This window comes from Geodermatophilus sp. SYSU D00663, from assembly GCF_054050655.1.
The window spans coordinates 1-57,671 of the sequence record NZ_JBJGZT010000026.1 but is presented as its reverse complement, the minus strand read 5'-3'; the positions used below and the strand labels follow the sequence as shown (position 1 = coordinate 57,671).

Here is a 57,671-nt window from a genome sequence, read left to right as displayed (position 1 = left end):
GTCACACCGTGACGTGTGGTCCTGGGCGCGGAGACCTCCCGCCCGGGACCAGGGATCGGCTCAACGGCGGTCGGGGACGGCCCCTGGCCGCGGTGTCGGCCGGTGGGCCGACGGTGTCGTCGCCCTGACGGGCAGGAGCGCGACGACGGCGAGCGTCGTCAGCAGGTAGAGGTCCTCGACCACGAGCCCCGGGACGCCGAGGTCGTGGTGGTGGCCGGGGTCGGCCTCGGCGAACCAGATCGACGACGACGCCAGCACCAGCCCGGTGACGACGGCGAGCGCCGCGGCGGCCCGGCGCCCGGACAGCCGCCCCGGCGCCGCCGGGCTGCCGGCGGCGACGTCCACGAGGACGACCAGCGCGGGCACCAGCCAGACGAAGTGGTGCGACCAGGCGATCGGGCTGACCAGGCAGGCGGCCAGGCCGGTGAGCGCCACGCCGGCCAGGTCGTCACCGGCCCGGGCGGCCCGCACCGCGCGGGTGAGCACCAGCGCGAGGACGGCGACCGCGAGGACCAGCCACAGCAGCCGCGGCGGCTGCGCGGGGTCGGTGAGCCGCGCCAGCCCGCCGAGCAGCGACTGGTTGGAGGTCTTGTCCAGCCGGCCCACCCGCTCGGTCTGCCACAGCGTCCCGGTGAAGAACCGCCACGACGTCGCCGGCGCGACGGCGAACGCCAGCCCGGTCGCGAGCGCCGCGGTGCCGGCGGCGACCGCCGCCGCCCGCCGGCGCCGCGTCAGCAGCAGGTAGACGACGAACAGCCCGGGCGTGACCTTGAACGCGGCGGCCAGGCCGATGCCGGCGCCGGCCCACCGCCACCCGCGACGCAGCGCGGCGACGTCGGCCAGCACCAGCGCGAGCAGCAGCAGGTTGACCTGGCCGAAGCCGATCGTCTCCCGCACCGGCTCGAGCACGAACACCACCGGCAGCGCGGCCGCGACGGCGAACGCCGGCGGCCACCCGTGCCGGCGGGCCGGCGGGACGACCAGCCACGCGGTGACCCCGGCCAGCACCAGCAGGTTGAGCCCGGCGTGCACGGCCGCGACGGCCTCGATCGGCAGCAGCGTCATCGGCAGCACCGCCAGCGCCGCGAACGGCGGGTAGGTGAAGCCGTAGTCGGTGCGGCCGAAGGTGTAGTCGTAGAGCGGCCGGCCCGAGCGCCACCACTCGACGGCGCCGTCGTACACCCGCAGGTCGAACCAGTTGTGCCAGGGGTCGTTGGGCCCCAGCGCCGAGACCAGCCCGGCGAGCACCGCCAGCCCGAGGACGACGGCGACCTGCGCGGCGACCCGCCACCCGGCCCCCGGACGGCCGACGGGTGCCACTCCGCTCAGCGCCGGAGCAGCAGCTCGGCGATCTGGACGGTGTTCAGGGCCGCGCCCTTGCGCAGGTTGTCGTTGCTCACGAACAGCACCAGTCCGCGGTCGTCGTCGACGCCCTGGTCCTGCCGGACGCGCCCGACGTAGCTGGGGTCCTGGCCGGCGGCCTGCAGCGGCGTCGGGACGTCGGTGAGCTGCACGCCCGGCGCCCCGGTGAGCAGCTCGGTGGCGCGGGCGACCGGCAGCGGCCGGGCGAACTCGACGTTCAGCGACAGCGAGTGGCCGGTGAAGACCGGCACCCGCACGCAGGTGCCCGAGACGCGCAGGTCGGGGATGCCGAGGATCTTGCGGCTCTCGTTGCGGAGCTTCTGCTCCTCGTCGGTCTCCAGCGAGCCGTCGTCGACGACGCTGCCGGCCAGCGGCAGCACGTTGAACGCGATCGGGCGCACGTACTTCTGCGGCTCGGGGAAGGCCACCGCCGCGCCGTCGTGGGTGAGCTCGGCGGCCTTGTCGACGACCGCCTTCACCTGCCCGTCGAGCTCCTCGACGCCGGCCAGGCCGCTGCCGGAGACCGCCTGGTAGGTGCTGGCGACCAGCCGGACCAGCTGCGCCTCGTCGTGCAGCGGCTTGAGCACCGGCATCGCGGCCATCGTGGTGCAGTTCGGGTTGGCGACGATCCCCTTGGGGATCTCGGCCAGCGCGTGCGGGTTGACCTCGGCGACGACGAGCGGGACGTCGGGGTCGCGGCGCCAGGCGGAGCTGTTGTCGACGACGGTCACGCCCGCCTCGGCGAACCGCGGCGCCTGCGCCCGCGAGGTGCTCGCGCCCGCGGAGAACAGCGCGACGTCGAGCCCGGACGGGTCGGCGGTGGCGGCGTCCTCGACGGTGATCTCGCCGTCGCCCCAGGGCAGGGTGCTGCCGGCGCTGCGGGCGCTGGCGAAGAACCGCAGCTCGGCGAGCGGGAACTGCCGCTCGGCGAGGATCCGGCGCATGACGGCGCCGACCTGGCCGGTGGCGCCGACGATCCCGACCCGCAGGCCGTCGTCGGAGAAGGTGGTCCCCTGCTGTGTCATCGTCCGGTCCCTCCGTAGACCACGGCCTCCTCCTCGTCGGTGCCGAGGTCGAAGGCGTCGTGCACCGCGCGGACGGCGAGGTCGACGTCGGTGTCGCGGCAGACCACGGAGATGCGGATCTCCGAGGTGCTGATGAGCTCTAGGTTGACGCCGGCGTCGGCCAGGGCGCCGAAGAAGCGGGCCGAGACGCCGGGGTGGCTGCGCATGCCGGCGCCGACCAGGCTCACCTTGCCGATGTGCTGGTCGAAGCGGACGTCGCTGTAGCCGACGGTGTGCTTGACCTTCTCGAGCGCGGCGATCGCGGCCGGGCCGTCGCTCTTGGGCAGCGTGAAGGAGATGTCGGCGAGCTTGCTGGCCTCGGCCGACACGTTCTGCACGATCATGTCGATGTTGATCTCGGCGTCGGCCAGCACGCGGAAGATCTGCGCGGCCTCGCCCGGCCGGTCCGGGACGCCGTAGACGGTGATCTTGCCCTCGCTGCGGTCGTGCGCGACGCCGGTGATAATCGCCTGTTCCACGCTGAGGTCCTCCATCGAGCCGGTCACCACGGTGCCGGGGAGCTGTGAGTAGGAGCTGCGGACGTGCACCGGGATGCCGTAGCGGCGGGCGTACTCGACGCAGCGGAGCATCAGCACCTTCGCGCCGGAGGCCGCGAGCTCGAGCATCTCCTCGTAGGTGACCGTCTCCAGCCGCCGGGCGTTGGGGACGATCCGCGGGTCGGCGGTGAAGACGCCGTCGACGTCGGTGTAGATCTCGCAGACGTCGGCCCGCAGCGCCGCGGCGACGGCGACCGCGGTGGTGTCCGACCCGCCGCGGCCGAGCGTGGTGACGTCCTTGGTGTCCTGGCTGACGCCCTGGAACCCGGCGACGATGACGACCGAGCCCTCGTCCAGCGCCGAGCGCAGCCGGCCGGGCGTGACGTCGATGATCCGCGCCTTGCCGTGGCTGGAGGTCGTGATCACCCCGGCCTGCGAGCCGGTGAACGACCGGGCCTCGTAGCCGTGCGTGCTGATCGCGATGGCCAGCAGCGCCATGGAGATGCGCTCGCCCGCGGTGAGCAGCATGTCCAGCTCGCGGCCGGGCGGGTCGTCGGTGATCTGCGCGGCCTGGTCGAGCAGCTCGTCGGTGGTGTCGCCCATCGCCGAGACCACGACGACGACGTCGTTCCCGGCCTTCTTCTCCGCGACGATGCGCTCCGCGACGCGCTTGATGTGGGCGGCGGAGGCCACGGAGGAGCCACCGTACTTCTGCACGACGAGGGCCACGGGTCCACAGGCTACCGATGCCGGCCTCCTCCCCCGTGAATCAGCCCGGCGCGGTCCCGTTGCGTCCGGCCGCCGCGGGCGATGTGATCACCGGGTGACCGCTCCCGAGGACTGGCTGCTCAGTGCCGAGGAGCGGGGCAACGCGGCCACGGCGCTGCCGGCCTGGACCGAGGGCAACCTCGCCGTGCCGCTGGTGCACGGCGCCACCTACTTCGACCGGCTGGTCGAGTGCGTCGAGGAGCTCGACGAGGGCGACCACCTCTTCTTCACCGACTGGCGCGGCGACCCCGACGAGGAGCTGCGCCCCGGCGGGCCGACCGTCGCCCAGCTGTTCACCGAGGCGGTGCGCCGCGGGGTGACCGTGCGCGGCCTGGTCTGGCGCTCGCACGTGGACTGGCTGTCGTTCAGCGCCCGTGAGAACCGGGCCCTGGACCGGGAGGTCGAGGACGGCGGCGGTCTGGTGGTGCTCGACCAGCGGGTGCGCCGGATGGGCAGCCACCACCAGAAGCTGGTCGTCTGCCGGCACGACCAGGACCCGACCAGGGACACCGCCTTCGTCGGCGGGATCGACCTGTGCCACAGCCGCCGCGACGACGCGGACCACCGCGGTGACCCGCAGACGCTGCCGATGGCCGCGGCGTACGGCCCCACCCCGCCCTGGCACGACGTGCAGCTGATGGTCCGGGGTCCGGCGGTCGCGGCCGTGGACACGGTGTTCCGGGAGCGGTGGGACGACCCCACCGACCCCGACTCGGGCAACCCGATCGCGCACCTCGTCGACCGGCTGCGGCGCAGCCGGATGTTCGCCGACCCGCTGCCGCCCCAACTGCCGCCCCCGCCGCCCGCGGGGCCGCACCTGGTGCAGAACCTGCGGACCTACCCGGCGATCCGGCCGCGCTACGACTTCGCCCCCGACGGCGAGCGGTCGGTCGCCCGCGGCTACTCGAAGGCGATCCGGCGGGCGCGGCGGCTGATCTACCTCGAGGACCAGTACATGTGGTCGGGCGAGGTGGCGGAGCTGTTCGCCCACGCGCTGCGCGAGCACCCCGACCTGCACCTGGTCGTCGTCGTGCCGCGGGTGCCCGACCAGGACGGCGCGATCGCCCAGCGGCCGCAGTACGTGGGGCGGTGGCAGGCGATCGAGATGTGCCGCCGGGCCGGCCGGGACCGGGTGCACGTGTACGACGTCGAGAACCACGAGGGGACGCCGGTCTACGTGCACGCGAAGGTGTGCGTGGTCGACGACGTGTGGGCCAGCGTGGGCAGCGACAACTTCAACCGCCGCTCCTGGACCCACGACAGCGAGCTGTCCTCCGCCGTCCTCGACACCACCCTCGACCCCCGCGAGCCGCGCGACCCGGCCGGCACCGGCGACGGCGCCCGGACCTTCGCCCGCGACCTGCGGCTGGTGCTCGCCCGCGAGCACACCGACCGGGCCGAGGACGGCAGCGAGGACGCCGACCTGCTCGACCCGGCCGCCTTCGTCGCGACCCTCGACGCCGCGGCCGACGCACTCGACGCCTGGTACGACGGGGGCTGCCGGGGACCCCGTCCTCGCGGCCGGCTGCGGCACCACCGCCCCGAGCGGCTGACGCTGCCCACCCGCCTGTGGGCGACGCCGCTGTACCGCCTGGTCGACGACCCCGACGGCCGTCCTCTCCGCCTCCGCCGCCGCCGGGAGTTCTGAGCTCCCGGACGCCACACCGGGCCCGGCCGGCCGGTCCCGGCGCACCGCGCCCACGGGTCCGACCGGCCGTTCCGCGCGCTCCCGGCTCCGCCCGTGCCGGCCCGGGCAGTGCACCTCCCGGGGGGAGTAGTGCTCTGCCCCCGATACGGACCAGAGCACAAGCACACGGAACCCATCGAGCAGGACCCACCTTCGTGCTCTGCCCCCAGTCGGGGGCAGAGCACGAGCTTCCACAGGAGCACATGCCGCACGCCGCCATCCGGTCCGCCGCTGCAGGCTGACCCCGTGACCGACTTCGACCTCTCCGGCACCCTGAGGCGGATCCGCAGGACTGCTGACCAGTCCCAGCGCGAACTCGCCCGGACCAGCGGTGTGTCGAAGACGGCGCTCGCCGCGGCGGAGGCGGGGACGCGCGGGCTCGACGCCCGCGCGCTGGCCCGGCTGGCGGCCGTCGCCGGGCTGCGGCTGGCGCTGCTGGACGCCGAGGGGCGGGAGGTGGCGCCGATGGACGGCGCGGCCGTGCGGGACGAGGGCGACCGGCACTTCCCCGCGCACCTGGACACCCGGCACGGCGACGACGGCTGGTGGCACGGGCCGCACCGGTACGACCGCACGCCGGTCACCTACACGTTCACCCGCGACCGGCGGAGCAGGGACGACCGCCGCCGGGTGCGCGGGACCCCGGAGGACCACCAGCTCCCCCGGCCCGGGGACGCCCTGGCCGACCGGGCGGCGGCCCGGCGGGCGGCCGCGGAGAGGGCCCGCGCGGCGGAACGGGAGCGCCTGCGGGCGGCCGGGCTGCTCCCGCCTGCGCCGGAGTTCCGCTGCGTGTGCCCGCCGGCCTGCGACGACCTGCTGCTCGACGAGCCCCCGCCGGCGCCGGGCCGGCCCGCCCCGCACGCGCCGGACTGCGCGTGTGGCTGCGACCTCGGCTGACACGCTGCTACCGTGGGCTCCGTGCGCGGCAGCCTCCTGCTTACCCGCCGCGGCGAGGCCTCCTCCTAGGTCGGCTCCCTCGCCGCGGAGACCCTGCCGTGGTCGATGACGTCCCGGTGCCCGCTGACCGCCCCCCAGGAGCGACAGTCCAGCCCGCGCCAGAGGAGTCATCCCACCGTGACCAGCCCGCAGCACCCGCACGCCCGCAACCCCCAGCGCCCCTCGGGGATGCCGATCTCCCGCTACGCCCCGTTCCAGCCGGTCGACCTGCCCGACCGCACCTGGCCGGAGAAGGTCACCACGGTGGCCCCGCGCTGGTGCGCCGTCGACCTGCGCGACGGCAACCAGGCCCTGATCGACCCCATGAGCCCCGACCGCAAGCGCCGGATGTTCGAGCTGCTGGTGCGGATGGGCTACAAGGAGATCGAGGTCGGCTTCCCGGCGGCCAGCCAGACCGACTACGACTTCGTCCGCCAGCTCGTCGAGGACGACCTGGTACCCGACGACGTCACGATCCAGGTCCTCACCCAGGCCCGTGACGAGCTGATCGAGCGCACCTTCGAGTCGCTGCGCGGCGCGAAGCAGGCGATCGTGCACCTGTACAACTCGACGAGCACGCTGCAGCGCCGCGTCGTCTTCGGCAGCGACCGCGCCGGCATCGTCGACATCGCCGTCCACGGCGCCCAGCTGGTCCGCAAGCTGGCCGAGCAGGCCGGCGACACCGAGATCCGGTTCCAGTACAGCCCCGAGTCCTTCACCGGGACCGAGCTGGACTTCGCTGTGGAGATCTGCAACGCGGTCACCGACGTCTGGGAGCCGACCCCCGACCGGCCGACCATCCTCAACCTGCCGGCGACCGTCGAGATGGCCGAGCCGACCGTCTACGCCGACCAGGTCGAGTGGATGCACCGCAACCTGGGCCGCCGCGACGCCGTCGTCCTGAGCCTGCACCCGCACAACGACCGCGGCACCGCCGTCGCCGCCGCCGAGCTGGGCTACCGCGCCGGCGCCGACCGCATCGAGGGCTGCCTGTTCGGCAACGGCGAGCGCACCGGCAACGTCGACCTGGTCACCCTGGGCCTGAACCTGTTCAGCCAGGGCATCGACCCGCAGATCGACTTCTCCGACATCGACGAGATCCGCCGCACCGTCGAGTACTGCAACCAGCTCGGCGTGCACGAGCGGCACCCCTACGGCGGCGACCTGGTCTACACCGCCTTCTCCGGCTCCCACCAGGACGCCATCAACAAGGGCTTCAAGGCCCTGGAGGCCGACGCGGCCGCCGCCGGCAAGCCGGTCGGGCAGATGCCGTGGGCGGTGCCGTACCTGCCGATCGACCCCAAGGACGTCGGCCGCAGCTACGAGGCGGTCATCCGGGTCAACAGCCAGTCCGGCAAGGGCGGCGTGGCCTACGTCATGAAGACCGAGAACCACCTGGACCTGCCCCGGCGGCTGCAGATCGAGTTCAGCGGGGTCGTCCAGCGGCACACCGACGACGAGGGCGGGGAGGTCACCGCCCAGCAGATGTGGGCCGCATTCAGCAACGAGTACCTGCCCGACCCCGACGCCCCGTGGGGCCGGTTCGCCCTCACCGGCCACCGGCACACCGCCCACGGCGACCAGCTCGACGAGATGGTCGTCGAGCTGACCGCCGACGGCGTCCCGGTCACCGTGCAGGGCCGCGGCAACGGCCCGATCGCCGCGTTCGTCGACGCGCTGGCGACCCTCGACGTCGACGTCCGGGTCCTGGACTACGCCGAGCACGCGCTGTCCGCCGGTGGCGACGCCCGCGCCGCCGCCTACGTCGAGTGCGCGGTCGGCGAGCGCGTGCTGTGGGGCGTGGGCATCGACCCGAACATCGTCAGCGCCTCGCTGCGCGCCGTCGTCTCGGCGGTCAACCGGGCCCTGCGCTGAGGACGGGCCCGGGGCTCCGCGGCGTCAGTCGCCGCGGAGCCCCGGGTCCGCGCCCCCGCCGGCGTGCTCGGCCACCTCGTCGACCACCAGCAGGTCCCGGCGCACGTGCCGGCGGCGGTAGGCGATCCGGCTGACCATGTGCGCCGACAGCGGCGCGGTCAGCACCTGCAGCAGCGCCACCAGCAGCAGCACCCACATCGCCGGCGTCCCGGCCAGCCGGATCGCCGCGCCGACCAGCACCAGCAGCAGCCCGGTGACCTGCGGCTTCGTGGCCGCGTGCAGGCGGGTCAGCACGTCGGGGAAGTGCAGCAGCCCGAGCCCCGCGGTGAACGCGAGGAACGACCCGAGCAGCAGGCAGACGGTCGCGACGACGTCGAGGACCGCGCTCACGGCCGCTCCTCCCCCGCGGGGTCGTCGCCGGAGGGCCGGTCGAGCACCATGCCGCCGACGTAGCGGACCACCGCGATCGCGCCGATGTAGCCCAGCAGCGACACGACGACGAGCACCGGCACCGCGGACGCGTCGCGGGACAGCGCCACGTGCACGCCGAGCCCGCCGGCCGTGATCACCAGCATCGCGTCGCCGGCCACGACCCGGTCCAGCAGCGACGGCCCGCGGGCCAGCCGCACCAGCGCGAGCAGCGCCCCCGCCCCGACGAGGCCGAACGCCACGACGGCCACCCAGCTCACCGCGCCACCTCCGTGGGCTCCCGGTCCAGCGCGGCACGCTCGCGGGACCGGCCGAAGGCCCGCACCACCCGGTCCTCCACGGCCAGCACCCCGGCGCGCTGGCGCTCGAGGTCGTCGCGGTCGCGGACCTCGAGCAGGTGGACGGCCAGCACCCGGTGCTCGCGGTCCAGGTCGAGCACCACCGACCCGGGGACCAGGCTGAGCGCCTCGCTGATGACCGCGAGCAGCAGGTCGGAGTCGGTGCGCAGCTGCACCCGGATGACGGCGCTGCGCAGCGGCGGGCCCGGCCGCAGCGCGCGCCAGGCCACCTGCGCGCTGGAGACGGCGAGGTCGACGGCGAACACGGCGAGGAACCGCAGCAGCGCGAGCGGCCGGATGCGGATGTTCTCCACCACCGCCGGGAGCGGCACCACGCGGGTGACGAGGACGGCGACCAGCACGCCGCCCAGCACGTTCGCCCACGACCAGGTGCCCCACAGCAGCACCCAGACCAGCACCAGCCAGACCAGCGCGGGCAGCTGGCGCAGCAGGTGGCGGGCGCGGTCGGTCACCGCTCCCCCTCCACGGCCGTGCGGTAGGGGCCGCGGTCGAGCAGGTCGGTGGCGGCGCGGCCGGCCAGGCCGTAGAGCGGGCCGGCCAGCGCGGTGAGGGCGACGGTCAGCGCCACCAGCGCCGCCGTCGCGCCGACCAGCACGCGCGGCAGCCGCTCCGCGGGCTCGCCCGGGTGCTCGTCGGGCTCCTCGGGCCCCTCGGACGCCGTCGCCACGGCCACCTGCCGCTGCCACGCCGCCGACGGCCGGGCGGCGCCGTTCCCCGACGGGCGGGCCCCGCCCCGCGGCCCCGCGTCGACCGCCGCCGCGGCGGCGGTGTCGGCGCCGGGCTCCTGCGCGCGCGGCCGCCAGAACGCGCGGGTCCACACCCGGGCCACCGCCAGGAGGGTGAGCAGGCTGGTCACCAGCCCGGCGCCGACCAGCACCAGCGCCAGCGGGCGGCCGTCGGCGACCCCGGCCTGCAGCAGCCCCAGCTTGCCGAGGAACCCGGACAGCGGCGGGATGCCGGCGAGGTTCAGCGCGGGCAGCAGGTACAGCACCGCGAGCAGCGGGGAGGCGGCGGCCAGCCCGCCGAGCCGGCGGATCGACGTCGACCCGCCGGTGCGCTCGACCAGACCCGCGACGAGGAACAGCGTGGTCTGGACGACGATGTGGTGGACGACGTAGAACACCGCGGCGGTCAGCCCCGCGACGCTGCCCAGCGCGATGCCGAACACCAGGTAGCCGATGTGGCTGACCAGCGTGAAGGACAGGATCCGCCGCAGGTCGGTCTGCGCGACCGCGCCGAGGATGCCGACCACGAGCGTCGCCAGCGCCGCCGCCATCAGCAGGGTGTCCAGCGCGCCGTCGGGGAACAGCAGCGTCTGCGTGCGGACGATCGCGTAGACGCCGACCTTGGTGAGCAGCCCGGCGAACACCGCGGTCACCGGCGCCGGCGCCGTCGGGTAGCTGTCGGGCAGCCAGGCCGACAGCGGGAAGACGGCGGCCTTGATGCCGAAGGCGATGAGCAGCAGCGCGTGCAGCAGCGTGCGGGTGCCCTCGGGGACCTCGGCCAGCCGCACCGACAGGTCGGCCATGTCCACGGTGCCGGTGGCCGCGTACACCAGGCCGATCGCGGCGAGGAACAGCAGCGACCCGACCAGGCTGACCACGACGTAGGTGATCCCGCCGCGCACCCGCGGCGCGGACCCGCCGAGGGTGATGAGCACGTAGCTGGCGGTCAGCAGCACCTCGAAGCCGACGTAGAGGTTGAACAGGTCGCCGGAGAGGAACGCGAACCCGACGCCGGCCATGAGCACCAGGAACGTCGGGTGGAAGATCGACACCGGCGCCTGCTCGCTGCCGTCGGCGGCGCCCTGGCCGACGGCGAACAGCAGCACCCCCAGGCCCACGGTGTGCGCCACCACCAGCATCAGCGCCGACAGCCGGTCGACCACCAGCGAGATCGCCTGCGGCACCGGCCAGTCGCCGACCGCCACCGCGACCGCGCCCGACCGGTCGGCGAGGACCAGCAGGGTCACCGACACGCCCAGGACCGCGGCGAGCACCGCGACGCTGAGTACCCGCTGGGTCCGCGTGTGGCGGCTGAGCAGCAGCGAGACGGCAGCACCCAGCAGCGGCAGGACCACCGGCAGCGGGGCGAGGACGCGGATCACCGCGACCGCCGTCGCGCCGGGGGCAGGTCGACGTCGTCCGCGGGGGTGCCCGGCGGCGGCTGACCGCGGCGCCGGGGTGGCTCGGCGTGGAACGGGCGCCGGTCCTCGGCGGCCAGCCGGTCCGGGTCGATCTCGTCGGGGTCCTCGCGGCCGGAGCGCCGGCCCTCCCGGGTGGCCAGCCGGCGGTCCTCCTCGTCGGCCTCCACCGCCTCCTGGCGGGCCAGCCGCCACGAGCGGTGGATCACCGCCAGGAGGAACGCCGAGACGCCGAAGGTGATGACGATCGAGGTGAGCACGAACGCCTGCGGCAGCGGATCGGCGGTGGCGTCGTCACCGCGGCCGAGCAGCGGCGCGCTCCCGGCCGGGCCGGCGGCGGAGATGAGCAGCAGGTTGGTGGCGTTGCCCAGCAGCAGGAAGCCGAGCAGCACCCGGGTGAGGCTGCGGTCGAGCAGCAGGAAGACGCCGGCGGCGTACAGGCCGCCGATGACCACGGGCAGGACGACGGTCGGCGTCACCGGGCCACCACCTCCCCCGGCGTGGTCTCGACCGGGTCGTCCTCGTCCTCCTGGCGGTCGAGCTCGGCGCCGAGGCTGCGCAGCACGTCGAGCACCAGGCCGACGACCACCAGGTAGACGCCGACGTCGAAGAACAGCGGCGAGACCAGCTTGACGTCGCCGAGGACGGGCAGCGTCCACTCCCAGTAGGTGGACTCGAGCTCCTGCCCGCCCAGCACGAGCGCGGCGACGCCGGTGCCGCCGGCCAGCAGCAGGCCCGCACCGAGCAGCCGGCCGGGGTCGAGCGGGGCGGCCTCGCCGAGCTCGTAGCGGCCGCCGGCAAGGTAGCGCAGCACCAGCGCGAGCCCGGCGACCAGGCCGCCGGCGAACCCGCCGCCGGGCTGGTTGTGCCCGGCGAACAGCAGGTACAGCGAGAAGACCAGGACGGTGTGGAACAGCATCCGCACGACGACCTCGAGCACCACCGACCGGCGCCGCGGGTCGAGCGTGCCGCCGGCGGCCAGCCACTCCCCGACCGGCGCCCGCCGGGACCGCCCGGCGACCTGGTCCTCCCGCTCGGCCCGCTCGATCGCCCCGGTGCGCCGCCGCAGGAAGACCAGGCTGGCCACGCCGGTGGCGGCGACGATGAGCACCGAGATCTCCCCGAAGGTGTCCCAGGCGCGGATGTCGACCAGGGTCACGTTGACGACGTTGTGCCCCTGCGCCTCCTCGGCGAGCCGGGCGTACTCGTCGGACACCGGGGCGGCGTCGCGGGCGGCCAGCGCCACGGCGGACACCGCGCCCATGAGCAGGCCGACGCCGACGGCGAGCAGGCCGCGGCCGGCGCGCTCGCGGCGGCGGTGCCGCTCGGACACGTCCTTGGGCAGCTTCCGCAGCACCAGGACGAACGCCACGATCGTCACCGTCTCGACGAGGAACTGGGTGAGCGCGAGGTCCGGCGCCCCGGCGATCACGAAGAACACCGCCAGCCCGTAGCCGGTGACGCCGACGACCAGCGCCGCCGACAGCCGCTGCCGCACCCGCACCGCCATCGCGGCGGCCAGCAGCACGACGACGCCGACCAGCACCTGGACCGGGCTGTCCCAGGCCCGCCACTGCGCCGGGCGCTCGGCGACGGTGGCGAGCAGCGCGCCGGGCAGCAGGACGACCGCGGTGAGGATGGTGCCGAGGTAGGCGGGCAGCGACCCGCGCTGCGTCGTCCCGGTGACCAGGACGGCGAGCCGGTCGACGCCCTGCAGCACGTTCCAGTAGCCCTCGTCGGCCGACGCCCGGACCGTGAGCCGCCGCTGCACCCGGGCCACCGCCGCCCGCCCGGCGAACAGCGCCGCCCCGCCGAGCAGGGTGAGCGCCGACAGCGCCAGGGCCGGCTGGAGCCCGTGCCACAGCGCGAGCTCCTCGGTCTCCGGCGCGTAGCCGGGCAGCCCGTCGGCGTAGCGGCCGACGACCGGCTCGAGGCCCTTCGCGAGCACGCCGCCCGCGAGGCCGAGGAGGGTGAGGACGACCGGGGCGGCGAGGAACAGCGGCCCGGGCGGGTGCGCCACCTCCGTGGCCGGCCGGCCGGCGTGGGCCGCGAACGCTCCCCACACGAAGCGGAGCGTGTATCCGGCGGTGAGCACCGACCCGAGCACCAGCCCGGCGAGGACCAGCAGCGCGGCGGTGCGGTCGGGCAGGCCGCCGTCGAGGAGCGCGGTGAACGCCGCCTCCTTGCCCACGAAGCCGAGCAGCGGCGGCAGCCCGGCCATCGACGCCGCGGCCAGGCCGGCGACCGCGGCGACCACCGGCATCCGGCGGCCGAGGCCGGACAGCTCGCGCAGGTCGCGGGTGCCGGTGGCGTGGTCGACGACGCCGACGGTGAGGAACAGCGTGGACTTGAACAGCCCGTGGGCGAGCACCATGGCCAGCCCGGCGCGCGCGAGCTCGGCGCTGCCGGCGCCGACCAGCGTGGTGAGGAACCCGAGCTGACTGACCGTGCCGAAGGCGAGCAGCAGCTTGAGGTCGGTCTGGCGCAGCGCCCGGTAGCCGCCGACCAGCATCGTGGCCACGCCCAGCCCGAGCACCAGCGGCCGCCAGCCGGGCAGGTCCGCGGCGCCGGGCGCCAGCCGCGCGACCAGGTAGACGCCGGCCTTCACCATGGCCGCCGCGTGCAGGTAGGCGCTCACCGGCGTCGGCGCCTCCATGGCCGCCGGCAGCCAGAAGTGGAACGGCACCAGCGCGGACTTGGTCACCGCGCCGGCCAGCACGAGCAGCACCCCGGTGACGACGGCAGGCCCGCTGCCCGGGTCGGCGACGATCGCCGACAGCCGCGACGTGCCCGCGGCGTGCGCCAGCACGACCAGCCCGGCCAGCATCGCCAGGCCCCCGGCGGTGGTGAGGACCAGCGCCTGAGCGGCCGCCCGCCGGGCCGCCAGCGACGTCCCCGACCCGCCGATGAGCAGGAAGGAGAAGACCGTCGTCAGCTCCCAGGCGACGTAGAGCAGGTAGACGTCGTCGGCGAGGACCAGCGCCAGCATCGAGCCGGCGAAGGCGGTCAGGCAGCCGGCCAGCCGGCCGGTGCCCTCGGCGTCCGGCTCCACGTAGCGGCTGCAGTAGAGGAGCACCAGCGCGCCGACGCCGGTGACCAGCCCGGCGAACACGAGGGCCAGCGGGTCCAGCCGCAGCGCCACCGACAGGTCGAGCGCGGGCACCCAGGGCACGGTCTCGCGGACGTCGTCGCCGGACGCGACCGCCGACAGCTGCGCGAGCGTCCAGGCGAACCCGGCGGCGGGCACCAGCGCGAGGGCGAGGAAGGCGTCCCGTCCCCACCACCGCACCAGCACCGGCGCCGCCAGGGCGGCCACCAGGTGCGCGAGCAGCAGTGCGGTCACGGGGCTCCCGGGTCGGCGGTGGAGGGGAGCACGCGACGACGGCGGTGCGGCGGCGTCGCCCCCTCGTGGGGGTACCGCCGCTCCCGCGCCGGGAAACCGGGGGCGCGGAGAACCGGGTCACCTACCCGGCGTCACCAGGCCCGACTCGTAGGCGAATGCAACCGCCTGGACCCGGTCGCGCAGGCCCAGCTTGAGCAGCACCCGGCTGACGTGCGTCTTCACCGTCGCCTCGCCGAGGTACAGCCGCGCGGCGATCTCGGCGTTGGACAGCCCGGCGGCGACCAGCGCCAGGACGTCGGTCTCCCGCTCGGTCAGCGCCGCGAGCTCCGCGGCGCGGCCGGGGTCGGGCGCGGGCGCCGCGGCGAAGGACCGGATCACCCGCAGCGTCACGGCCGGGTCGAGCAGCCCCTGCCCGGCGGCCACGGTGCGCACCGCGGCCACCAGGTCCTCGGGCGGGGCCACCTTGAGCAGGAACCCGCTGACCCCGGCGCGCAGCGCGGCGGCCACGTACTCGTCCTCGTCGAACGTGGTGAGGACGACGACGCGCGTGGGCAGGCCGGCCCCGACGATCCGGCGGGCCGCCTCGAGCCCGTCCGTGCCGGGCATCCGGACGTCGAGCAGCACCACGTCGGGCGCGAGCTCGGTGACCACCCGCACGCCGCCGGCGCCGTCGCCGGCCTCCCCGACCACCTCGATGTCGGGCTCGGCGGCCAGCACCATCCGCAGGCCGGTGCGGATCATCGACTGGTCGTCGACCAGCACCACCCGGATCGTCACGCGCCCACCGCCGCGGGCGCGCTCGCCGGCGCGGGCACCGGGAAGCCGGCGCGGACCCGGTAGCCGCCGCCGCGGACCGGCCCCACGGAGAGGTCGCCACCGGCCACGGCCACCCGCTCGCGCATGTGCAGCTGCCCGTGCCCGCCGGTGCCGGGGACCGGCGGCGGCACGGGGACCCGCGGCCGGCCGTCGTCGGTGACGGTCACCGTCACCCGGCCCGGCCTCCAGGCGACCTCCACGCACGTGGCCGCGGCACCGGCGTGCCGGACGACGTTGGACAGCGCCTCCTGCACCACGCGGACGGCCGCGACGTCGACCAGCTGCGGCAGCTCGGCCGGCTCCCCCGTGACGACGAGCCGCACCGGCATCCCGCCGGCGCGCAGCTCGGCGAGGACGGCGTCGAGCCGGGACAGCGACGGCCGCGGCGCCGGGTCGCCGCCGCCGGACTCGCGGAGGATGCCGACCACCCGGCGCATCTCGTCGACCGACTCGCGCCCCAGCCGCTCCAGCCCCAGCAGCACGTCCTGGGCCTCCGGGTGGTCGGGCAGCAGCCGGCGCAGGCCGCCCATCTGCAGCACCATCACGCTCACCGCGTGCGCCACCGAGTCGTGCACCTCGCGGGCGATGCGCGCCCGCTCGGCCACCACCGCGGCGCCGGCCACCGCCTCCTGCTGCTCGGCCAGCCGCGCGGCGAGCGCCTGCAGCGCCAGCGAGCGCGAGTGCGACTGCCGCACGAGGACCCCGACCGCCCAGGCGGTGCCGGTGACGACCAGGTAGAAGACGCTCTCCCAGGTGGAGGGGCCGAAGGCGATGCCGCTGCCCACCACGACCAGCGTCGCGACGACGGCCGCGCGCAGCCCCCGCCGCACCGGCAGCACCGCGGCGGCGTGCCCGACGAGGACCGCCATCGCGATCAACTGGGCGCCGCCGGGACCGGGCGTCCCCAGCGCGTAGTTGCCGAGCACGCTGAGGCCGCCGGCCACCGCGGCCGCCTCCGGCCACCGGGCGCCGAGCGCCACGACGGCCCCGACGGCGACGCCGGGCAGCGCGGTGACCAGCGGGTAGCGGAACACCTCCTCGGTCAGCGTCTCGACGACCGACAGCACCGCGAGCACGGCGCCGAGCACCGGCCAGACGAGCCGGCGGGCGGAGGGGGACGACGACCAGCGGGGCACGGCGAGCACGGTAGGGGCCCGCGGGGGTGCCCGGGATCCCCCGCGCGGCCGATGGACACGCGCCCTCCCTCCTCCTCGCGGCGGAGGGCGGTCGGTCCGCCGGGACGGACGTGGCGGAGGGCCCCGCGGCCGGAGAGTCCTCGCCGACGCACCGCAGCGAGCGGTGCCCCGACCGACGAGGACCGATGACCACCTCCCCGCTCCCCACCCGTCCCGCCGCCACCCCCGAGGCGCGCCCGGCCCGCAGCGCCGGCTCGCTGATGCTGCCGATCGCCGGCGCCGCCCTGGTCGGCGGCTCGCTGCTCTACGTCGCCGGCATGGTGACCTCCCCGCCCCAGGACTCCCAGGCCGCGGCCGACTACATCGCGGCCCTGGGTCGCGACGAGGGCCGGACGACGCTGTCGGCGGTGCTGCTGCACTACGGCAACATGGCGCTGGCCCTGGCCTGGCTGGCCGTCCCGACGCTGGTGCGGGGCCGCCGCGGGCGCATCCCGACCGTCGTCGGGGCGCTGCTGTCCGCGATCGGCCTGGTCACCGTGGCCGGCTTCGTGCTCTACGACCACTGGACCGGCGCCATCGGCCGCGAGCTCGACCCGGCCACCGCCCTGGGCCTCTACGACGCCGTCGGGGCCAACCCGGGGGTCGCGGTCGTCGGCGTCCTGACGCTGTTCGGGCTCCTCGGCCCGATCGTCGGGTACGTGGGTCTCGCCCGCGCCGGGGTGACCGGCTGGTGGCTGCTGCTCCCGGCCGTCGGCTGCCTCGTGGCCTCCGCGGTGATCCCGTTCTCGCCGACGGTCCACGGCGCCCTGGCCCTCGTCGGCGCCGTCCCGGCGGTCGTCGTCGGCCTGCGGATGCTCGCCCGCACCCGCGCCGAGGCCGCCGTCGCCTGAGGGAGGACCTCCCTGCCCTCCGCCACTCGCAGGCTCGCGGCGGGCCCCTGCAGGGAGGCCACCCGCTCGTGCTCCGGGTCCGCTGCGGACCCGGAGCACGAGCGCGCGCGGGGCCGGGTCAGCGCTCGGTGCCCTCGGCAGGCAGTGTCGATCACAGGGTGCTGGACGGCCCCCTGGGCGCCTCCGCGCCCGGGTGGACAGGGGCGCGGAGCGACGGCGGGTCACCCCTCGACGAACGCGCCGGGGGTCAGGCGCCGAGGGCACGTGCCAGCAGCGTCCGGCGACTGCGGGTGCCCGTCTTGTCGAACACCGACTTGAGGTGGTCCTGCACGGTGTGCGCGGACAGGAACATCCGTGCGGCCACGTCGCGGGTGTCGGCGCCGGTCGCCAGGTGGGCGAGCAGCTCGGCCTCACGGGCGCTGAGCCCCGTGCAGCGGGCGAACAGCGACAGCCGCTCGGAGGCGCTCGACTCGTGGATGGTGACGGCGATGTCGCGCTCCTCGCGTGGAGCGTCGCCCTCGAGCCGGGCGGCCCGCAGGGTCAGCCAGCGGTTCCCGGCCAGGTGGACCCGCGCCCACGGCGGCGAGGCGTCGACCCCCGCCTCGACAGCGAGCAACTGGGCGGCGACGTTGAGGGCACCGGCCGGAACCGGCGGCCCCTCGTCGTCGCGGGGCACCAGCAGCCGGAGCGCGTCCCGCGTGCCAGGTGTCTGCCGCACCGCCTGCAGGTCCGGCGCCAGCAGCAGGAGCAGGGGCCCGGTCGGGTGGTCGGAGGGCGAGGCGGTCTCGAAGGTGCGCGCCTGGCCGCGCCGCAGGGCCGTGGTGACGGTCGGGGCGACGTCCCGCAGGAACTGCGCGTGGACCCGGTCGAAGGCCCGGCCTCCGGTACGCCACAGCTCCAGGAACGCCCAACAGCCGAAGCCGTCGCGGAAGACCACCGAGGCGACGTCGGCGACGTCGTACCGGCACAGCAGCTCCCGCCACAGCGGGCTGCGCCCGAGGTCGCCGTCGGTGGCCTCGGCGAGCAGCGCGACGGGTCGGTCGGTCAGGGTGGTCCAGCGGTTGAGCGCGGTCAGGTAGCGCAGCCGGGGCAGCTCGGGCAGGCACGGGACGTCGGCCAGCGGCCCGCAGCCCACCCGCGTCTCCGGGTCGGTGAGCACCCAGGCGTAGGCGTCGAACCCGACCGCGCGGCGGAGCTCGGCCAGCAGCCGCAGGCGCAACGTGCGGGCGTCGGCACCCGCCGCGCAGATCCGCTCGACCCGCTCCCGCGCCGCCGTGGACCCGGCCACGACGGCAGGCTACGGACACCCCGCCGCGCCGGACAGCACCGCGCGTCACCGGACCCCAGACATCTGGGATGGGGCCGCCGCCGCCCGGTTCCTAGCGTCGCGGACGTGATCACCCTGCACATCGAGCACCCGATCAGCGACCTCCCCACGTGGAAGGCCGCCTTCGACCTGTTCGCCGAGCGCCGCCGACAGGCCGGCGTGTGCGGCGAGCGGGTACGGCACCCGGTCGACGACGACCGCTACGTCCTCGTCGATCTCGACTTCCCGACCCGGGAGCAGGCGCAGCGCTTCCTCGACTTCCTCGAGACGACGGTGTGGGCCTCCCGCGACAGCTCACCAGCGCTGGCCGGGACGCCCCGGACGCGCCTCCTCGAGCCGGTCCGAGCCGCACCGTCGCTGAGTCGGCGACCCGGGTGAACACCTCCTGCCGGGTCAGCCCTCGGCGAGCTCCGCGGCGGCCAGCCAGTCGGTCTCGACCCGGTCCTTCTCGGCCAGCAGGGTCCGCAGCCGGCCGTCGAGCTCCACGACCCTCGCGTGGTCGGTGGCGGCGGCGGCGAGCTCGGCGTGCAGCCGCTCCTCCTCCGCGCCGAGCTTCTCCAGCCGCCGCTCGAGCCGGGCGGCCTCCTTGCGGGCGGCGCGCACCTCCGCCGCCGAGGGGCCGGCCGGGGCGGGCGCCGGGGCCGCGCCGCCGGCGGGCGCGAGACCGGAGCCGGCCGAGGGCAGTGCCGCCTCACCGGCGGCCCGGCGGGCGAGGTACTCCTCCACCCCGCCGGGCAGCGCGGCCAGCGAGCCGTCGCCCATCAGCGCGACCACCGAGTCGCAGACCCGGTCGACGAAGTACCGGTCGTGGCTGACCACCAGCACCGTGCCGGGGAAGGAGTCGAGCAGGTCCTCGAGCTGGGTGAGCGTGTCGATGTCGAGGTCGTTGGTCGGCTCGTCGAGCAGCAGCACGTTCGGCTCGGCCATGAGCAGGCGCAGCAGCTGCAGCCGCCGCCGCTCGCCGCCGGAGAGGTCGCCGACCGGCGTCCACTGCCGCGACGCCGGGAAGCCGAACCGCTCGGCCAGCGACGACGCGGAGACCTCCTGGTTGCCGATCCGCGCGATGCGGGCGATCTCCTGCACCGCCTCGAGCACCCGCAGCCGCCCGGGCAGCTCGGTGACGTGCTGCGACAGGTACGCGGGCGCCACCGTCTGCCCGCGCACCACCCGGCCGCGGTCCGGCTCGACCTCGCCGACCAGCAGCCGCAGCAGCGAGGTCTTGCCCGCGCCGTTGACGCCGACCACGCCAATGCGGTCGCCGGGGCCCACGTGCCAGGTCAGGTCGCGGAACAGCGCCCGCGGGCCGTCGTCGGAGGGCACGGCGTAGTCGACGTCCTCGACGTCGTAGACGGTCCTGCCGAGCCGCCGGGCGGCGAAGCCCTTCAGCGCCATCGACTCCCGCGGCGGCGGCTCGTCGGCGATGAGCGCCTCGGCCGCCTCGATGCGGAACCGCGGCTTGCTGGTGCGCGCCGGCGCGCCGCGGCGCAGCCACGCGAGCTCCTTGCGCACCAGGTTCAGCCGCCGCTCCTCGGTCACCGCCGCGACGCGGGCGCGCTCGGCGCGGGCCAGCGTGTAGGCCGCGTAGCCGCCCTCGTAGGCGTGCACCGCGCCGTCGGTGACCTCCCAGGTCTGCGTGCAGACCTCGTCGAGGAACCACCGGTCGTGGGTGACGACGACCAGCGCGCCGACCCGCCGCTTGACGAAGTCGGCCAGCCAGGCGACACCCTCGACGTCGAGGTGGTTGGTCGGCTCGTCGAGCACCAGCAGGTCCAGAGGCCGGATCAGCTGCGCGGCCAGGGCGACCCGCCGGCGCTCGCCGCCGGACATCGGGGCGACCGGGCTGTCCAGGCCGAGCCGGTCGAGCTCCAGGCCGGTCAGCACGCTGCGGACGGCCGGGTCGGCGGCCCACTCGTGCTCGGCGGCGAACAGCGTCCCGGGCAGGACGACGTCGCGGACGGTGGCGCCCGGCGGCAGCGTGCCGGACTGGTCGAGGACGCCGACGGCGAGGTCGCCGCGCCGGGTGACCCGGCCGGAGTCGGGCTCCTCGCGGCCGGTGAGGACGCCGAGCAGCGTGGACTTGCCGCTGCCGTTGCGCCCCACGACGCCGATCCGCTCGCCGGCGGCGACGCCGAGGGAGACGCCGTCGAGCAGCACGGTCGTGCCGTGTGCCTTGGAGACCCGCTCGAGGTTGAGCAGGTTCAGCGGGGCGCTCACGGCCGGGTCCAGGTCATCGGACCCCAGTATCCCCGGCCGCCCGCACGCCCCGGCCGCCCGGGGCGGTCCGCTAGTGGACCCCAAGGCACCCGCAAGCGGCGTCCGGAGAGTCATCGGCAGCACACCCCGGGTGTCCGGGGCGGACGAGCGGAGGACGACATGAGCATGACGGCAGCGGCCCACGACACGGCGTTCCCGGCCCCGGCGCCGGCGGCACCGCGCCTGCGGGCGGTCCCGCCGCTGGCCGAGCCCGCCCCGGGGACGACGGCGCTGTGGTGGGCCCGGTTGCTGCGCCGCGGCCCCGGCCCCGTCGAGTACTCGCTGGTGGCGGTCAACTCCGACCGCTTCCCCGACGGCACCCCGGTCGACATGACCGCCGTCGACGCCCGCGGGCGCCGCCCCGCCGGCTGGCAGGTCGACGTCCGGCACCGCGCCTCCGACGGCCGGGTGGTGCGCATCGAGGTCGCCGAGGAGCTGTCGGGGACCTGCCCGCCGATGTGGTTCGCCGAGGTCACCCACGCGACCAGCGCCGTCCCGGCCGCCTCGCTGCTGGCCTTCCGCGGCAACGCCTTCCGGCCCGGCGCGGTCGTCCGCCCGCACGAGGTCGCCGCCGCCGGGGTGCGGATGACCGACCGGATCGCCGAGGTCCGCTGGTGGATCCGCTCCGGCCTGGTCGACGACGTCACCGTCGAGCCGGTGTACCGCGGCCGCGGCGTGGCCCGCACCCTGGTCACCGCCGCCGAGGGGCTGCGCTTCCTGCGCGGCTGGGCGCCGCTGCGCTCCGACGGCCGCCTCACCGACGCCGGCGCCGCCTGGCTGGAGTCCGCCCCGCCCGCGTGGCGGCCGCGGCTGGCCGACCGCACCGAGGTGCTCCCCGACGCCGACGCCGAGGAGGAGCTCACCGGCGTCGCCCGGCTGCTCCGGGGCTTCTAGGCGAGGGGCTCCCCGGGCGAGGGGCTCCCGGGCGAGGAGCTCCCCGGGCGAGGGGCTCCCCGGGCGAGGGGCTCCCGGGCGAGGAGCTCCCCGGGCGAGGGGCTCCCCGGGCGAGGGGCTCCCGGGCGGGGAGCTCCCGGGCGAGGGGCTCCTAGGCCAGCCGGGTGACCTCCACGGTCACCGTGTGCCCCTCGCTGCGCGGGCCCGAGAAGATGCCGGTGAACGGCGGGACGTCGCCGTAGTCGCGGCCGCGGCCCAGGGTCACGTGCCGCGGCCCGATCGGGACGCCGTTGGTGGGGTCGGCGGCGCACCAGCCGCCGTCCCACCACTCCACCCAGGCGTGGCTCTCGCCGGTCACCGTCTCGCCGATGCCGGCCGACGGCCGAGGGTGCAGGTAGCCGGAGACGTAGCGGGCGGGCAGGCCCAGCTCGCGCAGCAGGCCCACGGTGACGTGCGAGATGTCCTGGCAGACGCCCCTGCCCGCCGTCCAGGCCTGCATCGCCGTCGTCCGCACCGACGTCGAGCCGGACAGGTACTCCATGTGCTCGCGGACGAACCGGCACACCGCGGGCCCGGCCTGGTGCGGCGGGGCGTCGCCGACCGCGGCCCGGGCGGCGCGTACCACGGTCGGGTCCATGGCGGTGCGGGGCGTGGGGGCCAGCAGCTCGCCGAAGCGGTCGCGGACCAGGCGGCCGCGGAGGGCGGACCAGCCCACGTGGTCGTGGTCGACGACGTCGGGGCCGGCCTCCACGATCGAGGTACCGGTGACCACCAGCTCCCGGTGCGGGGTGTGCAGGTCGAAGGCGGTGACCGTCGAGCCCCAGTAGTCGCGGTAGGCGAACGCGGTCGCGGCCGGCTCGATCTCCACCCGCGAGCGCAGCGTCGTCTGCCGGCCGCTGTTCTCCGGCGTCAGCCGGGCCTCGTTGTAGGAGGAGCGCACCGGCCCGCCGTAGCGGAACCGGGTGGTGTGCACGACCTGCAGCCGCCAGCGGTCGCCGGGCGGGCGCGGCGCCCGGCCGGGGACCTGGGTCTGGACCTGCGACTGGCTCACGCGACCCCCTCGGGCACCCACACCTGCGGCGCCTGCTCGGTGAAGAACCGGCCGGTGACCGCCGCGCTGGCCAGCGAGCAGGTGCGCTGCAGCTCGTCGAGCCGCTGCGGCAGCCGGTCCAGCAGCTCGGGCGGCGGCATGAACTCGAGCATCGTGCGCGCCCGGCCGACGATCCGGTGCGCCTCGCCGGCCACGCCGATGCGGGTGGCGTCGCGGACGGTGGAGCGCTCCAGCTCGGCCAGGCACGCCTCGGCCTGCTCCAGCGCGGCGAACACCGACCGCGGGAACAGCCGGTCCAGCAGCAGGAACTCCGCTGCGCGGCTGGAGTCGACGACGCCGCGGTAGGTGCGCAGGTAGGGCTCGTAGGCGCCGGTGGAGCGCAGCACCAGCGTCCACGACGGCGCCGCGTCCCCGGCCAGCACGCGGGTGGAGAGGATCCGCGCGGTCATGTCCACCCGCTCCAGCGAGCGGCCGAGGACGAGGAACAGCCAGGACTCGTCGCGGCTCATCGTGGAGTCGGCCAGGCCGAAGACCATGGCCGAGCGCTCGCGGACGAACCGGAACAGCGAGTGCGGCCCGTACCGGCGGGCCATCGTGCGCTGCTGCGGCAGCGCGTTGTGCGTGACGTTGAGCGACTCCCAGATCTCGGCCGAGAGCACCTCGCGGGCACCGCGGGCGTTCTCCCGCGCCGCCGACAGCGCCCCGACGATCGAGCTCGGGCTGTCCCGCTCGAAGGCCAGGGTCGCGAGCACCCGCTCGGTGTCGGCCTCCTCCTCGGGCACGCCCGCGCCCATGAGGCCGAGCAGGTTCGCGCAGGCCCGCCGCTCGTCGATCCACGGGTCCTCGACCAGCCGCTGGGTGTGCACGTCGAGGATCCGGGCGGTGTCGTCGGCGCGCTCGACGTACCGGCCGATCCAGAACAGCGACTCCGCGATCCGGCTCAGCACGGCGTCTCCCCCAGGGTCTGCTGCTGCTGTTGCGACTGGCCGGCGACGGCGTCCTCGAACGGGCCGGGGTCCTGGCCGGGCGGGTCGCCGGGCAGGTCGGCGGCGGTGAACTCGATCCGGGTGCGCGCCGGCGGCTCGTCGTCCTCGGGCGCCGGCCGCGGCGGGCTGAACACCCACGTGTCCTTCGAGCCCCCGCCCTGGCTGGAGTTGACCACCAGCTCGCCCTCGGGCAGCGCCACGCGGGTCAGCCCGCCGGGCAGCACCCAGACCCGCTCGCCGTCGTTGACGGCGAACGGCCGCAGGTCGACGTGCCGCGGGGCGATCCGGCCGCCCACCAGCGTCGGCGACGTCGACAGCCCGATCGGCCGCTGCGCGATCCAGTCGCGGGGCCGGGCGCGGACCTTCTCCGCCAGCTCGGCGAGCGTCGCGTCGTCGGCGCGCGGGCCGATGACGATGCCCTTGCCGCCCGAGCCGTCGACCGGCTTGAGCACCAGCTGGTCGAGGGAGTCGAGCACCCAGCGCACGGTGTCCTCGTCGTCGAGCCGGTGGGTCTCGGCGTTGTCGAGGACCGGCTCCTCGGCGAGGTAGTAGCGGACGAGGTCGGGCACCCAGGTGTAGAGCAGCTTGTCGTCGGCGACGCCGTTGCCGACGGCGTTGGCGATGGTCACCCGGCCGGCGCGGGCGGCGTTGAGGACGCCGGCGCAGCCGATCACCGAGTCGGGACGGAAGTGCACCGGGTCGAGGAAGTCGTCGTCGATGCGCCGGTAGATGACGTCGACGCGGCGCTGGCCGTCGGTGGTGCGCATGCTCACCTGGTTGCCGGCGCACACCAGGTCGCGGCCCTCGACCAGCTCCACCCCCATCTGCCGGGCCAGCAGCGCGTGCTCGAAGTAGGCGGAGTTGTAGACGCCCGGGGTGAGCAGGACGACGGTCGGGTCGCTGACGTTGGGCGGCGCCGAGGCCTTGAGCGCCTCGAGCAGCCGGGTCGGGTAGTCCGCGACCGGCTCGATGCGGTGGTCGGCGAACAGCTCGGGCAGCACCTGGCTCATCGCCGCGCGGTTGGTGATGACGTAGCTGACCCCGGACGGCGAGCGCAGGTTGTCCTCGAGCACCCGGAAGTCGCCGGCCTCGTCGCGCACCAGGTCGATCCCGGCCACGTGCACCCGCACGCCGTTGGGCGGCACCAGCCCGTGGGCCTGCCGGTGGAAGTGCGCGCTCGTCGTGACCACGCTGCGCGGCACGACGCCGTCGGCGAAGACCTCACCCGCGCCGTAGACGTCGGCGAGGAAGGCCTCCAGCGCGTGCACCCGCTGGGCGACGCCGCGCTCGACGACCGCCCACTCGTCGGCCCCGATCACCCGCGGCACGATGTCCAGCGGGAAGGGCTGCTCCTCGCCGGCGTGGGCGAAGGTGACCCCGGCGTCCCGGTAGGTCTGCGACAGCAGGTCCGCCCGCGCGGCGAGCTCCTCGCCGGCCATCGGCTGCAGCGACGCGAACAGCCCGGCGTAGGCCGGCCGGGGCTGCGCCGGGCCGCCGAACATCTCGTCCCACTGCTCCCCGAGTGGGTAGCCGTCGAAGAGGTCCGCCATGGTCCGGAACCTAGTTCGGGCGTGTGTCCGGCGCGTTTCCGGACGGCGACGACGCGCCGGGGCGCATTGCTCGACCTGCGAGAACATTGCGCGCCACCTACCGTCGGCCGGGTGCCCCTCCCCGCCGTGACCTGGCCGGACGTCGAGCGGCGGGCGGCCACCGTCCCCGGCGGGGAGGTCCGCCGCGTCGGGGGTACCGACGCCCTGACCGTGCGCGGCCTGGTCACCGACTCCCGGCGGGTGGCGCCCGGCTCGCTGTTCGCCTGCGTCCGCGGCGCGGTCAGCGACGGGCACCGGCACGCCGGGGCCGCCGCGCGGGCGGGTGCCGCGGCGCTGCTGGTGGACCGGCCGGTCGACGTCGCGCTGCCGCAGCTGCGCGTCTCCTCGGTGCGCGCCCAGCTCGGCCCGCTCGGCGCGCTGCTCGCCGGCGACCCGGCGCGCGCCCTGCGCCTGGTCGGGGTGACCGGCAGCAACGGCAAGACGACGACCGGCGCGCTCGTGCGCGGGGTGCTCGACGCGGCGGGCGTCCGCACCGGCGTCGTCGGCACGCTCGGCGCGTCCGTCGGCACCCGCTCGCGCGGGACGGCGCTGACCACGCCCGAGGCCCCGGAGCTGCACGAGCTGCTGCGCTGGATGGTCGACGCCGGGGCGCGGCGGGCCGTCGTCGAGGCGTCCTCGATCGCGCTGGACGTGGGCCGCATCGACGGGCTGCGCTTCGACGTCGCGGTGTTCACCGGCTTCGAGGAGGACCACCTCGACCACCACGGCACCCTCGAGCAGTACTGGGCGAGCAAGGCGCGGCTGTTCGAGCGCGACCGCGCGGCGGCCGGCGTCGTGGTGGTCGACGAGCCGTGGGGCCGGCGGCTGGCCGACCAGGCGCCGGTGCCGGTGACCCGCGTGGGCTCGGCCGCGGACGCCGACGTCCGGGTCCTGGGCTGGCGCACCGGCGCCGGCGGCACCGACGTGCTGCTGGCCGACGACACCGGCGGCCACCGGGTGCACAGCCCGCTGGTCGGCCGGGTGCACGTGACCAACCTGGCCGCGGCGTGGGCCACCGGGCGGGTGCTCGGGGTGGACCCGGTGCGGATCGCCGACGGCCTGGCCACGGTCGCGCCGCCGCGGGGGCGCAACACCGTGCTCGGCGGGCGCGGGCGGCCGCTGGTCGTCGTGGACTACGCGCACACCCCGCGCGCGCTGGCCGCGGCGGTCACCACCGCCCGCGACCTGTGCGGGCCCGGCGGCCGGGTGCACCTGGTGCTCGGCGCCCGCGGCCGCCGCGACCGGTACAAGCGGCAGGGCCTGGGCGAGTCCGCCCGCGCGGCCGACGTCGTCTGGCTGACCAACGAGGGCAGCCACGGGGAGGACCCGGCGGCGATCGTGGCCGAGCTGCGGGTCGGCCTGCTGGGAGCGGACGCGGCCGTGCGCACCGTCCCGGACCGGCGCGCGGCGATCCTGGCGGCGGTGCGCGCCGCCGGCCCGGCCGACGTCGTCCTGCTCGTGGGTCGCGGGCACGAGACCCGGGTGCTCGACACGACCGACCCGCGCGACGCCGTCCACCTCGACGACGCCGAGGTCGCCACCACCGCGCTGATCGCCGAGCACGGCCCGCCGGTGGTCGCCACCGAGGGCGAGCTCGCCTCCTGACCCGCCCCTCCCCGCGGCCGGCGTCAGCGCGCCTCGGCGACCCCGAGCCACGGCCGCAGCACGCCGTCGGCGAGCAGCCGGCCCACCCGGCGGGACTGCTCCTGCGCCTCGCGCCAGCGCGGGTCCTCCCCGTGCCGGCGGGCCACCTCGGCGTCGACGGCGTCGGCCCGCCCGCTCCACTCCGGCGGGCTGTCCCCGAGGTCCGCGGTCGCGGTCTCCCCCAGCCGGAACCCGGCCGCGGTCACCAGCTCCGCCAGTTCGCGCTCGCCGGGGAACTCGTTGCCCTCCGGCAGCGGCGGCGGCAGCGGGCCGACGGCGACGAAGACCAGCAGGCCCAGCCGGCCGCCGTCGGCCAGCACCCGGCGCAGCTCGGCCAGCGCACCGGGCTTGTCGGCGGTCGTGCACAGCACCCCGAGGCACCACTCCGCGTCGAACGCGGCGTCGCGGAAGGGCAGCCGCTGGGCCACCGCCGTGACCGACGGCAGGCCGAACAACCGGGCGGCCGCCCGCGCCGCGGTGTGCATCGGCTCGGCGCACACGGGCCGGACCCCGCGGTCGGCGGCCAGCCAGCCGGCCGGGCCGCCGACCCCGGCGCCGGCGTCGAGCACCCGGCTGCCCGGGCGCAGCGCCAGCCGGTCGGCCAGCCAGCGCAGCGCGCCCTCGCTGCCGCTGCCGCGGCACCCGGCCGGGATGGCGTGCCCGGCCCCCAGCGCCCGCACCGCCTCCTCGGTCCAGCCGGCGACGTCGCCGAACTCGGCCTCCATCGCCTCGCTCTCCAGCTCGCTCACGCGACCTCCCGGACGGCGGCGGCGACCTCCGCCTTGACCTGCGCCCCTGCGTCCTCCCCGCCGCCCGCGGCCAGGCCGGAGAGGTTGACCCCGACGACCCCGGGGACCGCCAGCAGCGCCCGGGCCTCGGCCACCGCGGCCGCGATGCCGGCCGCCCGGGGGTCCGGGGCCGCGAGCACGCGCTCGACCGTCGCGTCGTCCACGTGCAGGCCGGGGAACCCCTGGAGCACCCGGGCCGACCGCTCGTCGGTGTAGACCGCCACCGCGGCGACGAACGGCAGCGTGGCCCCGGCCCGGCGGGCCGCGGCGACGAAGGCCGCCACCTCGGCCGGCGTGCGCACGTGGTTGAGCACGCACAGCTGCGCGCCGGCCCGCTGCTTGTCCGCCACCCGGGCGGGGCGCCGGTGCACCGGCGGTGCGGACGGCGACTCCGGGACGGCGACCGGCAGCCCGGCGGTCGCCGCGAGCGCGGCCAGCCGGACGCCGTCGAGGTCGAAGACCTGGGTGGCGCCGGGCCGGACACCGGGGCCGCGGGCGTCGCCGGTCACGCAGAGGACGCCGTCGACGCCGACGGCGGCCAGGCCGGCCAGCTCCTGCTCGAGGACGACGCGGTTGCGGTCCCGGCAGGCCAGCGTGGTCCACGGCCGGCCGCCGGCCTGCAGGACCTCCGCGGCGACGAGGGTGGGCGGGAAGTCCGGGCGGTTGGCGTGCTCGCCCACCAGCAGCCCGTCGGAGACGGGGGCCAGCGCCCCGACCACCCGGCGCAGGGAGGCCGGGTCGTAGGGCGCCACGCTGAGGTCGGTCAGCACGACGGGCCGGGTGCGGGCGCGGTCGAGCAGGCCGCCCGGCCGGGGCGGCGCGGGGGGCGGCGCCGGCGCCTCCCACGCCGGCGCGGGGTCGTCGACGAAGACGCACCGCTCCTCGGCGACCTCGCAGCGGCCGTCGTCCCGGACCCCGCCGCACGGACCGAAGACCATGCGCTTCGGGCAACCGGGCCGCCGGCCGACCTCGTCCACCCCCGGGGCGTGACCGGTGCGCGGGCGGGCGAAACGACCGGGAACAGATCCGCCGCACGCGGTGCTGTGGTCGCCACTGGTTGAGAGCTCAACTGAGGAGGCCGGCGATGCCCGCCGTCACCGTCGAGGACACCACCACCCTGCCGCGCGTCCCGCTGCCCGGGCCGGGCACGGTCCGCCGCCGCACCCGCTCGGTGACCACCGCGCCGTCGGGCCTCGAGGGCGAGGGCTTCCCGGTCCGCCGCGCCTTCGCCGGGGTCGACCTGCGCGACCTGGACCCGTTCCTGCACATGGACCAGATGGGCGAGGTCGAGTACGCCCCCGGTGAGCCCAGGGGCACGTCCTGGCACCCGCACCGCGGCTTCGAGACCGTCACCTACATCCTCGACGGCACCTTCGAGCACGCCGACTCGCACGGGGGCGGCGGCACGATCAGCGACGGCGACACGCAGTGGATGACCGCCGGCGGCGGCGTGCTGCACGTCGAGCGGCCGCCGGAGCACCTCGTCGCCAGCGGCGGGCTGTTCCACGGCCTGCAGCTGTGGGTGAACCTGCCGCGGGCGCAGAAGTGGGTGCAGCCGCGGTACCAGGACCTGCGCGCCGACCGGTCGGTGCTGCTGGCCAGCCCCGACGCCGGCGCGTTGCTGCGGGTCATCGCCGGCGACGTCGCCGGACACCGCGGGCCGGGCTCGACGTACACGCCGATGGCGATGGTGCACGCCACCGTCTCCCCCGGCGCGACGCTCGACCTGCCGTGGGACCCCTCGTTCAACGCACTGGTCTACGTCCTGTCCGGCGCCGGCTCGGTCGGCATCGACGGGGCGCCGGTGCGCACCGGCCGGCTCGCCGTCCTCGGCCCCGGTGACACGGTGACCGTCCGCGGCGCGGTGCGGCAGGAGTCGCGCACGCCGGCGCTCGACGTCGTCGTCCTCGGCGGGCGGCCGATCCGTGAGCCGATCGCGATGTACGGGCCGTTCGTCATGAACACCCGGCAGGAGCTGCTCGACGCGTTCGCCGACTCCCGGGCCGGCCGGCTCGGCAGCATCCCGGCCACCTACGCGCACGCCGCCGTGCGCGGCGGGACCGGGCAGTGAGCACCGGACGGTGAGCAGCGGACGGTGAGCAGCGGACGGTGAGCAACGGACGGTGAGCAACGGACGGTGAGCACGGCCCCGGTGGCGGCTTCCGCGCCGCCGCCGGGGCCTGCATGCTGGCCGCGACCGCCGACCGAGGAGCCCCCGTGCCCGTCTTCCCGCCCGTGCCGCTGGCCGACTGGGCCGACACCAAGGACACCCTGCACCGGTTCCTGCAGGTCGTGGGCAAGCTGCGGCTGGCCAACGCCCCGCGGCGCAACCACTGGTGGCACGTCCCCTTCCACCTCACCGGCCGCGGCCTGACCACCCGGCCAATGGGCTTCGACCCCGTCTTCGCCGTCGACCTCGACCTGGTCGACCACCGGCTCGAGATCGCCGTGGCCGACGGGCGGCGGACGTCGTTCCCGCTGCCCGGGCTGAGCGTGGCGGCCTTCTACCGGCAGCTGCTCGGCAGCCTGTCGGCGCTGGGCCTGCCCGCGACCGTCGAGCTGCCCGTCCCCTTCGACCTGGCCGACCGCACGCCGTTCGCCGAGGACGAGCACCACGCCGCCTACGACCGCGCCGCGGTGACCCGCTACTGGGTGGTGCTCGGCCAGGTGGCCCAGGTGCTCGAGGAGTTCGCCGGCCGCAGCTACGCCAAGACCAGCCCGGTGCACCACTTCTGGCACACCTTCGACCTGGCCGTCACCCGCTTCTCCGACCGCCGGGTGGAGCAGCCGGACACCGTCGACCCGGTCACCCGCGAGGCCTACTCGCACGAGGTGGTCAGCGCCGGCTTCTGGTTCGGCGACGACCAGGTCCCGGAGCCGGCGTTCTACTCCTACACCGCGCCCGAGCCCGCGGGCCTGGCCGAGGAGCCGCTGCGGCCGGCGGCGGCGCGGTGGATCGACAGCCGCGGCGCCCACCTCGCGCTGCTGCCCTACGAGGACGTGCGGGCGGCGGCCGACCCGCGCGCCACCGTCCTGGAGTTCCTGGACAGCGCCTACGCCGCCGGCGCCCGCCGCGCCGGCTGGGACCTGGCCGCGCTGCGCTGCCCGACCGCGCCCGAACCCCGCTGACCCTGCCCACCGTCCGCCGTCCGGAGGTCCGCCCATGAGCAACACCGAGCCCCGCCCCACCCCGCGCGAGGTGGGTGGCCTGGACGGCACGGCCGCCGGTCCGGCCCTCGACCTGCTGCCCGCCAAGGAGGTGCCGCTGGGGGAGAACACCGTCGTCCGGCGGCTGCTGCCGACTCTCGGCCGCCGGATGGTCGGCGCCTGGGCGTTCGTCGACCACTACGGCCCCGACGACGTCGCGGCGACCTCCGGCATGCAGGTGACCCCGCACCCGCACACCGGGCTGCAGACGGTGTCCTGGCTGCTCCAGGGCACCGTGCACCACCGCGACTCGCTCGGCAGCGACGTCACCTTCGGCCCCGGCCAGCTCGCGCTCATGACCGCCGGGCACGGCATCGCGCACTCCGAGCAGTCGCCGGTGCCGCACCCGCGGTTCCTGCACGGCGCCCAGCTGTGGGTGGCGCTGCCCGACGCCACCCGCGACACCGCGCCTGCCTTCGAGCACCACGCGACGCTGCCCGGGTTCACCTCCGACGGGCTGACCGCGACGGTGCTCATGGGCGGGTTCGGCGGCGCGGTGTCGCCGGGCACCGCGCACACGCCGATCGTCGGCGTCGACCTGGACCTGGCCGCGGGCGCCGACGTCGAGGTGCCGCTGGAGCCGGACTTCGAGCACGCGCTCCTCGGCGCCTCGGGCGGGGCCGACGTCGAGGGCGCGCCGCTGGGGCACGGGGCGATGGTCTACCTGGGCACCGGCCGGCGGTCGGTGCGGATCCGGACCGAGGCGGCCACGAGGCTGCTGCTGCTCGGCGGCGAGCCGTTCGAGGAGCGGCTGGTCATGTGGTGGAACTTCGTCGGCCGCTCCGGCGAGGAGATCGCCGAGTACGCCGAGCGGTGGAACGACGGCGACCCGCGGTTCGGCGTCGTCGCCGGGTTCGACGAGGACCAGCGGCAGCTCGCGCCGGCGCTGCCGCCGGTGCCGCTCAAGGCCCGGGGGCGGGTCCGGTGACCGCCGACGAGCGGCACCTGGCCTTCGTGGCGGAGCACCACATGGGCGTGCTGGCCACGGTCAAGCGCGACGGGCGGCCCCAGGTGTCCACCGTCGGCTACGCCTACGACCCGGAGCGGCGGCTGTTCCGGATCTCGGTGACCGCGGACCGGGCCAAGACGCGCAACCTCCGGGCCGACCCGCGGCTCACCCTGCACGTGACCTCGCGCGACCTCTGGTCGTGGGTGGCCGTCGAGGGCACCGCGGAGCTCACCCCGGTCGCCGCCGACCCGCACGACGCCACGGTGGAGGAGCTCGTCGCCTACTACCGCGGCATCTCCGAGGAGCACGAGGACTGGGACGACTACCGCCGGGCGATGGTGGCCGAGCGGCGCCTGGTCGTCCGGTTCACCCCCGAGCACACCTACGGCCAGCTGCCCGGCTGACCCGGGCTGACGCGCCCGGCGGCTCCTCCGGCAGGGAGGAGCCGGTTGCCGCCCTCCGGCGCGCCGGGGACGACCCGCCCGGGCCGCCGAGCCTCCCGTGCACCTCCGCGGACGTGCGCGGGAGCCGCGTCAGAAGCGGCCGCCGCCGCTGCGGCCGCGGCTGCGCGAGCCGCCGAAGCTGCCGCCCCGCGGCCGCCCGCCACCGCTCCCCAGGCCACCGCTCCCCAGGCCACCACCGAAGCCACCGCCGAGGCCCCCGCCCCCGTGGCCCCGGCCGTGCCCGCCGCCGAAGCCGCCGGCCAGGATGCCGCCGAGCACGAGGCTGCCGAGGTCGACGCCGCCCCGCCCGCCGCCGTACCCCGGCCCGTACCCCGGCCCGTAGCCGCCGCCGTACCCGCCGCCGTACCCGCCGCCGTAGCCCGAGGACCACGTGGCGACGTCGGCCTGCGCGAGCTGCAGCGCCGACTGCGCGAGCTGGTCGGCCAGCTGCGCCTCCCGCAGCGCGCCCTCGGGGTCGGTGCGCCCGGTGCCGACGGCGGCGTCGAGGTGGCGCTGCGCCTCGGCCAGCCGCGTGCGGGCCTCGGGGCCGACCGCGCCGCGCCGGGTGGCGACGAAGTCCGCCGCGGCGGCCACCGCCGAGCGGGCCCGCAGCAGCGTCTGGTCCAGCGCCGCGGCCGCCCGGCGGGCCCGGGTCTGCGCGTCCCGGGCGACGGCGAGCGCCTGCTCCAGCGCGACGTCGGCCTCCTCCAGCCTTCGCAGCGCGGTGAGCGGGTCGGGCAGCGCGCCGTCGCCGGAGCCCATGGCCTCCTCCGCCGCGGCGAGCCCCGCCTCGGCCCGGGCCACCTGCGGCCGCAGCCCGCCGGCGTCCCCGGAGGCCACCAGGGCGCGGGCCTCGGCGAGGTCCTCCTCGGTCTCGGCGCGGACGGCGGGCAGCCGGGCGGCGGCCTCCTCGAGGTCGCGCTCGAGCCGGGCGACGGCGTCGAGCAGCGTGCCGACCTGGGCCACCGCGTCCTCGGCCGCCCGCAGGTCGCCCACCGCCTCGCCGGAGCGGCCGGCGTCGAGCGCGGCCCGGGCCTCGGCGACCTCCTGCTCGGCGGCGGCCAGCCGCGCGCGGGCCTGGTCGAGGTTGTCGGCCACCGGCGCCAGCGCGGACGCCGCGTACCGCCGCTGCAGCCGGGTCATCCGCTGCTCGTCCTGCGGCAGCCTGCCGTGCAGCGCGGTGATCCGCGGGCCCAGCGCCTCCAGCGCCTGCGGGGCGGTGCGCTCGAGGTCGCGCAGCTGCTCGAAGGCCTGCGCCTGCTCGTCGAGCCGGGCGTCGGCGGCCGCGGTGAGCTGCAGGATCTCGCCCAGGATCCGCCGCCGCGCCGGCTCGTCCTCCGGGACCTCGTCGTCGAGCTGCTGGCGCAGCGTGAAGGCGCGGGTGAGCTCCTGCCGCGACTGCCCCAGCGCCTCGGTGAACCCGGCGACGGCGGCCTCCCCGTACTGCAGCCGGGCGAAGTCCAGGTCCAGCTGGGAGGTCTTCACCGCCTCGTCGAGGTCGAGCAGCGCGGCGCCGGCCCGGCCCTGCAGCTCCTCGGTGGGCACACCGGCGTTCGGGTCGGGCCGCTCGATCCGCGTCGTCGGCGGCGGCGTCCCCTGCCGGCGGCGCCGCGAGCGCGCCACCAGGTAGGCACCTCCGCCGACGACGGCGACCCCTCCGACGACGGCGGCGGTGACGGCCCCCGAGCCACCGTCGGAGCCGGAGCCCGCCGGGTCGCCGACGCCCTCGGCGAAGGCCACCCCGGCGCCGGCCCAGTCGTCGGCGCCGAGCTCGGGCTCGACGTCGCGCGCGAGGAACTCCTCGACCTCCGCGTCCGTCTGCGGGAACGCGTCGTCGACCCAGTAGCCGTAGCGCCGGTCGTCCACCGCGACGGCGAACAGCACGTCGGTCGACCCGAGTCCGGACGCCTCCGCGGTGGCCTGCGCCCACGCCCCCTGGTCGATGCCGTCGAAGCTGGCCACGTAGACGACGAACGCCTGCGTGCCGTCCTCGGCCTGCCGCTCGTCGACCGCCTGCTGCACCTGCGCGAGTCCCCCGGAGCCGAGCACGCCGGCGCGGTCGGTCACCTCGTCGGGGACGTCGAAGGGCGGCTCGGCCAGCGCCGGGCTGCCGCCGGCGACCAGGACCGCGGCCGTGACTGCGAGGACCCCCATCAGCCGGCGCACGGTCCCGACCCTAGGTGGGCGCCTCCCTTTCGGCGGGATGGGACGGGCACGACCGGGTAGGGGGCGGTCGACCGAGTCCCGACCCGAGGAGGACCACCCGTGAGCGAGACCGACCGCATCCCCGCCGACCGGCTGCCCCCGGGGACGGTGGGCCGGGCCGGGAGGTGGGCGGTGGGCAACCGCGACGGCGAGTACTTCGCCGTGTCCCGCCGCTGCCGCCACCAGCTCGCCGACCTCTCCGAGGGGTCCCTCGACGAGGACGGCTGCCTGGTCTGCCCGTGGCACCAGAGCCGGTTCGACGTGCGCACCGGCGAGATGGTCGAGGGCCCGCGCGGCTTCCTCGGCTACCACGGGCCCACGCCGGGCTACACCCAGTTCGTCCGGGGCTACGCGAAGGTGCTGCGGCTGCGGGTGAAGCGGGCGCTGCGCCGCGGCGACGACGTCGTCGTGGAGGACTGAGGCACGGGGAGCGATCCCCACGTCCCGGCGGCCGGGACGTGGGGACGGCCCTCCTGCAGGGCGCCGCCGCGAGCCTGGGAGCGGCCGGGGGCAGCAGGGTCCTCCGGCTACGCCCGGCTCAGCTCCTGCCAGGTGGCCCGGCGGACGGCCTGCTCGGCGGGGTCGGGGACGGGCAGCGACGCCAGCAGTCGCTGCGTGTACGGGTGCTGCGGCGCGCCGAGCACCTGCTCCCCGGTGCCCTCCTCGACCAGCCGGCCGCGGTAGAGCACGGCGATCCGGTCGGCCAGCAGGTCGACGACGGCGAGGTCGTGGCTGATGAACAGCGCCGCGAAGCCCAGCTCGCGCTGCAGCTCCGCGAACAGCTCCAGCACCCGGGCCTGCACCGAGACGTCCAGCGCCGAGGTCGGCTCGTCGGCGATGAGCAGCTCGGGGTCCAACGCCAGTGCACGTGCCAGGCTGGCCCGCTGGCGCTGCCCGCCCGACAGCTCGTGCGGGTAGCGGTCGCCGAACGCCCGCGGCAGCTGCACCGCCTCGAGCAGCTCGTCGACCCGGCCGCGCGCCTCGTGGGCGTCACCGGCGCGGCCGTGCACGACCAGCGGTTCGGCGACGGCGTCGGCCACGGTCAGCAGCGGGTTGAAGCTGGAGGCGGGGTCCTGGAAGACGAACCCGATGCGCTCGCGGACCGGCCGGAAGCGCTTCTCCTTGACGCCGTTCATCTCGGTGTCGAGCACCGACAGGGACCCGCCGGTCACCCTCGTCAGGCCGGCGATGGCCCGCCCGATCGTCGTCTTGCCGCTGCCGCTCTCCCCCACCAGGCCGAGCACCTCGCCCGGGCGGATGGCGAACGAGACGCCGTCGACGGCGGTGAAGTCCGGCCGGCGCAGCCGGCCGGGGTAGACGATCCGCAGGTCGCGCGCCTGCACGACCGGCGCGGCGGTCTCCCAGCCGGCCGGGCGCGCGGCGGCGCGCTCCGCCGTCCGCACCCGGCCCTGGCCGAGGCGCGGCACCGAGCCGAGCAGCTGGCGGGTGTACTCCTCGCGCGGGGCGGAGAACAGCGTCCGGACGTCGGCCTGCTCGACGACCCGGCCCTGGTACATGACCGCCACCCGGTCGGCGAGGTCGGCCACCACGCCCATGTTGTGGGTGATCAGCACGATCGCGGCGCCGAACTCGTCGCGGCAGCGGCGCAGCAGGTCGAGGATCTCGGCCTGCACGGTGACGTCGAGGGCCGTCGTCGGCTCGTCGGCGATGATCACGCCCGGGTCGAGGACCAGCGCCTGGGCGATGACGATGCGCTGCTTCTGGCCGCCGGAGAACTGGTGCGGGTAGTGGTCCACCCGCGTCTCCGGGTCGGGGATGCCCACGCGCCGCAGCACGTCGACGGCCTTGGCACGGGCCTCCTTGCGGGACAGCCGGCCGTGCGCCCGCAGCCCCTCGGCGATCTGCCAGCCGACCGGGTAGACGGGGTTGAGCGCGGTCGAGGGCTCCTGGAAGACCATCGCCGCGTCCCGGCCGCGCACCTCGCCGAGCCCGGACCGGGACAGCGTGACGACGTCGTGCGCGTCGCTGCCGTCCTTGCGGGTGAGCAGCACCGCGCCGCGGGTGGTCGCGGTCTCCGGCAGCAGCCCCAGGATGCTGCGCGCGGTCACGGTCTTGCCGCTGCCGCTCTCCCCCACGATCGCCAGCACCTCGCCGGCGGCCACCGACAGGCTCACGTCCTGCACCGCGGCGACGGTGCCGGCATCGGTGGCGAAGGAGACCGACAGGTCCTGGATGTCGACGACGGGCTCGCCGCCGACGGGCAGGGTGGTGCTCACCGGACCTCCTCGATGCCGGCCAGGCCGGCCGGACCCGCACCGAGCACGCCGCCCGGCACCACGGACACCTCGCCGGTCTCCCCGGACTCGGCGGCCCGGCGGCTGCGCAGCCGCGGGTCGGCCAGGTCGTTGAGGCTCTCGCCGACGAGGGTGAGGCCGAGGACCACCAGGACGATGGCCAGGCCGGGGAACACCGACGTCCACCAGATGCCGCTGGTGACGTCGGAGAGCGCGCGGTTGAGGTCGAAGCCCCACTCCGCGGCGGCGGTCTGCTCGATGCCGAACCCGAGGAAGCCCAGGCCGGCGAGGGTGAGGATCGCCTCGGAGGCGTTGAGCGTGAGGATCAGCGGCAGCGTGCGGGTGGCGTTGCGCAGCACGTGCCGGGTCATGATCCGCCAGTGGCCCGCCCCGATGACCTTCGCCGACTCGACGAACGCCTCGGCCTTGATCCGCACCACCTCGGCCCGCACCACGCGGAAGTACTGCGGGATGAAGATGACGGTGATCGACAGCGCCGCGGCCAGGATGCCGCCCCACAGGCTCGACTGCCCACCGCTGATCACGATCGCCACGACGATGGCGAGCAGCAGCGACGGGAAGGCGTAGATGGCGTCGCAGACGACGACGAGCACCCGGTCGACCCAGCCGCCGAAGTAGCCCGACACCAGTCCGAGCAGCACGCCGACGAAGATCGACAGCACCACGGCGACGACCACGACGAGCAGCGCCGTCCGGGTGCCGTGGACGACCCGCGACAGGACGTCGTAGCCGCCGACGGTGGTGCCGAGCAGGTGGTCACCCGACGGGGGCCGCTGGGCGCCGAACGAGCCGGACCCGTCGCGCAGCTGGCTGAAGCCGTACGGGGAGATGACGTCGGCGAGCAGCGCGGTGAGCAGGAAGAGCCCGGTCAGCACGAGGCCCGCGACGAGCATGCCGCGCTGCAGCCCGACGCTCTGGCGCAACTGGCGGACCAGCGGCAGCCCGCGCTTGCGCCGCGGGGTCACGGTGGTGGCCATCAGTACCTCACTCGCGGGTCGATCAGCGCCGCGATCACGTCGACGACGAAGTTGGTCACGGCGACGATGACGGCCAGCAGCACGACCATGCCCTGGACGGCGACGAAGTCCCGGGCCTGCAGGTACTGCACCAGCTGGAAGCCCAGGCCCTTCCACTCGAACGTCGTCTCGGTGAGGACCGCGCCGCCGAGCAGCAGCGCGATCTGCAGGCCCATGACGGTGACGATCGGGATGAGCGCCGGCCGGTAGGCGTGCTTGCGCAGCAGCCGGCGCTCGCTGACGCCGCGCGAGCGGGCGGCCTCGACGTAGCCCATGCCCAGCGTCCCGATCACGTTGGTGCGGACCAGCCGGAGGAAGACGCCGGCGGTGAGCAGGCCGAGCGCGACCGCGGGCAGGACGGCGTGCTCGAGCACGTCGCGGACGACCTCGCCGTTGCCGGTGCGGATCGCGTCGACCAGGTAGATGCCGGTCGGGTCGTCGACACCGGTCTGGATGAGGATCTCGCTGCGGGTGGAGGCCCGGCCGGCGACCGGGAGCCAGCCCAGGCCGCTGGCGAAGACCAGCTTGAGCAGCATGCCGGCGAAGAAGACCGGCGTCGCATAGCAGAAGATCGCGAACACGCGCAGGACGGCGTCGGGCCAGCGGTCGCGGGCGTAGGCGGCGAAGCGGCCGAGCGGCACGCCGACGACGAACGCGACGAGCAGCGCGTAGACGGCCAGCTCCAGCGTCGCGGTACCGAACTCGGTGAGCACCTCGAGCACCGGGCGCCGGTCGGAGAGGGTCGTGCCGAAGTCCAGGCGGACCAGGTCCCCGAGGAACTCGCCGTACTGCACCAGCAGGGGGCGGTCGTAGCCGGCCTCGCGCACGCGCTGGGCCAGTTCGTCGGCGGGCAGGCGGCCGCCGAGCGCGGCGGTGATCGGGTCGCCGGTGGACCGCATGAGGAAGAAGACCGTCGTCACGAGGACGAAGACGGTCGGGATGATCAGCAGGAACCGGATCAGCAGGTAGCTGCCCAGCCCGCCACCGCCGCGGCGCCGGCGTCCGCCGGCGGGGGCGGCGTCGGCCTCGGGGCCGGTGCCGGTGAGCTCGGTCGTGGTGGTGGTCATGTCTCCTGCTCGTTCAGGTCCGGTGAGGACCGGTGCCGGGTCCCGGTCACATGGTCCGCCTCACACGGGTCGGCCCCGGGTGGCCTCCGTTCGGGAGGCCACCCGGGGCCGGGGTCGTCCGCCTGCCCGCGTCAGCCGCGGGACAGCGCGCCGTAGCGGAACTTGAAGGACGCGTCCAGGGTGTCCTGGGCGCCCTCCACGCCGGTCCGCACGACGGCGACCTGCGCGCCCTGCAGGTAGGGCACCGTCGACAGGTCGGCGGCGACCAGCTGCTGGATCTGCTCGATCAGCGCCTGCCGCTGCGCCGGGTCGGCGGTGGTGGCCTGCTGCAGGATCAGGTCGTTGACCTGCTGGTTGGCGTAGTGGTTGCTGAGGAAGTTCTCCGTGAGGAAGAACGGCGTCAGGTAGTTGTCGGCGTCGGAGTAGTCCGGGAACCAGCCGAGCTGGTAGGCCGGGTAGACGTCGGCGGTGCGCTGCTCGGAGTACTGCGTCCACTCGGTGGTCTGCAGGTCCACCTGGAACAGGCCGGTCGCCTCGAGCTGGTCCTTGATGAGCGCGTACTCGTCACCGGAGCTCGGCCCGTAGTGGTCGTTGGAGTACTGCAGCGACAGCTGGACCGGGGTCTGCACGCCGGCGGCCTGCAGGGTCTGGGCCGCCTTGTCGGCGTCGGGGCCACCCTGGCCGTCGCCGTAGAGGTCCCGCAGCGGCGTGGTGGCGCCGGTCAGGCCCTCGGGGACGAAGGAGTACAGCGGGGTGTAGGTGCCGCGGTACACCTGGTCGGCGATCTCCTGCCGGTCGAGCAGGTGGGCCACCGCCTGGCGGACGGCGAGCGCCTTGGCCGGGTCGGCCTCGGGCGTCGTCGCGCCGTGGGGCTGGGTGTTGAAGTTGAAGACGATGTAGCGGATCTCGCCGCCGGGGCCGTCGACGACCTCGACCTCGTCGTTGCCGCGCAGGTCGTCGATGTCGGTCGCCGACAGGCTGCGGAAGGCCACGTCGACCGCGCCCTCCTCGACGTCGAGCTTGAGGTTCGACGCCTCGGCGTAGTAACGGACGTTGACCGCGCTGGTCTTCGGCGCGCCGAGCAGGCCCTGGTAGTCGGGGTTGGCCTCGTAGGAGATGAGGTCGTTCTGCTCGTAGCTGGTGATCGTGTACGGGCCGGCGAAGGCGTTGCCGTCGACGATCTCGGCGTCGGGGGTCAGCGCGTCGGCGGCGAAGACCTCCTCGTCGACGATCGGGCCGGCCGGGCTCGACAGGATCTGCGGGAAGACCTGGTCGTTCGGGGAGGTCAGGTTGAAGACGACGGTGGTGTCGTCCGGGGTGTCGACGCCGGCCAGGTTGTACAGCAGCGACGCCGGGCCGTTCGGGTCGTTGATGGCGACCATGCGGTCGAACGAGAACTTGACGTCGGAGCTGGTCAGCTCGTGGCCGTTGGCGAAGGTCAGACCGTCCTTGAGCGTCACCGTGTACTGGTTGGGCGCGGTGAACTCGGCCGACTCGGCGATGTCCGGCTCGACCTCCGGGCTGCCGTACGGGGTGTTCATCAGGAACGGGTAGACCTGGTTCATGACGGCGAAGGAGCCGTTGTCGTAGGAACCGGCCGGGTCGATCGTCGTGATGACGTCGGTGGTGCCGATGATCAGCGCGTCGCCGCCGTCACCCGAGCCGCCGCCGGAGCCGCCGTCGTCACCACCGCCGCCGCAGGCGGTCAGGGCGAGCGCCGTGACGGCGATGCCGGCGGTGGCCGCGCGCGCGCGACGGCCAGGGGTCCCTACGGGAGTCATCCGCTACCTCGTTCTCGAGCGCGGCCGCGCGGCGCCTCCGGGGCGCCGACGTGCGGCCGCCGTGGCCTGTGGCTGCTCATGGGTAGCACACGTCTCTCAGCGCTCAGAGACCTCGACGGCGGGCGTTACCCGACCGTGACGGCCGTCCCGCGTCCACCCGCTAGGCGTCGATGCGGCGGCGGCCCTCGAACGCGCGGCCCAGGGTGATCTCGTCGGCGTACTCGAGGTCGCCGCCGACGGGGAGCCCGCTGGCCAGGCGGGAGACGGTGAGGCCCAGGGGGCCGACCAGCCGGGCCAGGTAGGCCGCGGTGGCCTCGCCCTCGAGGTTGGGGTCGGTGGCGATGATCAGCTCGGTGACGGTGCCGTCCATGAGCCGGGTCATGAGCTCCTTGACCCGCAGGTCGTCGGGGCCGACGCCCTCGATCGGGCTGATCGCGCCACCGAGGACGTGGTAGCGGCCGCGGAACTCGCGGGTGCGCTCGATGGCGACGACGTCCTTGGGCTCCTCGACGACGCAGATGACGTCGTCGGAGCGGCGCGGGTCCTTGCAGATCCGGCACTGCTCGCCCTCGGCGACGTTGTAGCAGGTCACGCAGAAGCGGACCTCGGCCTGCACGCGCTGCAGCGCGGCGACCAGCCGGCCGACGTCGGCGGACTCGGCGGCGAGCAGGTGGAAGGCGATGCGCTGCGCGCTCTTGGGCCCGACGCCGGGCAGGCGGCCGAGCTCGTCGATGAGGTCCTGGACGGCCCCCTCGTACACGGTGCTCCTCGGGGAGAAGGGAGAGGTGGTGCGCCGGTCAGGCGCCGGGCAGCCCGGGGAAGCCGCCGCCCAGACCGCCGGCCAGTGGGCCCATGCGGTCGGCGGTCAGCTCGCTCGCCAGGCGCGAGGCGTCGCGGACGGCGGCGACGACGAGGTCCTGCAGGGTCTCCACGTCGTCGGGGTCGACGGCCGACGGCGCGATGGTGACCGCCCGCAGCTCGCCGTCGCCGGTCATCGTGGCCGTGACCAGGCCGCCGCCGGCCGAGCCGGTGACCTCCTCGTTCGCCAGCTGCTCCTGCGCGGCGGCCAGCGCCTGCTGCATCTGCTGGGCCTGCTGCAGGATCGCGGACAGGTCGGGCTGGCCACCACCGGGGAACATGACCCGAGGGTAGGCCGCCGGTCCGACATCCGGGGGGACGGCGGCCGGGACCGGCGCGGTCAGCCCTCCAGCGGCTGGGCGCCGAGCTGGGCGCGCAGCAGCGCGAGCGCCGCCTGCTCGGGGTCGACGGAGGGCTCGCGGTCGGCGGCGGGGTCGTCGCCCTCGGCCGCCCGCTGCGCCATGAGCTCGCGCGCCTCGGCGGCCTCCGCCGCCCGGGCCGCCTCGCGCGCGGCCTCCGGGGACGGGCCGGCGGTACCCGAGCCGCGGGTCGCGCCCTCGACGACCGCCTCGACCTTCCAGCGCACGCCGAGCAGCTCGTTGAGCGCCTCGCGCAGCACGTCCTTGTTGAGGTCGTCGCCGATCCGGCGGGCCAGCGCGGGCGACGACGTCGACAGCGTGAGCACGCCGTTGCGCAGCTCGTGCACCTGCGCGTTCTTGAGCAGCGCCTCGGTGGTGCGCTTGTGCCGCTTGACGACGGCGAGCAGCTCGGGCCACACCCGGCGGACGTCGCCGGTGCCCAGCCCGCCCTCGCCGGCGTCCCCGGCCTTGTCGGCGGGCGGGTTCGCGGACACCACCGGGGTCGGCTCCCCGCCGCGCGGGGCGGGCGCGGACCCGGCGGCGGCCCGCGGCGGCGCGGCCGGCGGGCGCGGCTCGGCCACCCGGGCCGCCGCGGCGCGCGCGGCGGCGGGCTGGGCCGGGTGCGGCCAGTCCTCGTCGTCGGTCGGCTCGGGCGGCAGCGGGATGTCGGGTTCCCCGGTGGCCACCCGCGCGCCGGGCCGGGGGCCGGCCGGGGCGGGCGCCGGGCGGGACGGCGCCGACCCGGGCGGCGTGGTCTCGGGCCAGTCGTCGGCCGCGGCTGCCGGGGAGGACGCCGCCGGGGACGCCGCCGGGGACGCCGCGGCCGGGGCACCGGCACCGGGCGCCCGGGTCTCCGGCCAGTCGTCGGCAGCCGCCGCCGGGGAGGTCGCGGCGGGCGCCGGGCTCGGCAGCGGACCCGCGGCCGCCGGGGCGGGCGGGGCCGCGGGCGGCGCAGCGGGAGGCGCCGCGGGCGCGGGCGGCTCGGGCGCGGCCGGGGGCTGCGCGGCCCGCTGCGAGGGGCGGACGTACTCGCGCCGCGGCGGGCCGCCGCGCTCGACCGGCGCCGGCGCCGGCTCCTCGCGGACCGGCGCGGGGCGCGCGGCCTCGCGGGCGGGCGCCACGGGCGCGGCACCGACACCAACCCCGGCACCGGCCTCCGGCGCGCCGCCGATCGCCAGCCGCCGCTCGAGGCGCTCGAGCCGCTGCAGCGCGCCGGCGGCGGTGTCGTCGGTGGCCGGCAGCAGCATCCGCGCGCAGACCAGCTCCAGCAGCAGCCGCGGCGCGGTCGTGCCGCGCATCTCGGTCAGCCCGGCGTGCACCGTGTCGGCCAGGCGCGACAGCGTCGCCGACCCGAGCGCCTTGGCCTGCTGCACCATCAGGTCCAGCCGGTCGGGCGGGCAGTCGAGCAGGCCGTTGGCGCCGGCGTCGGGCACGGCGTCGAGGACGATGAGGTCGCGCAGCCGGTCCAGCAGGTCGGTGGCGAAGCGGCGCGGGTCGTGCCCGGCCTCCACGACGCGGTCGACGGCCCGGAACACACCCGGCGCGTCCTGGGCGGCCAGCGCGTCGACGGCCTCGTCGAGCAGCGCGTCGTCGGTGACGCCGAGCAGCCCGACGGCGCCGGCGTAGGTGACGCCCTCGGGCCCGGCGCCGGCCAGCAGCTGGTCGAGGATCGACAGCGAGTCGCGCACCGAGCCGCCGCCGGCCCGCACGACCAGCGGGAACACCGTCGGCTCGACCTGCACGCCCTCGGCGGCACAGGTCTTCTCCAGCAGCCCGCGCAGCGTCGTCGGCGGCACCAGCCGGAACGGGTAGTGGTGCGTGCGCGAGCGGATCGTCGGCAGCACCTTGTCCGGCTCGGTCGTCGCGAAGACGAAGACCAGGAACTCCGGCGGCTCCTCGACCACCTTGAGCAGGGCGTTGAAGCCCTGCGTGGTCACCATGTGCGCCTCGTCGACGATGTAGACCTTGTAGCGGCTGTTCACCGGCGCGAAGAAGGCGCGCTCCCGCAGGTCCCGGGCGTCGTCGACACCGCCGTGGCTGGCCGCGTCGATCTCGATGACGTCGAGCGAGCCCGGGCCGTCGGGCGCCAGCGCGACGCAGGACGCGCACACCCCGCACGGGGTCGACGTCGGCCCCTGCTCGCAGTTGAGCGAGCGGGCCAGGATCCGCGCCGACGACGTCTTGCCGCAGCCGCGCGGGCCGCTGAACAGGTAGGCGTGGTTGATCCGGCCGCCGTCGACGGCGTTGACCAGCGGGGTGGTCACGTGCTCCTGGCCGACCACCTCGGCGAAGGTCGCCGGGCGGTACTTCCGGTAGAGCGCCAGAGCCACGCGGCGAGGTTACGCGGCACCGCGGACAGCCCGGCGGACCTCGGGTCCCCCGGTCCCCGCGGGCCGCGCTCAGCGCACGACGGTGTCCGGGTCGGCGTCCAGGAGCGCGAGGTCGGCGCGCGACGGCAGCCCCTCCCAGTCGCCGGGCACCGTCACCGCGAACGCCCCAGCCGAGGTCGCCAGCGCCAGCCGCTCCTCCGGCGGCAGCCCCAGGCACAGGCCGCCGAGGTAGCCCGCGCCGAACGCGTCCCCGGCCCCCACCGGGTCCACGACGTCGACCCGGCGGGCCGGGACGCGGCGGACCACCCCGTCGATGCTCGACAGCGACCCCGCCGCGCCCTTCTTCACCAGCACCTGGCGGGGCCCCAGGGCACCCAGCGCGGCGAGCAGCGTCCGGTCGTCCGGGCCCTCGACGAGCAGGCGGGCCTCCTCCTCGGTCGCCAGGACGACGTCCGCGGCGCGCACCAGCTCGTGCAGCACCGGCCCGGCCTCGGCCGGGGACCACAGCGCGCTGCGGTAGTTGAGGTCCACCGACACCGGCACGCCGGCCGACCGGGCCTCCTCCACGGCCGCGAGGACCGCCTGCCGCGCGGAGGCGCTGAGGGCCGGCGTGATCCCGGTGACGTGCAGGACGCCGGCCGCGGCGACGACCGCGGGGTCGACGTCGTCCGGGGACAGCCGGGAGCCGGCGCTGCCGGAGCGGTAGTAGAGGACGCGGGTGGCCCGCGCGGTCCGACGCTCCTTGACCATCAGCCCGGTCGGGGCGCCGGGGTCGACGACGGCGGTCGCGGTGACGCCCTGCCCGCGCAGCGTCGTGGCGACCAGGCGGCCGAACTCGTCGTCCCCGACCCGGCCGATCCAGGTGGCCGGCACGCCCAGCCGCACCGCGCCCACGGCCAGGTTGGACTCGGCGCCGGCGATCCCCAGCCGCAGCGCGGGCGCGTGCCGCAGCAGGCCGACCTCCGGCGGCCACAGCAGCGCCATGGTCTCCCCCAGCGTGACGACGCCGCGGACGACGGCAGGGTCCCCCGCCGCGCTCACGCGCCGGACCGCCCGCGGGCCACCGCGTCGAGCGCGGCGCGGGCCCGGCCGGCCAGCCCGGCCAGCTCCGCGTCGTCCTCGAGCGCCCGGCCCAGCAGCGGGCCGCCCATCCCGACGGCGACCGCGCCCGCCTGCAGGTAGCCGGGCACGTCCTCGACGCCGACGCCGCCGGTGGGCACCAGCAGGACGTCGTCGAGGGGGCCGCGCACCTCGCGCAGGTACCGCGGGCCGCCGGCCGACCCCGCCGGGAAGACCTTCACCGCGGCCGCCCCGAGGTCCCAGGCGCGGGCGATCTCCGTGGGCGTGAGCGCGCCGGGGTACCAGGCCAGTCCGCGCTCGGCGGCGCGCCGCCCGACCGCCTCGTCGGTGTTCGGGGCGACGACGAAGACCGCGCCGGCGTCGGCGGCGCGGTCCACCTCCTCGGGCCGGCGCACCGTGCCGACGCCGATCTCGGTCCCCGCGCCGGCGTCGGCGGTCAGCCGGCCGACCACGTCCAGGGCGCCCGGGGTGTTCATCGTGACCTCGAGGCAGCGGACGCCGGCGTCGAGGAGCACCTCGCACGCGGCGGCCAGCCGCTCCCCGGACCGGCCGCGCAGGATGGCGACCAGGCCGCTCCCGGTGAGCACCGGCCCGGGCTGCAGGCGGGCGCCGGTCACCGTGCCGCACCCATCCGCCGGATGCCCTCCAGCAGGTCGTCGGTGTCCGTGGCCAGCGACAGCCGCACCCACCCCTCCCCGAGCGGCCCGAACGTGGTCCCGGGCGCCACGGCGACGGAGTCCCGGCGCAGCAGCTCCAGGGACCACGCCCCCACGTCCCCGCCGCTGCGGTCCCGGACGTCGACCCACAGGTAGAAGGCCCCCTCGGGGCGCAGGTACCCCAGCCCGCAGGCGCCGAGCGCGTCGACGGCGAGGTCGCGCCGCTGCCGGTAGGTCTCCCGCATCGCGACGACGTCGTCCTGCGGGCCGCGCAGCGCGGCCAGCGCCGCGGCCTGGGCGGGGGCGTTGACGCAGGCCAGCAGCGGCTCCTGCAGCTTGGCCGCCTGCCGGGCGACGTCCTCCCCGGGGCTGACCAGGTAGCCGACGCGCAGCCCGGTCATCGCGTAGGTCTTGGAGAAGCTGAAGGCGCTCAGCACGCGGCCGTCCCGGTCGAACCGGCCGGGGCTGACGTGCGGCCGGTCGAAGGTCAGCTCGTCGTAGCACTCGTCGGAGAGCAGCCAGAGGTCGTGGTCCTCGGCGAAGCGGACCAGCGCCTCGACGTCGGCGGCCGGGAGCACCGTGCCGAGCGGGTTGGACGGGGTGTTGACCACGATCAGTCGGGTGCGGTCGGTGACCAGGCCGGCCAGCTCGCCGGGGTCGGGGCGGAAGCCGTTCTCCGGCCGCAGGGGGTAGCGCACCGGGACCGCCTGCAGCAGCTGCACCGCCATGGCGTAGTTCGGCCAGCCCGGGTCGGGGATCAGCACCTCGTCGCCGGCGCCGATCGTCAGGGACAGCGCGTTGTGCAGCGCCTGCGCCCCGCCCGCGGAGACGACCACCTGCGCGGGCGTCGCCGGGAAGCCGTTGACCGTGCTGACCTTCTCCGCGATCGCCTGCCGCAGCGGGTCGATCCCGGCGTTCGGGACGTAGTGCGTCTCCCCGGCGGCGTACGCCGCCCGGGCGGCCTCGACGACGTGCGCCGGCGAGGGGAAGCTCGGCTCCCCCACGTGCAGGCCGATCACCGGGCCGGGCAGGCTCCACGCGAGGTCCATCACCTGTCGGATGCCGGAGCGCGGCATGGTCTCCGCCCCCGTGGCCAGGCTGGGCATGGGTCGGTCGTCTCCTCGTCGGGGTCGGTTCAGGCCGCGGCGGCGGCCAGGCGGGGGAACAGCGAGCGGGCGGTGCCGCCGGTCACGCGGGCCGCCTCCCGCCCGGTCAGGCCGGGCAGCGCGGACGCCACGATCCCGACGAGGGTGTCGTACCCCGGGACGTCGCTGGGCCACGGGTGGTCCGAGCCCCACAGCAGGCGGTCGGCGCCGTAGGCGGCGGCCAGCCGGCGCGTGACGGGGAACAGGTCGGCGTACGGCGGTTCCTCGGCCGAGAGCGCGTACTGGCCCGAGACGAGCACGTGCACCCGCGGCGCGTCGGCCAGCCGCAGCAGCCGCTGGACCAGCGGCTCGGGCAGCGGGTCGTCGAACCGGGGCCGGCGGTGCTCGTCCACCCACATGTCGTGGGGGCAGAAGCCGAGGTGGTTGAGGACGACGACGAGGTCGGGCAGCAGCCGCACGAGCTCCTCGAGCAGCGGCAGCTGCGGCGGCGGCAGGTAGCTCCACAGCGGCAACCCCTCCTCCGCCATCAGCCGGAGCACCGGCAGGGCCGGGGAGTCCGCGACGGGCCGGGACGGGTCGCCGAGCCAGCCGGTGCGCAGGGCGCCGAGGTCCCAGCGCTCGCGCCGCCGGCGCAGCGCCGCGACCGGGTCGGCGCCGGTGGTCCCCAGCTCGGCCCCCGTGGCGACGGCGACGCCGGCGAACCGGGTGGGGAACCGGTCGAGGGCGTCGGCGACGTCGTCGTCGACGGCGTCCAGGGCGACGAGCACCGCCGCGTCCACGCCCGCGGCGTCCATCCGGGCGAGCAGGTCCTCGGCGGGCGCCTCCCGGTCCGCCGGGGCCAGCTCGTCGACGCCCCGCGGGGAGACGGCGGCGGAGCGGAAGACGTGCGCGTGCCCGTCGACCACGCCGCTCATCGCCGGGCCCGGGTGACGAACACCGCCGCCGCCGCGAGGATCACGACGCCGCGGATGAGGTCGGTGAGCGTCGCCGGCAGCTGGAGCAGGGTGACCGAGCTGCTGACCAGCGACAGCAGGACCACGCCGCCCATCGTGCCGACCAGGCTGCCACGGCCGCCCAGGAGCGACGTGCCGCCCAGGACGACGACGGTGATGGCCGACAGCTCCAGGCCCTGCCCGGCGGTGGGCGACCCGACGGTGGCCCGCGCGGCCAGCAGGACGCCGGCCAGGGCGGCCAGGACGCCGGCCAGGACGTAGGCGGTGACCAGGACCCGCGCCACCGGGACGCCGTTGGACCGGGCCGCCGCCTGGTCCCCGCCGACCGCGAACAGCTGCCGCCCGAACGCCGTCCGGTGCAGGACGAACGCGACGACGGCGAGGGCCAGCAGCAGCACGCCGAAGGAGTAGGGCACCGGGCCGATCCGCTGCAGCGCGATCGTCGACAGCGCGGTGGTGACCCGGCCGGTGGGCGTCGTGCTGATCGTGAAGGCCGCGCCCTGGATGAGGTAGAGCGTGGCGAGGGTGACGATGAACGGCGGCAGCCCCACCCGGGCGACGAGCACCCCGTGCAGGAGACCGACCAGCGCCCCGAGCAGGAGCATCCCGACGACGACGGGCACCGTGCGGATCGGGTAGCCGTTGATCAGGATCGCCGTCAGCAGGGCCGACAGCGTGGCGAGGGAGCCGACCGCCAGGTCGATCCCGCCGCTGAGCACGACGAGGTGCTGGCCGAGCGCCGCCAGCCCCAGGACGACGGTGGCCGTGAGGACGTTCGCGACGTTGGCCGGTGCCCAGAAGCCGCCGGCGTCGGCGACGGTGAGGGCCAGCACCGCGACCAGGACGACGATCCAGACCGCCGCCCCGGTGCGGGTGAGGCTCGCGAGCAGGGAGCCGCGCGTGCGGGCGGGGGCGACCCCGGCCGCGGCGCTCACCGGGTCACCCCCGCGGTGTCCAGGGCGAGGTGCATGACGTTCTCCTCGGTGACGTCCTCGCCGGCCAGCTCGCCGACGACGCCCCCCGCGCGGCAGACCAGGACGCGGTGGGACAGCCCGAGGACCTCGGGGAGGTCGCTGGAGACCACGACCACCGCCATCCCCTCGGCCGCGAGGCCGGCGATCAGCCGGTAGATCTCCGCCTTGGCGCCGACGTCGACGCCGCGGGTGGGCTCGTCGAGCAGCAGCACGCGCGGCCCCCGCCGCAGCCACTTGGCCAGCACGATCTTCTGCTGGTTCCCGCCGGAGAGCTGCCAGGTGCCCTGCTCCGGCCCGGACGCCCGGATGCCCAGGCGGGCCTGCTCCTCCTCGAACACCGCCCGCTCGCGGCGGGCGGAGAGGAAGCCGCCGCGCAGGACCTGTCCCAGCGCGGCCAGCGTGGTGTTGGCGCGCACCGGCAGCGGCAGGACCAGCCCGTCGGTCTTGCGCTCCTCCGGCACCAGGGCGACGCCGGCGGCGATGGCGCGGCGGGTGCCGGTGGGCACCGGGCGCCCGGCCACCTCGACCGTGCCCGCGGCCCGGCGGTGCTCGCCCGCGATGGTCCGCAGGAGCCGGCTGCGCCCGGAGCCGACCATGCCGGCCACGCCGACGACCTCGCCGGCCCGCACGTCGAGGTCCAGCGGCGCGGGCGTCCGGGAGCTGCTGACGGGGACCAGGCCGCGCACCCGGAGCACCGTCTCCGCGCCCGGCTCGGGCAGCGGCGGGAAGACGGCGTCGACGTCGCGGCCGACCATCTCGCGGATGATCCGCGGCACGTCGTAGTCCGACGCCGGCCCGGTGGAGACGACCCGCCCGTCGCGCAGCACGGTCACGTCGTCGGCGAGGTCGGTGACCTCCTCCAGCAGGTGGCTGATGTAGACCACCGCCACGCCGTCGGCGGCCAGCCCGCGGACGACGCCGAACAGCGCCTCCAGCTTGTCGCCGGAGAGCACCGCGGACGGCTCGTCCAGCACGATCACCCGGCTCTTCCGCACCAGCGCGCGGGCGATCTCGACCATCTGCTGGTTGGCCAGCGACAGGTCCTCGGCCCGGGTGCGGGGGTCGAGGTCGCCGAGCCCGACGCGGGCCAGCGCGGCCCGGACCTCGCGGTCCTGGGCCGGGCGGTCGAGCAGGCCCCGCGCGGTCCGCTCCTGGCCGAGCATCACGTTGTCGGCGACGCTCATGGCCGGGAGCACGGTCAGCTCCTGGTAGACGGCGCTGATCCCGGCCGCCATGGCCTGCCGGGGGTCGGTGAACCGGACCGGCTCGCCGTCGAGCAGCAGCTCACCCTCGTCGGGGACCTGGTTGCCGGTGAGGATCCGGACGAGCGTGGACTTGCCGGCCCCGTTCTCACCGACGAGGGCGTGGACCCGACCGGGCCGACACGAGAGGTCGGCCCGGTCGAGCGCCCGCACCCCGGGGAAGGACTTGGTCAGCCCCCGGGCCTGCAGGACGGCCGTCGTGGAGGACGCCATCGGCTCAGCACAGCCCCAGTTCGCGCAGCTGCTCGTCCGGCAGGCCGGAGGGGACGAACAGGTTGTCGCTGCACTCGGGGCGCACGTACTGGTCGAGCTGCTCGTGCGTGAAGCTCGGGCTCTCGATGTAGACCTTGTCGAGGACCGGCTCGCCCTCGAGCACCGACATCGCCGTGTCCAGGCACTGGGTGCTCTGCTCGGGCGGGAAGGACGACAGCGCGAACTTGACGTCGGTGCCCTGGACCGCCTTGAGGAACGCGTTGATCGCGTCACCGGTCATCGGCGGCACGGGGCGCCCCGCCTCCTGGTAGGCCTGGACGACGCCCAGGTCGCCGTAGCCGGAGTCCGACCAGATGCCGTCCAGCTCGGGGTACTGGGTCACGAGGTTGGCGGCCACCGTCTTGGCCACCGTCGGCGACCACTCGGTGTACTGCTCGGTGACGACCTCGATGCCCGGGTACCGCGAGAACACCTCGAGCGCCGCGGCCTTCTGGAACTCGGCGGTCGGGACGCCGGCCAGCCCGCTGAGGACGGCCACCTGGCCCTCGCCGCCCAGCTGCTGCACCAGCCACTCGGCGTACATGGTGCCGAGCAGCTCGTACTGGCGGGTCACGGTGGACACCGCGCCGCTGTCCGCGCCGAGCCGGCCGGCGCAGAGGACCACCGGGATGCCCTGGGAGGCGGCCGCCTGGACCTGGCCGGTGATGCCGTCGCCCATGGGGACGACCACCATCGCGTCGGGGTCCTGCGAGGCCAGCTGCTGGATGTTGTCGACCTGGGCGGTGGCGTCGCCGTTGGCCGAGGCGTAGAGGACCTCGACGCCGAGTTCCTCGGCGTGGGCGCGGAAGGCCTCCTCGTTGGTCAGGCCCCAGGAGTTGGTCGGGCCCTGCGCGGCGAAGGCGATCCGGTAGGTGTCGCCGTTCTTGGGCTCGGCGGCCCACTCGGAGGTGTCGACCTCGCAGATCTCCTCCTCGACGGGCTCGAGCTCCTCGAGGCCGAGCTGCTCGGCCGCCGTGGTCCAGGCCTCCCGGTAGGTCGCCTGCGCCTCCTCCGAGTTGGCGCACTCCTCCCCTCCGCCCCCGCCCCCGCCCGCGGACGTGCCCTCCTGCTCCGTGCCGCAGGCCGCCACGAGCGCGGCCGCCATGCCGAGAGCCAGGGGCAGGCGCAGCCGGCCCCCGCGGCGCGAGGTGCTGACGTGTGTCCTCATCGCACTCCATCCCTCTGCTTGTTCCGACGAGGGGACCGGACGGTCCACCCGCTGCTCTGGAGCCAGACGGCGAGCAGGATCACCGCGCCGCTCACCACCAGCTGCGCCCCCGCCCCGGCGCCGAGCTGCCGCAGCCAGGCGAGCAGCACGGCCAGGAGGACGACACCGGCGACCGTCTGGCCGATCCGGCCGCGTCCCCCGGTGAGGGCGATGCCACCGATCACCGCGGCGGCGACGGAGTTCAGGTCGAGGCTGCGGGACAGGCGCGCGTCGACGTAGCCGATGTAGCCGGCGTTGATCAGCCCGGCGAGGACCGCGAGCAGCGCCGCGGCGACGAAGCAGCCCACGACGATCCACCCGGTGCGCACCCCGGACAGCGCCGTCGCCCGGGCGTTCGCCCCGGTGGCGTAGAGCCGCCGCCCCAGGCCGGTGCGGGACAGCACGACGCCCGTCACCACCGCGACGGCGAGGAACACCCAGGTGGGGACGGGGACCCCGAGCCACCGGCCGGTCCCCAGCCCGCCGAGCCCGCCGGGGATGTCGCCGGAGGGGGCGCCCCGGGTCCACGCGGTGATGACGCCCTGGACCAGCACGAAGGTGGCGAAGGTGGCGACGAACGCCGGCACCTGCCGCCGCACGACGAGCAGCCCGTTGAGCAGCCCGACGACCGCGCCGGCGCCGAGGGCGAGCAGGACGGCGCCGAGCAGCCGGTCGTCGTCGCCCTGCGTGTACTCGGCGAGGATCACCGTGGTCAGCCCGACGACGGCGCCGATCGACAGGTCGATGCCCCCGACCAGCAGCACCAGGGTCTGGCCGATCGCCGTCACGCCGATCAGGCCGACCTGGAACAGCACCAGCCGCAGCACCCCGCCGCTGTAGAAGCCCGGCGTCGTGATCGCCGCCAGCACCAGGACGACCGCGAGCCCGGCCAGCGGGGCCACCAGGGACAGGGCCCGGCGCAGCAGGTCCCGGCCGGCACCGGGGCCGGCCGCCGGCGTCCCCGCCGTGGTGCCCTGCGTCGGCGCGTCGGCGGTCACGACGTCCCCTCCCCGTCCCGCGCCGTGAAGGCCCGGGCCAGGTGCTCGTACAGGTCGACGGCCCGCCGGACGGCGGCGACCGAGACCCACTCGTCGGCCCCGTGCGCGCGGCGCAGCAGCCCCGGCCCGAGCGCCGGCAGGGTGGCGATCCCCTGGGCGGCGGCGAACCAGGTCGCGTCGGTGGTGCCGGGGAAGACCGACAGCGGCGGCGCGGCGCCCAGCACCGCCTCGCACGCCTCCTGCGCGGCGCGGGCGACGGCGTGCCCCGCGGGCACGGCCGCCGGCGGCAGCCAGTCGTTGGGGGCGGCGTCGTACTCCACCGCGAGGTCGGCCCCGGTGTCGCCGGCCACCCGGGTGACCAGCCCGGTGAACGCCTCGGTCACCCCGCCGCGGTCCATCCCCGGCAGGAGCCGGACCTCGGTGTCGACGGCGACCCGGCCGGGCAGCACGCCGTAGCCGACGCCGCCGCGGAAGGTCATGCCGGTGTTGACGGTGGCCGCCCAGCCCTCGAGCGCGTCGTCGTTGGCCGGCACGGCGAGCTCGAGGTCGTCGGCGACGGCGGTGACCAGGCGGGCGGCGTCGACCCCGGCGTTGCGCGTGCCCGGGACGCCGGACAGGCTCGAGTGACCCTGCCGGCCGCGGGCGACCAGCCGCAGCCGGGCGATCCCGCGGCTGACCAGGTGCACCCGGTCGAAGTCCTCCTCGATCCCCCCGGGCTCGCCGATCACGACGGCGTCGGCGCCCAGCGGCCGGGTGGAGGCGACGTGGTGGGCGCCGTAGGTGGCGCCGTCCTCCTCGTCGGCGGTGAGGAGCAGGCTCAGCCGCCCTCGTCCGCCGGGGGCGCGCGCCAGCCGGGACGCGGCCACCAGCATGGCGGCGATCGCGCCCTTCATGTCGGCCGAGCCCAGCCCGTACAGCCGGTCGCCGTCGAGGTCGGCGCCGAGCGGGTCGACGGTCCAGGTGGCGTCCCCGACCGGCTTGGTGTCCAGGTGGCCGGACAGCACGAGGTGGCTGCCGCCGGGCCCGAGGTCCAGCGTCACCAGCAGGTTGGGACGTGCCGGGTCCAGCGCCAGCACCTCGGCGGCCGGGAGGCCGAGGGCCGGCAGCGCGTCCCGGACGACGCCGGCGACGGCGCGCTCGTCCCCCGGGGGGTTCGGGCTCGGCGTCCGCACCAGCGTCCGCGCGAGCTCGACGACGTCGAGGACGTCGCCGGCCGGTCCGTCCGCCGCCCCGGTCACTTGTACCGCCGCGCCCAGTCCTGCCCCTGCCACGTCTGGAACGTGACCGGGACGAGTCGGTAGAGCCAGCGCGGCTTGTCGAGCGTCGGCTCGAGGTACTTCGGGCCGTTCTCGCCCAGGTAGCGGGTGGACATGCGCTCGGCGACGGGCACCCACTGCCCGCCCACGTTGGGGCGCTCGACCAGCTCGGCGCGGCACTGGGCCACGACCTTCCGCTGGGCGCCCTCCTCGTCGACGGTGATCGCGCAGCGCGGCTCGGCCTCGAGGTAGCGGCCCCACGCCGCCTTCTCGCGGGGCACCACCCAGAACGCCTCGCCGTCCCACTCCTGCCAGCACGGCACCACGTAGGGCCAGCCCTGGTCGTCCAGGCAGGCCAGGCGGGCGATCCGCGGCTCGGCCAGGAACGCGGCGACCGCGTCCTCGTCGAGCTTGCCGACCTTGCCGCGCCAGCTCTCGTCCTCGCTCACGGGGTCCTCCTCTCGGCGCCCGGGGTCTCCGGGCCGCTGGTCAGGGCGCCGGCCGGGCCGTCCCCGGGCAGCGGGGCACCCAGCCGCCGGGACAGCTCCGTGGTCACCCGGAGCACGTCGGGCGCCAGGCGCTGCACGTCGTCGCTGGTGAAGCGGTAGGCCGGCGCGGACACCGACAGGCCCGCCACGACGGCGCCGGTGTGGTCGCGGACCGGGGCGGCGACGCAGCGCACGCCCTCCTCGTTCTCGATCTCGTCGGTGGCGTAGCCGCGCTCCCGGATGCCGCGCACGTGCGCGAGCACCGCCGCCACCTCCGTGAGGGTGTTCTCGGTGCGCCGCTCCAGCGGGTCCGTCAGCAGCGCGAGCACCTGGTCGTCGTCCCGCCCGGCCAGCAGCACCTTGCCGATGCCGGTGCAGTGCAGGGGGTTGCGGGAGCCGGGCCGGGCGGCCGGGCGGACCGGCTTGGGGCTGTTCACCGCGGCGACGTAGAGCACCTGCCGGCCGTCCAGGACCCCGAGGAAGCAGGTCTCGCCGCTGATCTCGACCAGTTCCTCCATGAGCTCGGCGGCCTGCGAGCGCAGGTCCAGCCGGTCGAGGAAGGACTGGCCCCAGGCGGCGACGCGCGGGCCGAGCGTGTACGCGCCCTGGCCGTCCACGCGGAGCACCTCCGCCCGGCAGAGGACGTCGAGCAGCCGCAGCGCCGTGGGGCGCGGCAGGCCGCTGGCCTCGACCAGGTCGACCAGCCGCAGCGGGCGGTCGCTGTCGGCGACGTGCTCGACCAGCCACAGGCCCTTCACCAGGGCCTTGGCCGATCCGGCCGCAGAAGTGGACGCAGTGTCCAGTTCGGCTTTGGGCACGGGGTCCATTCTGTGGGGATCAGGTTCCCGCACAAGACCCGAGCGCGTGACGATCTCGTTTCCCGGCGCCTCGGCGCCTCCGGCACCGGGCGCGGGACCGGCTCGGCCCGCGCCCGGCGCGGCTCACAGGGTGAGCTTGAGCAGGAACTCGACCTGGCCGCGGTCCTCGACGCGGACGAAGCCCAGGTCCGGCGCCGAGATGCCGAAGTCGGCGAACACGACCGGGACCGCGCCGGAGGCCTCGACCCCGCCGGCGGTGCGGACGACGGCGAGGTCGGTCTGCACCTGGCGCGTCGTGCCGCGCAGCGTGAGGTCGCCGGTCACCGGCACGGTCACCGGGGTGCCGCCGAGCTCGGGCAGGTCGACGGGCCCGCGGACGGCGAAGGTCGCCGTCGGGTGGGCGCCGACGTCCATGACGTTGCCGCGGAAGTAGTCGTCGCGCCGGCCCGAGTCGGTGCTGATGCTCGCGACGTCGACGGTGACCTCGGCCGAGGCGATGTCCCCGCCCTGCACCACCACGGAGCCCGTGACCCGGTCGGTGGTGCCGGCGACGGTCACGTCGGCCCCGTTGAGCACCTCGTCGACGCGGTAGCCCGCCGAGGAGCCCGGGGCCACCGTCCACGTCCCGTCGGTGTCGGCGGCCAGCTCGACGTCGGAGGGCTGGGCCTGCACGGTCGGGGCCGCGGCGGCGTCCTCCTCGAGCGCGGCGTAGACCAGGGGACCGACGCCCAGTCCGAGGGCGAGGACCGCGACCGGTCCCCCGACGATCCACCACGCGCGACGGCGACGGGCCATGACGAGCTCCTCTCCTTGACGGTTCAAGGATGTTGGCGCACCGACCTGGGAGCCGGCTGTGAGCCGCGCCACGGAGCCCGACGTGTCGGGGAAAGTAGGGACCCCCCGCGCACCCGCCAGAGCCCGCTTATCCTTGCTGCCTTCCGGCCCTGGGGAGGTTCACGGGGTGACGCCACACGAGGGGTCTGCACCCACTGTAGAGGACGCCGCCCGCTAGCCTCACGGTCCATGGCCCCCCGGCGCGCCCTCGTCCTGCCCCCGCCCCGCTCCTGACCCGGAGCACCGCGGGCTGACCCGCGCGGCCGGCGCACCCGCCGTCCGCCGCTGCGCCGTGCTCCGGACCCGGTCCCCCGTCCGGAACCAGCGCCCAGGAGCGTCGTGTCCACCCTGTCCTCCCCCGCCCTCTCCTCCCCCGCGTCGAGCCGCGGGTTCCTCCTCGTCGTCCTCGCCGCGCTGTGCTGGGGCACCGCCGGCCTGTCCGGCCGGCTGATCGCCGACCGCAGCGACCTGTCCGCCCTCGACATCGCCTGGTACCGCCTCGCGATCGGCGCCGCCGCCCTCGCGGTCGCCTGGCTCGCCACCGCCCGCCGCCGCACCGCCGCCGTCCCCCTGACCCGGCCGGTCGCCGTCCGGCTCGCCCTCGTCGGCGCCGGGCTGGGCGCTTACCAGCTCGCCTTCTTCAGCGCCGTCGAGCGCGCCGGTGTGAGCATCGCCACGCTCGTCGCCCTCGGCCTCGCGCCGCTGCTGATCACCGTCGGCGGCACGCTGCTCGGCCACGGCCGGCCGAACCGGGCGACGCTCGTCGCGCTGACGGTGGCCCTGGCCGGGCTCACCCTGCTGGTCGGCGTCTCCGCCGGCGCCGACACCGGGACGACGGTGCTGCTCGGCGCCCTGATGGCCAGCGGCTCGGCGCTCGGCTACGCCGTCGTCACGCTGGCCGGGAGCGGCGTGCCGGCCGGCGTCCCGGTCACCCTCGCCGGCTTCGCCGGGGGCGCGCTGCTGCTGACCCCGGTGGTCCTGGCCGAGGGACTGTCGGTGCCCTCCGACGGCGCGGCGCTGGCCGTGCTGCTCTACCTGGGCCTGGTGCCGAGCGCGCTGGCCTACGGCCTGTTCTTCACCGGCGTGCGGACGGTGCCCGGCGCGGTGGCCTCGATCGTCACGCTGCTCGAGCCGCTCACCGCGACCGTCCTGGCCACCGCGTTCCTCGGGGAGCGGCTGGCGCCGGCCGCCGTCGCGGGTGGCCTGCTGCTGCTCGCCGCCGTGGCCGGGCTCTACGTCCGCCAGCTGCGGCGGAGCCCGGAGCCGGTGGCCGGGGCGTAGGCCCGGGCATGGACGGCGACGGGCTCCCGGCCCGCCGGCCGCGGACCCCGGGCGCCCGGGGGCGCCCCGCCCGACGGGGGGCACCGGACCCCGACCGGAGCGTCCCCGCTCGGGCCGCGGGACCGGGCGCGACGCTGCCGCGGCGACCGTGCCCGGCACTGCAGAGGAGGATCCTTGG

The 57,671-nt window shown here is 76.2% G+C and carries 52 protein-coding genes and 1 other RNA gene (1 of these 53 running past the window's edge); 14 read left to right on the top strand and 39 right to left on the bottom strand.

The window, feature by feature from the left end; genetic code table 11:
- Positions 1-12, top strand: partial view of a S9 family peptidase gene (locus ACI79Z_RS18440; protein WP_387987443.1) — the final stretch only. Its footprint begins 1,770 nt before the window's first position; 12 of the gene's 1,782 nt are visible here — the last part of the coding sequence; its start codon lies beyond the left edge, outside the window; the stop codon is at positions 10-12.
- Positions 13-60: 48 nt separating this feature from the next.
- Here ACI79Z_RS18440 and ACI79Z_RS18435 read toward each other — a convergent pair whose 3' ends face one another.
- The 3 genes from ACI79Z_RS18435 to ACI79Z_RS18425 are packed head-to-tail and all read right to left on the bottom strand — an operon-like array spanning position 61 to position 3,652.
- Positions 61-1,320 (bottom strand): glycosyltransferase 87 family protein, encoded by a 1,260-nt coding sequence (locus ACI79Z_RS18435; RefSeq protein ID WP_456903444.1) that lies wholly within the window; start codon positions 1,318-1,320, stop codon positions 61-63.
- A gap of 5 nt (positions 1,321-1,325) precedes the next feature.
- Positions 1,326-2,387 (bottom strand): aspartate-semialdehyde dehydrogenase, encoded by a 1,062-nt coding sequence (locus ACI79Z_RS18430; RefSeq protein WP_456903443.1) that lies wholly within the window; start codon positions 2,385-2,387, stop codon positions 1,326-1,328.
- Complete coding sequence (locus ACI79Z_RS18425; protein ID WP_387987449.1) at positions 2,384-3,652, bottom strand: aspartate kinase; 1,269 nt, start codon at positions 3,650-3,652, stop codon at positions 2,384-2,386. The genes ACI79Z_RS18430 and ACI79Z_RS18425 overlap by 4 nt, the downstream gene beginning before the upstream one ends.
- Positions 3,653-3,746: 94 nt before the next feature.
- Here ACI79Z_RS18425 and ACI79Z_RS18420 point away from each other — a divergent pair, with 94 nt between their 5' ends.
- The 3 genes from ACI79Z_RS18420 (at position 3,747) to leuA (ending at position 8,189) form a co-directional block, all read left to right on the top strand.
- Positions 3,747-5,339, top strand: a complete 1,593-nt coding sequence (locus ACI79Z_RS18420) for a phospholipase D family protein (RefSeq protein ID WP_387987451.1) — start codon at positions 3,747-3,749, stop codon at positions 5,337-5,339.
- 285 nt (positions 5,340-5,624) lie between these two features.
- Positions 5,625-6,275, top strand: a complete 651-nt coding sequence (locus ACI79Z_RS18415) for a helix-turn-helix domain-containing protein (RefSeq protein WP_456903442.1) — start codon at positions 5,625-5,627, stop codon at positions 6,273-6,275.
- A gap of 177 nt (positions 6,276-6,452) precedes the next feature.
- The gene (leuA, locus tag ACI79Z_RS18410; protein ID WP_456903441.1) at positions 6,453-8,189 is read left to right on the top strand and encodes a 2-isopropylmalate synthase; all 1,737 of its coding nucleotides are present in this window, start codon (positions 6,453-6,455) and stop codon (positions 8,187-8,189) included.
- 24 nt (positions 8,190-8,213) lie between these two features.
- Here leuA and mnhG read toward each other — a convergent pair whose 3' ends face one another.
- The 8 genes from mnhG to ACI79Z_RS18370 all read right to left on the bottom strand — a co-directional run bounded on the left by mnhG (position 8,214) and on the right by ACI79Z_RS18370 (position 16,415).
- Positions 8,214-8,579, bottom strand: coding sequence for a monovalent cation/H(+) antiporter subunit G (gene mnhG / locus ACI79Z_RS18405; RefSeq protein ID WP_387987457.1), 366 nt, complete (start codon positions 8,577-8,579; stop codon positions 8,214-8,216).
- The gene (locus tag ACI79Z_RS18400) at positions 8,576-8,878 is read right to left on the bottom strand and encodes a monovalent cation/H+ antiporter complex subunit F (protein WP_387987459.1); all 303 of its coding nucleotides are present in this window, start codon (positions 8,876-8,878) and stop codon (positions 8,576-8,578) included. The genes mnhG and ACI79Z_RS18400 overlap by 4 nt, the downstream gene beginning before the upstream one ends.
- Entirely contained in the window at positions 8,875-9,429 is a 555-nt protein-coding gene (locus tag ACI79Z_RS18395; protein WP_387987461.1) for a Na+/H+ antiporter subunit E, read from the bottom strand. The genes ACI79Z_RS18400 and ACI79Z_RS18395 overlap by 4 nt, the downstream gene beginning before the upstream one ends.
- Positions 9,426-11,084, bottom strand: coding sequence for a Na+/H+ antiporter subunit D (locus ACI79Z_RS18390; RefSeq protein ID WP_456903440.1), 1,659 nt, complete (start codon positions 11,082-11,084; stop codon positions 9,426-9,428). The genes ACI79Z_RS18395 and ACI79Z_RS18390 overlap by 4 nt, the downstream gene beginning before the upstream one ends.
- Positions 11,081-11,599 carry a Na(+)/H(+) antiporter subunit C gene (locus tag ACI79Z_RS18385; RefSeq protein WP_387987464.1) on the bottom strand — a complete coding sequence of 173 codons (519 nt, stop codon included), beginning with the start codon at positions 11,597-11,599 and terminating at the stop codon, positions 11,081-11,083. The genes ACI79Z_RS18390 and ACI79Z_RS18385 overlap by 4 nt, the downstream gene beginning before the upstream one ends.
- Positions 11,596-14,463: a Na+/H+ antiporter subunit A gene (locus tag ACI79Z_RS18380; protein ID WP_456903439.1), complete on the bottom strand. Its 2,868-nt coding sequence runs from the start codon at positions 14,461-14,463 to the stop codon at positions 11,596-11,598. The genes ACI79Z_RS18385 and ACI79Z_RS18380 overlap by 4 nt, the downstream gene beginning before the upstream one ends.
- 117 nt (positions 14,464-14,580) lie before the next feature.
- The gene (locus tag ACI79Z_RS18375) at positions 14,581-15,240 is read right to left on the bottom strand and encodes a response regulator (RefSeq protein WP_387987467.1); all 660 of its coding nucleotides are present in this window, start codon (positions 15,238-15,240) and stop codon (positions 14,581-14,583) included.
- Positions 15,237-16,415, bottom strand: coding sequence for a sensor histidine kinase (locus ACI79Z_RS18370; RefSeq protein WP_387987468.1), 1,179 nt, complete (start codon positions 16,413-16,415; stop codon positions 15,237-15,239). Before ACI79Z_RS18370 ends, ACI79Z_RS18375 begins: the two co-directional genes overlap by 4 nt.
- Before the next feature lie 185 nt (positions 16,416-16,600).
- Here ACI79Z_RS18370 and ACI79Z_RS18365 point away from each other — a divergent pair, with 185 nt between their 5' ends.
- Positions 16,601-17,305 carry a hypothetical protein gene (locus tag ACI79Z_RS18365; protein ID WP_456903438.1) on the top strand — a complete coding sequence of 235 codons (705 nt, stop codon included), beginning with the start codon at positions 16,601-16,603 and terminating at the stop codon, positions 17,303-17,305.
- 247 nt (positions 17,306-17,552) lie between these two features.
- On the opposite strand, the gene ACI79Z_RS18360 is transcribed toward ACI79Z_RS18365, so the two are convergent.
- Complete coding sequence (locus ACI79Z_RS18360; RefSeq protein ID WP_456903437.1) at positions 17,553-18,593, bottom strand: helix-turn-helix transcriptional regulator; 1,041 nt, start codon at positions 18,591-18,593, stop codon at positions 17,553-17,555.
- A 105-nt stretch (positions 18,594-18,698) separates the two neighbouring features.
- Here ACI79Z_RS18360 and ACI79Z_RS18355 point away from each other — a divergent pair, with 105 nt between their 5' ends.
- The gene (locus tag ACI79Z_RS18355; RefSeq protein WP_456903436.1) at positions 18,699-19,010 is read left to right on the top strand and encodes a hypothetical protein; all 312 of its coding nucleotides are present in this window, start codon (positions 18,699-18,701) and stop codon (positions 19,008-19,010) included.
- A gap of 15 nt (positions 19,011-19,025) precedes the next feature.
- On the opposite strand, the gene ACI79Z_RS18350 is transcribed toward ACI79Z_RS18355, so the two are convergent.
- On the bottom strand, positions 19,026-20,846 hold the full coding sequence (locus ACI79Z_RS18350) for an ABC-F family ATP-binding cassette domain-containing protein (RefSeq protein WP_387987475.1): 1,821 nt from the start codon (positions 20,844-20,846) through the stop codon (positions 19,026-19,028).
- A gap of 159 nt (positions 20,847-21,005) precedes the next feature.
- Between ACI79Z_RS18350 and ACI79Z_RS18345 the strand changes: the two genes are divergently transcribed.
- Positions 21,006-21,779, top strand: coding sequence for a hypothetical protein (locus ACI79Z_RS18345; protein ID WP_387987476.1), 774 nt, complete (start codon positions 21,006-21,008; stop codon positions 21,777-21,779).
- 151 nt (positions 21,780-21,930) lie between these two features.
- Here the strand turns inward: ACI79Z_RS18345 and ACI79Z_RS18340 are convergent, their stop codons facing one another.
- From ACI79Z_RS18340 to ACI79Z_RS18330, 3 genes are read right to left on the bottom strand one after another with little or no spacing between them, the layout of a single operon-like run.
- Positions 21,931-22,830 (bottom strand): transglutaminase family protein, encoded by a 900-nt coding sequence (locus tag ACI79Z_RS18340; RefSeq protein WP_387987477.1) that lies wholly within the window; start codon positions 22,828-22,830, stop codon positions 21,931-21,933.
- Positions 22,827-23,777, bottom strand: coding sequence for an alpha-E domain-containing protein (locus tag ACI79Z_RS18335; RefSeq protein ID WP_387987478.1), 951 nt, complete (start codon positions 23,775-23,777; stop codon positions 22,827-22,829). Before ACI79Z_RS18335 ends, ACI79Z_RS18340 begins: the two co-directional genes overlap by 4 nt.
- A complete protein-coding gene (locus tag ACI79Z_RS18330; RefSeq protein ID WP_387987480.1) occupies positions 23,771-25,366 on the bottom strand; it encodes a circularly permuted type 2 ATP-grasp protein in 1,596 nt (531 codons plus the stop codon). The genes ACI79Z_RS18335 and ACI79Z_RS18330 overlap by 7 nt, the downstream gene beginning before the upstream one ends.
- Before the next feature lie 111 nt (positions 25,367-25,477).
- Between ACI79Z_RS18330 and ACI79Z_RS18325 the strand changes: the two genes are divergently transcribed.
- Positions 25,478-27,010 carry a Mur ligase family protein gene (locus ACI79Z_RS18325; protein WP_456903435.1) on the top strand — a complete coding sequence of 511 codons (1,533 nt, stop codon included), beginning with the start codon at positions 25,478-25,480 and terminating at the stop codon, positions 27,008-27,010.
- Between the two features lie 23 nt (positions 27,011-27,033).
- On the opposite strand, the gene ACI79Z_RS18320 is transcribed toward ACI79Z_RS18325, so the two are convergent.
- Positions 27,034-27,798, bottom strand: coding sequence for a class I SAM-dependent methyltransferase (locus tag ACI79Z_RS18320; RefSeq protein ID WP_456903434.1), 765 nt, complete (start codon positions 27,796-27,798; stop codon positions 27,034-27,036).
- Positions 27,795-28,814 (bottom strand): methylenetetrahydrofolate reductase C-terminal domain-containing protein, encoded by a 1,020-nt coding sequence (locus ACI79Z_RS18315; protein WP_456903433.1) that lies wholly within the window; start codon positions 28,812-28,814, stop codon positions 27,795-27,797. The genes ACI79Z_RS18320 and ACI79Z_RS18315 overlap by 4 nt, the downstream gene beginning before the upstream one ends.
- A gap of 107 nt (positions 28,815-28,921) precedes the next feature.
- Here ACI79Z_RS18315 and ACI79Z_RS18310 point away from each other — a divergent pair, with 107 nt between their 5' ends.
- From ACI79Z_RS18310 to ACI79Z_RS18295, 4 genes are all read left to right on the top strand, one after another.
- Complete coding sequence (locus tag ACI79Z_RS18310; RefSeq protein WP_387987487.1) at positions 28,922-29,908, top strand: pirin family protein; 987 nt, start codon at positions 28,922-28,924, stop codon at positions 29,906-29,908.
- Between the two features lie 146 nt (positions 29,909-30,054).
- The gene (locus ACI79Z_RS18305) at positions 30,055-30,966 is read left to right on the top strand and encodes a DUF5996 family protein (protein ID WP_456903432.1); all 912 of its coding nucleotides are present in this window, start codon (positions 30,055-30,057) and stop codon (positions 30,964-30,966) included.
- A 34-nt stretch (positions 30,967-31,000) separates the two neighbouring features.
- Entirely contained in the window at positions 31,001-31,972 is a 972-nt protein-coding gene (locus ACI79Z_RS18300) for a pirin family protein (protein WP_456903431.1), read from the top strand.
- The gene (locus ACI79Z_RS18295; RefSeq protein WP_387987491.1) at positions 31,969-32,397 is read left to right on the top strand and encodes a PPOX class F420-dependent oxidoreductase; all 429 of its coding nucleotides are present in this window, start codon (positions 31,969-31,971) and stop codon (positions 32,395-32,397) included. Before ACI79Z_RS18300 ends, ACI79Z_RS18295 begins: the two co-directional genes overlap by 4 nt.
- 129 nt (positions 32,398-32,526) lie before the next feature.
- On the opposite strand, the gene ACI79Z_RS18290 is transcribed toward ACI79Z_RS18295, so the two are convergent.
- Positions 32,527-34,590 carry a TPM domain-containing protein gene (locus tag ACI79Z_RS18290; protein WP_456903430.1) on the bottom strand — a complete coding sequence of 688 codons (2,064 nt, stop codon included), beginning with the start codon at positions 34,588-34,590 and terminating at the stop codon, positions 32,527-32,529.
- Positions 34,591-34,701: 111 nt separating this feature from the next.
- On the opposite strand from ACI79Z_RS18290, the gene ACI79Z_RS18285 reads away from it, so the two are divergent.
- Positions 34,702-35,061 (top strand): Rieske (2Fe-2S) protein, encoded by a 360-nt coding sequence (locus ACI79Z_RS18285; protein WP_387987494.1) that lies wholly within the window; start codon positions 34,702-34,704, stop codon positions 35,059-35,061.
- A gap of 107 nt (positions 35,062-35,168) precedes the next feature.
- Here ACI79Z_RS18285 and ACI79Z_RS18280 read toward each other — a convergent pair whose 3' ends face one another.
- From ACI79Z_RS18280 to ffs, 20 genes are all read right to left on the bottom strand, one after another.
- Complete coding sequence (locus ACI79Z_RS18280) at positions 35,169-36,878, bottom strand: ABC transporter ATP-binding protein (protein WP_456903429.1); 1,710 nt, start codon at positions 36,876-36,878, stop codon at positions 35,169-35,171.
- Positions 36,875-37,894, bottom strand: coding sequence for an ABC transporter permease (locus ACI79Z_RS18275; RefSeq protein ID WP_387987497.1), 1,020 nt, complete (start codon positions 37,892-37,894; stop codon positions 36,875-36,877). Before ACI79Z_RS18275 ends, ACI79Z_RS18280 begins: the two co-directional genes overlap by 4 nt.
- Positions 37,894-39,000, bottom strand: a complete 1,107-nt coding sequence (locus tag ACI79Z_RS18270) for an ABC transporter permease (protein ID WP_387987499.1) — start codon at positions 38,998-39,000, stop codon at positions 37,894-37,896. Before ACI79Z_RS18270 ends, ACI79Z_RS18275 begins: the two co-directional genes overlap by 1 nt.
- Positions 39,001-39,131: 131 nt before the next feature.
- Positions 39,132-40,781, bottom strand: coding sequence for an ABC transporter substrate-binding protein (locus ACI79Z_RS18265; protein WP_387987501.1), 1,650 nt, complete (start codon positions 40,779-40,781; stop codon positions 39,132-39,134).
- A 160-nt stretch (positions 40,782-40,941) separates the two neighbouring features.
- A complete protein-coding gene (recR, locus tag ACI79Z_RS18260) occupies positions 40,942-41,541 on the bottom strand; it encodes a recombination mediator RecR (protein WP_387987503.1) in 600 nt (199 codons plus the stop codon).
- Positions 41,542-41,578: 37 nt separating this feature from the next.
- Positions 41,579-41,920, bottom strand: coding sequence for a YbaB/EbfC family nucleoid-associated protein (locus ACI79Z_RS18255; protein ID WP_387987505.1), 342 nt, complete (start codon positions 41,918-41,920; stop codon positions 41,579-41,581).
- A gap of 59 nt (positions 41,921-41,979) precedes the next feature.
- Positions 41,980-44,328, bottom strand: a complete 2,349-nt coding sequence (locus ACI79Z_RS18250; protein WP_456903428.1) for a DNA polymerase III subunit gamma and tau — start codon at positions 44,326-44,328, stop codon at positions 41,980-41,982.
- Between the two features lie 69 nt (positions 44,329-44,397).
- Positions 44,398-45,369, bottom strand: coding sequence for a sugar kinase (locus ACI79Z_RS18245; RefSeq protein WP_387988416.1), 972 nt, complete (start codon positions 45,367-45,369; stop codon positions 44,398-44,400).
- Positions 45,366-46,025, bottom strand: a complete 660-nt coding sequence (locus tag ACI79Z_RS18240) for a bifunctional 4-hydroxy-2-oxoglutarate aldolase/2-dehydro-3-deoxy-phosphogluconate aldolase (RefSeq protein WP_387988417.1) — start codon at positions 46,023-46,025, stop codon at positions 45,366-45,368. Before ACI79Z_RS18240 ends, ACI79Z_RS18245 begins: the two co-directional genes overlap by 4 nt.
- Complete coding sequence (locus ACI79Z_RS18235; protein ID WP_387988418.1) at positions 46,022-47,170, bottom strand: pyridoxal phosphate-dependent aminotransferase; 1,149 nt, start codon at positions 47,168-47,170, stop codon at positions 46,022-46,024. Before ACI79Z_RS18235 ends, ACI79Z_RS18240 begins: the two co-directional genes overlap by 4 nt.
- A gap of 29 nt (positions 47,171-47,199) precedes the next feature.
- Positions 47,200-48,084 carry an amidohydrolase family protein gene (locus tag ACI79Z_RS18230; RefSeq protein ID WP_387988419.1) on the bottom strand — a complete coding sequence of 295 codons (885 nt, stop codon included), beginning with the start codon at positions 48,082-48,084 and terminating at the stop codon, positions 47,200-47,202.
- Positions 48,081-49,058: an ABC transporter permease gene (locus tag ACI79Z_RS18225; RefSeq protein ID WP_456903427.1), complete on the bottom strand. Its 978-nt coding sequence runs from the start codon at positions 49,056-49,058 to the stop codon at positions 48,081-48,083. Before ACI79Z_RS18225 ends, ACI79Z_RS18230 begins: the two co-directional genes overlap by 4 nt.
- On the bottom strand, positions 49,055-50,572 hold the full coding sequence (locus ACI79Z_RS18220; protein WP_387988421.1) for a sugar ABC transporter ATP-binding protein: 1,518 nt from the start codon (positions 50,570-50,572) through the stop codon (positions 49,055-49,057). The genes ACI79Z_RS18225 and ACI79Z_RS18220 overlap by 4 nt, the downstream gene beginning before the upstream one ends.
- Before the next feature lie 4 nt (positions 50,573-50,576).
- Positions 50,577-51,779: an ABC transporter substrate-binding protein gene (locus ACI79Z_RS18215; RefSeq protein ID WP_387988422.1), complete on the bottom strand. Its 1,203-nt coding sequence runs from the start codon at positions 51,777-51,779 to the stop codon at positions 50,577-50,579.
- Positions 51,776-52,816, bottom strand: a complete 1,041-nt coding sequence (locus ACI79Z_RS18210; RefSeq protein WP_456903426.1) for an ABC transporter permease — start codon at positions 52,814-52,816, stop codon at positions 51,776-51,778. The genes ACI79Z_RS18215 and ACI79Z_RS18210 overlap by 4 nt, the downstream gene beginning before the upstream one ends.
- A complete protein-coding gene (locus ACI79Z_RS18205; protein WP_456903425.1) occupies positions 52,813-54,087 on the bottom strand; it encodes a M20 family metallopeptidase in 1,275 nt (424 codons plus the stop codon). Before ACI79Z_RS18205 ends, ACI79Z_RS18210 begins: the two co-directional genes overlap by 4 nt.
- Positions 54,051-54,521 (bottom strand): pyridoxamine 5'-phosphate oxidase family protein, encoded by a 471-nt coding sequence (locus ACI79Z_RS18200; RefSeq protein WP_387988425.1) that lies wholly within the window; start codon positions 54,519-54,521, stop codon positions 54,051-54,053. Before ACI79Z_RS18200 ends, ACI79Z_RS18205 begins: the two co-directional genes overlap by 37 nt.
- Positions 54,518-55,378, bottom strand: coding sequence for an IclR family transcriptional regulator (locus tag ACI79Z_RS18195; protein WP_387988426.1), 861 nt, complete (start codon positions 55,376-55,378; stop codon positions 54,518-54,520). The genes ACI79Z_RS18200 and ACI79Z_RS18195 overlap by 4 nt, the downstream gene beginning before the upstream one ends.
- A gap of 123 nt (positions 55,379-55,501) precedes the next feature.
- On the bottom strand, positions 55,502-56,173 hold the full coding sequence (locus ACI79Z_RS18190; RefSeq protein WP_456903424.1) for a YceI family protein: 672 nt from the start codon (positions 56,171-56,173) through the stop codon (positions 55,502-55,504).
- A 93-nt stretch (positions 56,174-56,266) separates the two neighbouring features.
- Positions 56,267-56,362, bottom strand: an RNA gene (gene ffs / locus ACI79Z_RS18185) — signal recognition particle sRNA small type.
- 189 nt (positions 56,363-56,551) lie between these two features.
- On the opposite strand from ffs, the gene ACI79Z_RS18180 reads away from it, so the two are divergent.
- The gene (locus tag ACI79Z_RS18180) at positions 56,552-57,493 is read left to right on the top strand and encodes a DMT family transporter (protein WP_387988428.1); all 942 of its coding nucleotides are present in this window, start codon (positions 56,552-56,554) and stop codon (positions 57,491-57,493) included.
- Positions 57,494-57,671 lie beyond the last annotated feature (178 nt).

Coding starts and splice junctions, on each gene's coding strand:
- ACI79Z_RS18430 (WP_456903443.1), bottom strand. CDS start 2,387: ATGACACAGCAGGGGACCACCTTCTCCGACGACGGCCTGCGGGTCGGG.
- ACI79Z_RS18365 (WP_456903438.1), top strand. CDS start 16,601: ATGACCACCTCCCCGCTCCCCACCCGTCCCGCCGCCACCCCCGAGGCG.
- ACI79Z_RS18345 (WP_387987476.1), top strand. CDS start 21,006: ATGAGCATGACGGCAGCGGCCCACGACACGGCGTTCCCGGCCCCGGCG.
- ACI79Z_RS18330 (WP_387987480.1), bottom strand. CDS start 25,366: ATGGCGGACCTCTTCGACGGCTACCCACTCGGGGAGCAGTGGGACGAG.
- ACI79Z_RS18310 (WP_387987487.1), top strand. CDS start 28,922: ATGCCCGCCGTCACCGTCGAGGACACCACCACCCTGCCGCGCGTCCCG.
- ACI79Z_RS18300 (WP_456903431.1), top strand. CDS start 31,001: ATGAGCAACACCGAGCCCCGCCCCACCCCGCGCGAGGTGGGTGGCCTG.
- ACI79Z_RS18290 (WP_456903430.1), bottom strand. CDS start 34,590: ATGGGGGTCCTCGCAGTCACGGCCGCGGTCCTGGTCGCCGGCGGCAGC.
- ACI79Z_RS18275 (WP_387987497.1), bottom strand. CDS start 37,894: ATGGCCACCACCGTGACCCCGCGGCGCAAGCGCGGGCTGCCGCTGGTC.
- ACI79Z_RS18270 (WP_387987499.1), bottom strand. CDS start 39,000: ATGACCACCACCACGACCGAGCTCACCGGCACCGGCCCCGAGGCCGAC.
- ACI79Z_RS18265 (WP_387987501.1), bottom strand. CDS start 40,781: ATGACTCCCGTAGGGACCCCTGGCCGTCGCGCGCGCGCGGCCACCGCC.
- ACI79Z_RS18255 (WP_387987505.1), bottom strand. CDS start 41,920: ATGTTCCCCGGTGGTGGCCAGCCCGACCTGTCCGCGATCCTGCAGCAG.
- ACI79Z_RS18235 (WP_387988418.1), bottom strand. CDS start 47,170: ATGCCCAGCCTGGCCACGGGGGCGGAGACCATGCCGCGCTCCGGCATC.
- ACI79Z_RS18230 (WP_387988419.1), bottom strand. CDS start 48,084: ATGAGCGGCGTGGTCGACGGGCACGCGCACGTCTTCCGCTCCGCCGCC.
- ACI79Z_RS18220 (WP_387988421.1), bottom strand. CDS start 50,572: ATGGCGTCCTCCACGACGGCCGTCCTGCAGGCCCGGGGGCTGACCAAG.
- ACI79Z_RS18215 (WP_387988422.1), bottom strand. CDS start 51,779: ATGAGGACACACGTCAGCACCTCGCGCCGCGGGGGCCGGCTGCGCCTG.
- ACI79Z_RS18190 (WP_456903424.1), bottom strand. CDS start 56,173: ATGGCCCGTCGCCGTCGCGCGTGGTGGATCGTCGGGGGACCGGTCGCG.